Origin of the sequence: Cryobacterium sp. N19 (assembly GCF_002929595.1) — a bacterium.
GTDB lineage: Bacteria > Actinomycetota > Actinomycetes > Actinomycetales > Microbacteriaceae > Cryobacterium > Cryobacterium flavum.
The window spans coordinates 1-56,694 of sequence record NZ_PJJR01000048.1 but is presented as its reverse complement, the minus strand read 5'-3'; the positions used below and the strand labels follow the sequence as shown (position 1 = coordinate 56,694).

52 protein-coding genes and 1 pseudogene (1 of these 53 only partly in view) are annotated in these 56,694 nt (G+C 65.1%); 27 read left to right on the top strand and 26 right to left on the bottom strand.

The genetic code is table 11. The features are described 5' to 3' along the window. The 3 genes in view from CXY78_RS06530 to CXY78_RS06520 are tightly spaced (at most 39 nt apart) and all read left to right on the top strand, a layout consistent with a single transcriptional unit that may run on beyond the window. Positions 1-542: the 3' end of a type I restriction endonuclease gene (locus CXY78_RS06530; RefSeq protein WP_104088890.1), read on the top strand. It extends 553 nt beyond the left edge of the window; the window shows 542 of its 1,095 coding nt (coding positions 554-1,095); the start codon falls outside the window, past its left edge; it ends in the stop codon at positions 540-542. A 39-nt stretch (positions 543-581) separates the two neighbouring features. After that, positions 582-1,076, top strand: a complete 495-nt coding sequence (locus CXY78_RS06525) for a hypothetical protein (RefSeq protein ID WP_104088679.1) — start codon at positions 582-584, stop codon at positions 1,074-1,076. Between the two features lie 16 nt (positions 1,077-1,092). Continuing rightward, entirely contained in the window at positions 1,093-1,530 is a 438-nt protein-coding gene (locus tag CXY78_RS06520; protein ID WP_104088677.1) for a hypothetical protein, read from the top strand. Here CXY78_RS06520 and CXY78_RS06515 read toward each other — a convergent pair. Beyond that, positions 1,527-1,799, bottom strand: coding sequence for a DUF2277 domain-containing protein (locus CXY78_RS06515; protein WP_104088676.1), 273 nt, complete (start codon positions 1,797-1,799; stop codon positions 1,527-1,529). The two genes, CXY78_RS06520 and CXY78_RS06515, sit on opposite strands and share 4 nt — an antisense overlap. Before the next feature lie 82 nt (positions 1,800-1,881). On the opposite strand from CXY78_RS06515, the gene CXY78_RS06510 reads away from it, so the two are divergent. The 7 genes from CXY78_RS06510 to CXY78_RS06480 all read left to right on the top strand — a co-directional run bounded on the left by CXY78_RS06510 (position 1,882) and on the right by CXY78_RS06480 (position 8,951). After that, positions 1,882-2,226: a hypothetical protein gene (locus tag CXY78_RS06510; protein ID WP_369827264.1), complete on the top strand. Its 345-nt coding sequence runs from the start codon at positions 1,882-1,884 to the stop codon at positions 2,224-2,226. Between the two features lie 161 nt (positions 2,227-2,387). Then, positions 2,388-3,044: an IclR family transcriptional regulator gene (locus CXY78_RS06505; protein WP_092340836.1), complete on the top strand. Its 657-nt coding sequence runs from the start codon at positions 2,388-2,390 to the stop codon at positions 3,042-3,044. Positions 3,045-3,067: 23 nt separating this feature from the next. Continuing rightward, complete coding sequence (gene hutU / locus CXY78_RS06500) at positions 3,068-4,732, top strand: urocanate hydratase (RefSeq protein WP_104088674.1); 1,665 nt, start codon at positions 3,068-3,070, stop codon at positions 4,730-4,732. Positions 4,733-4,734: 2 nt separating this feature from the next. After that, positions 4,735-5,925, top strand: coding sequence for an allantoate amidohydrolase (locus CXY78_RS06495; RefSeq protein WP_104088673.1), 1,191 nt, complete (start codon positions 4,735-4,737; stop codon positions 5,923-5,925). Beyond that, on the top strand, positions 5,922-7,244 hold the full coding sequence (locus CXY78_RS06490) for a formimidoylglutamate deiminase (protein ID WP_104088671.1): 1,323 nt from the start codon (positions 5,922-5,924) through the stop codon (positions 7,242-7,244). Before CXY78_RS06495 ends, CXY78_RS06490 begins: the two co-directional genes overlap by 4 nt. Further along, positions 7,241-8,401, top strand: coding sequence for an imidazolonepropionase (gene hutI / locus CXY78_RS06485; RefSeq protein WP_104088670.1), 1,161 nt, complete (start codon positions 7,241-7,243; stop codon positions 8,399-8,401). Before CXY78_RS06490 ends, hutI begins: the two co-directional genes overlap by 4 nt. Then, positions 8,391-8,951, top strand: a complete 561-nt coding sequence (locus CXY78_RS06480; RefSeq protein WP_104088668.1) for a HutD family protein — start codon at positions 8,391-8,393, stop codon at positions 8,949-8,951. The genes hutI and CXY78_RS06480 overlap by 11 nt, the downstream gene beginning before the upstream one ends. A 6-nt stretch (positions 8,952-8,957) precedes the next feature. On the opposite strand, the gene CXY78_RS06475 is transcribed toward CXY78_RS06480, so the two are convergent. The 8 genes from CXY78_RS06475 to CXY78_RS06440 all read right to left on the bottom strand — a co-directional run bounded on the left by CXY78_RS06475 (position 8,958) and on the right by CXY78_RS06440 (position 17,852). Then, on the bottom strand, positions 8,958-10,460 hold the full coding sequence (locus CXY78_RS06475; RefSeq protein WP_104088667.1) for an FGGY-family carbohydrate kinase: 1,503 nt from the start codon (positions 10,458-10,460) through the stop codon (positions 8,958-8,960). A 10-nt stretch (positions 10,461-10,470) separates the two neighbouring features. Then, a complete protein-coding gene (locus CXY78_RS06470; protein ID WP_104088888.1) occupies positions 10,471-12,105 on the bottom strand; it encodes a fucose isomerase in 1,635 nt (544 codons plus the stop codon). Between the two features lie 15 nt (positions 12,106-12,120). Beyond that, positions 12,121-12,984: a dihydrodipicolinate synthase family protein gene (locus CXY78_RS06465; RefSeq protein WP_104088665.1), complete on the bottom strand. Its 864-nt coding sequence runs from the start codon at positions 12,982-12,984 to the stop codon at positions 12,121-12,123. Next, the gene (locus CXY78_RS06460; RefSeq protein WP_104088663.1) at positions 12,981-14,093 is read right to left on the bottom strand and encodes a sialidase family protein; all 1,113 of its coding nucleotides are present in this window, start codon (positions 14,091-14,093) and stop codon (positions 12,981-12,983) included. Before CXY78_RS06460 ends, CXY78_RS06465 begins: the two co-directional genes overlap by 4 nt. After that, complete coding sequence (locus CXY78_RS06455) at positions 14,090-15,643, bottom strand: tripartite tricarboxylate transporter permease (RefSeq protein WP_104088662.1); 1,554 nt, start codon at positions 15,641-15,643, stop codon at positions 14,090-14,092. Before CXY78_RS06455 ends, CXY78_RS06460 begins: the two co-directional genes overlap by 4 nt. Beyond that, positions 15,640-16,053: a tripartite tricarboxylate transporter TctB family protein gene (locus tag CXY78_RS06450; protein ID WP_158253284.1), complete on the bottom strand. Its 414-nt coding sequence runs from the start codon at positions 16,051-16,053 to the stop codon at positions 15,640-15,642. The genes CXY78_RS06455 and CXY78_RS06450 overlap by 4 nt, the downstream gene beginning before the upstream one ends. A gap of 92 nt (positions 16,054-16,145) precedes the next feature. Continuing rightward, entirely contained in the window at positions 16,146-17,111 is a 966-nt protein-coding gene (locus CXY78_RS06445) for a tripartite tricarboxylate transporter substrate binding protein (protein WP_104088659.1), read from the bottom strand. A 48-nt stretch (positions 17,112-17,159) separates the two neighbouring features. After that, on the bottom strand, positions 17,160-17,852 hold the full coding sequence (locus CXY78_RS06440) for a GntR family transcriptional regulator (RefSeq protein WP_104088657.1): 693 nt from the start codon (positions 17,850-17,852) through the stop codon (positions 17,160-17,162). Between the two features lie 148 nt (positions 17,853-18,000). Between CXY78_RS06440 and CXY78_RS06435 the strand changes: the two genes are divergently transcribed. Continuing rightward, on the top strand, positions 18,001-20,124 hold the full coding sequence (locus tag CXY78_RS06435) for a S9 family peptidase (RefSeq protein WP_104088656.1): 2,124 nt from the start codon (positions 18,001-18,003) through the stop codon (positions 20,122-20,124). Positions 20,125-20,135: 11 nt separating this feature from the next. Next, on the top strand, positions 20,136-22,814 hold the full coding sequence (locus tag CXY78_RS06430; RefSeq protein ID WP_199182596.1) for a DEAD/DEAH box helicase: 2,679 nt from the start codon (positions 20,136-20,138) through the stop codon (positions 22,812-22,814). A gap of 6 nt (positions 22,815-22,820) precedes the next feature. On the opposite strand, the gene mgrA is transcribed toward CXY78_RS06430, so the two are convergent. The 6 genes from mgrA to CXY78_RS06400 form a co-directional block, all read right to left on the bottom strand. Next, positions 22,821-23,846 (bottom strand): L-glyceraldehyde 3-phosphate reductase, encoded by a 1,026-nt coding sequence (mgrA, locus tag CXY78_RS06425; protein ID WP_092340830.1) that lies wholly within the window; start codon positions 23,844-23,846, stop codon positions 22,821-22,823. Next, on the bottom strand, positions 23,846-24,601 hold the full coding sequence (locus CXY78_RS06420; protein WP_233206111.1) for a glycosyltransferase: 756 nt from the start codon (positions 24,599-24,601) through the stop codon (positions 23,846-23,848). The genes mgrA and CXY78_RS06420 overlap by 1 nt, the downstream gene beginning before the upstream one ends. Then, complete coding sequence (locus CXY78_RS06415; RefSeq protein WP_104088654.1) at positions 24,598-25,998, bottom strand: bifunctional PIG-L family deacetylase/class I SAM-dependent methyltransferase; 1,401 nt, start codon at positions 25,996-25,998, stop codon at positions 24,598-24,600. Before CXY78_RS06415 ends, CXY78_RS06420 begins: the two co-directional genes overlap by 4 nt. After that, complete coding sequence (locus CXY78_RS06410; protein ID WP_092340828.1) at positions 25,992-27,029, bottom strand: hypothetical protein; 1,038 nt, start codon at positions 27,027-27,029, stop codon at positions 25,992-25,994. The genes CXY78_RS06415 and CXY78_RS06410 overlap by 7 nt, the downstream gene beginning before the upstream one ends. A 3-nt stretch (positions 27,030-27,032) precedes the next feature. Beyond that, positions 27,033-27,521 carry a Dps family protein gene (locus tag CXY78_RS06405; RefSeq protein WP_092340827.1) on the bottom strand — a complete coding sequence of 163 codons (489 nt, stop codon included), beginning with the start codon at positions 27,519-27,521 and terminating at the stop codon, positions 27,033-27,035. Positions 27,522-27,660: 139 nt separating this feature from the next. Continuing rightward, a complete protein-coding gene (locus tag CXY78_RS06400) occupies positions 27,661-27,984 on the bottom strand; it encodes a hypothetical protein (protein ID WP_092340826.1) in 324 nt (107 codons plus the stop codon). A 137-nt stretch (positions 27,985-28,121) separates the two neighbouring features. Between CXY78_RS06400 and CXY78_RS06395 the strand changes: the two genes are divergently transcribed. After that, positions 28,122-28,679 carry an MOSC domain-containing protein gene (locus CXY78_RS06395; protein ID WP_104088653.1) on the top strand — a complete coding sequence of 186 codons (558 nt, stop codon included), beginning with the start codon at positions 28,122-28,124 and terminating at the stop codon, positions 28,677-28,679. A gap of 118 nt (positions 28,680-28,797) precedes the next feature. Here CXY78_RS06395 and CXY78_RS06390 read toward each other — a convergent pair whose 3' ends face one another. Continuing rightward, entirely contained in the window at positions 28,798-29,658 is an 861-nt protein-coding gene (locus CXY78_RS06390; RefSeq protein ID WP_158253283.1) for a DarT ssDNA thymidine ADP-ribosyltransferase family protein, read from the bottom strand. Positions 29,659-29,822: 164 nt separating this feature from the next. After that, positions 29,823-30,497 (bottom strand): HAD-IA family hydrolase, encoded by a 675-nt coding sequence (locus CXY78_RS06385; RefSeq protein ID WP_104088650.1) that lies wholly within the window; start codon positions 30,495-30,497, stop codon positions 29,823-29,825. A 130-nt stretch (positions 30,498-30,627) separates the two neighbouring features. Here CXY78_RS06385 and CXY78_RS06380 point away from each other — a divergent pair, with 130 nt between their 5' ends. Then, positions 30,628-31,371, top strand: a complete 744-nt coding sequence (locus CXY78_RS06380) for a sulfite exporter TauE/SafE family protein (RefSeq protein ID WP_104088648.1) — start codon at positions 30,628-30,630, stop codon at positions 31,369-31,371. Between the two features lie 6 nt (positions 31,372-31,377). On the opposite strand, the gene CXY78_RS06375 is transcribed toward CXY78_RS06380, so the two are convergent. Both CXY78_RS06375 and CXY78_RS06370 read right to left on the bottom strand, forming a co-directional pair. After that, a complete protein-coding gene (locus CXY78_RS06375) occupies positions 31,378-32,139 on the bottom strand; it encodes an endonuclease/exonuclease/phosphatase family protein (RefSeq protein WP_134505287.1) in 762 nt (253 codons plus the stop codon). Between the two features lie 128 nt (positions 32,140-32,267). Further along, positions 32,268-33,587: a short-chain fatty acid transporter gene (locus CXY78_RS06370; RefSeq protein ID WP_104088884.1), complete on the bottom strand. Its 1,320-nt coding sequence runs from the start codon at positions 33,585-33,587 to the stop codon at positions 32,268-32,270. A gap of 209 nt (positions 33,588-33,796) precedes the next feature. Here CXY78_RS06370 and CXY78_RS06365 point away from each other — a divergent pair, with 209 nt between their 5' ends. Further along, positions 33,797-34,396 (top strand): histidine phosphatase family protein, encoded by a 600-nt coding sequence (locus CXY78_RS06365; protein ID WP_092340821.1) that lies wholly within the window; start codon positions 33,797-33,799, stop codon positions 34,394-34,396. A 251-nt stretch (positions 34,397-34,647) separates the two neighbouring features. Further along, positions 34,648-35,394, top strand: a pseudogene (locus CXY78_RS21590) (ice-binding family protein). A gap of 28 nt (positions 35,395-35,422) precedes the next feature. Here the strand turns inward: CXY78_RS21590 and CXY78_RS06355 are convergent. Further along, on the bottom strand, positions 35,423-35,731 hold the full coding sequence (locus CXY78_RS06355; RefSeq protein ID WP_140425671.1) for a hypothetical protein: 309 nt from the start codon (positions 35,729-35,731) through the stop codon (positions 35,423-35,425). A 62-nt stretch (positions 35,732-35,793) separates the two neighbouring features. Between CXY78_RS06355 and CXY78_RS06350 the strand changes: the two genes are divergently transcribed. The 3 genes from CXY78_RS06350 to CXY78_RS06340 all read left to right on the top strand — a co-directional run bounded on the left by CXY78_RS06350 (position 35,794) and on the right by CXY78_RS06340 (position 36,802). Next, entirely contained in the window at positions 35,794-36,090 is a 297-nt protein-coding gene (locus CXY78_RS06350) for a hypothetical protein (protein WP_092340818.1), read from the top strand. A gap of 49 nt (positions 36,091-36,139) precedes the next feature. Beyond that, positions 36,140-36,412: a glutaredoxin domain-containing protein gene (locus tag CXY78_RS06345; RefSeq protein ID WP_104088645.1), complete on the top strand. Its 273-nt coding sequence runs from the start codon at positions 36,140-36,142 to the stop codon at positions 36,410-36,412. 66 nt (positions 36,413-36,478) lie between these two features. Continuing rightward, positions 36,479-36,802 carry a hypothetical protein gene (locus CXY78_RS06340; protein WP_092340816.1) on the top strand — a complete coding sequence of 108 codons (324 nt, stop codon included), beginning with the start codon at positions 36,479-36,481 and terminating at the stop codon, positions 36,800-36,802. Between the two features lie 501 nt (positions 36,803-37,303). On the opposite strand, the gene CXY78_RS06330 is transcribed toward CXY78_RS06340, so the two are convergent. From CXY78_RS06330 to CXY78_RS06305, 6 genes are all read right to left on the bottom strand, one after another. Next, positions 37,304-38,323, bottom strand: coding sequence for an LLM class flavin-dependent oxidoreductase (locus CXY78_RS06330; protein WP_104088644.1), 1,020 nt, complete (start codon positions 38,321-38,323; stop codon positions 37,304-37,306). Positions 38,324-38,411: 88 nt separating this feature from the next. Beyond that, the gene (locus tag CXY78_RS06325) at positions 38,412-43,253 is read right to left on the bottom strand and encodes an NAD-glutamate dehydrogenase (protein ID WP_104088642.1); all 4,842 of its coding nucleotides are present in this window, start codon (positions 43,251-43,253) and stop codon (positions 38,412-38,414) included. Positions 43,254-43,508: 255 nt separating this feature from the next. Next, positions 43,509-44,402 (bottom strand): phospholipase, encoded by an 894-nt coding sequence (locus tag CXY78_RS21585; protein ID WP_233206110.1) that lies wholly within the window; start codon positions 44,400-44,402, stop codon positions 43,509-43,511. Positions 44,403-44,744: 342 nt separating this feature from the next. Continuing rightward, positions 44,745-46,151: a M20/M25/M40 family metallo-hydrolase gene (locus CXY78_RS06315; protein ID WP_158253282.1), complete on the bottom strand. Its 1,407-nt coding sequence runs from the start codon at positions 46,149-46,151 to the stop codon at positions 44,745-44,747. Beyond that, complete coding sequence (locus CXY78_RS06310; protein WP_158252802.1) at positions 46,148-46,546, bottom strand: Zn-ribbon domain-containing OB-fold protein; 399 nt, start codon at positions 46,544-46,546, stop codon at positions 46,148-46,150. The genes CXY78_RS06315 and CXY78_RS06310 overlap by 4 nt, the downstream gene beginning before the upstream one ends. After that, positions 46,539-47,687, bottom strand: a complete 1,149-nt coding sequence (locus tag CXY78_RS06305) for an acetyl-CoA acetyltransferase (RefSeq protein WP_199181905.1) — start codon at positions 47,685-47,687, stop codon at positions 46,539-46,541. The genes CXY78_RS06310 and CXY78_RS06305 overlap by 8 nt, the downstream gene beginning before the upstream one ends. Positions 47,688-47,833: 146 nt before the next feature. On the opposite strand from CXY78_RS06305, the gene CXY78_RS06300 reads away from it, so the two are divergent. The 8 genes from CXY78_RS06300 (at position 47,834) to CXY78_RS06265 (ending at position 56,494) form a co-directional block, all read left to right on the top strand. Beyond that, positions 47,834-49,369, top strand: a complete 1,536-nt coding sequence (locus tag CXY78_RS06300) for an AMP-binding protein (RefSeq protein ID WP_104088636.1) — start codon at positions 47,834-47,836, stop codon at positions 49,367-49,369. Positions 49,370-49,380: 11 nt separating this feature from the next. Beyond that, a complete protein-coding gene (locus tag CXY78_RS06295; protein ID WP_104088634.1) occupies positions 49,381-50,658 on the top strand; it encodes an amidohydrolase family protein in 1,278 nt (425 codons plus the stop codon). After that, positions 50,655-51,485 (top strand): IclR family transcriptional regulator, encoded by an 831-nt coding sequence (locus CXY78_RS06290; protein WP_104088633.1) that lies wholly within the window; start codon positions 50,655-50,657, stop codon positions 51,483-51,485. The genes CXY78_RS06295 and CXY78_RS06290 overlap by 4 nt, the downstream gene beginning before the upstream one ends. A 265-nt stretch (positions 51,486-51,750) precedes the next feature. Next, positions 51,751-52,683 carry a transporter substrate-binding domain-containing protein gene (locus tag CXY78_RS06285; protein ID WP_158253281.1) on the top strand — a complete coding sequence of 311 codons (933 nt, stop codon included), beginning with the start codon at positions 51,751-51,753 and terminating at the stop codon, positions 52,681-52,683. 2 nt (positions 52,684-52,685) lie between these two features. Continuing rightward, positions 52,686-53,648 (top strand): amino acid ABC transporter permease, encoded by a 963-nt coding sequence (locus CXY78_RS06280; protein ID WP_104088630.1) that lies wholly within the window; start codon positions 52,686-52,688, stop codon positions 53,646-53,648. After that, positions 53,645-54,415: an amino acid ABC transporter ATP-binding protein gene (locus CXY78_RS06275; protein WP_092340804.1), complete on the top strand. Its 771-nt coding sequence runs from the start codon at positions 53,645-53,647 to the stop codon at positions 54,413-54,415. The genes CXY78_RS06280 and CXY78_RS06275 overlap by 4 nt, the downstream gene beginning before the upstream one ends. Positions 54,416-54,480: 65 nt before the next feature. Then, positions 54,481-55,695 (top strand): M20 family metallopeptidase, encoded by a 1,215-nt coding sequence (locus tag CXY78_RS06270; RefSeq protein WP_104088629.1) that lies wholly within the window; start codon positions 54,481-54,483, stop codon positions 55,693-55,695. A gap of 250 nt (positions 55,696-55,945) precedes the next feature. Continuing rightward, complete coding sequence (locus CXY78_RS06265) at positions 55,946-56,494, top strand: HAD domain-containing protein (protein ID WP_104088627.1); 549 nt, start codon at positions 55,946-55,948, stop codon at positions 56,492-56,494. Positions 56,495-56,694 lie beyond the last annotated feature (200 nt).

Below are 56,694 nucleotides of genomic sequence, written 5' to 3'. Positions count from 1 at the left end.
CTGAACCCGAAGACGACTGGATTCGATTCTTCACGACACGAGTCTACGACGGTGCCTTTACGCAGAAAGTCCGCGAGCAATTTACTTCCCTGGTCACAAAGTCTACGAAGCAGTTCCTGAATGATCAGGTTAACGACCGCTTGAAGACCGCCCTAGGCGGGTCGAACTTCTCAGGATCCTCAGCAGCAGAGGGCGATGTCATCAACAGCCACGACATTGTTGAAGTTGATCTCGCCCGTGACACGGAGATTCAGACGACGCTTGAGGAGCTGGAAGGGTATCAAATCGTCAAGGCGATCGCTTGCAGCGAGGTGAAGCCTCAACGAGTGATGCACCGGGACTCCAAATCATATTTCGCTGTGCTTCTCGATGACAATAATCGCAAGCCGGTCGCTCGACTTCATTTCAATGGAAAGAAGCAGAAATACCTCGGTGTCTTCGACGCTGAGAAGGTCGAGACTCGCCACCCTATTGAAAGCCTTGACGAGATCTATCTCTTTGCAAATGACATCCGCGAAACGATTAAGAGCTATCAGGACTAGGCATATTCCCGTCGATCTCGGCATTTTAGGGTGGGACGCATGATGTTTCACCGGTACTGGCCCATTGCGTTGCTGGCGCCCGTACTCGGATTTCTTCTGGGTACCGCCGTGTTAGGCGTGATGACCATGGGCGGTAACCCCCAAGCGCGAGCTGGTCAGACGATCGAAGGCGTCGTACGGTCAGTTCTGGGCTTCGGTTCCGTCGGTCTGGCGGTCAGCATCGCGGCGCTGATCGGCGGCGTCGTTCTGGTCGCCTGCGTCGACCGGCAGCTCGAGAAAACGTCGGGCGCGCGCAGTGCGTGGGCCGCTTTGGGGGCGGCCAGCGGCGTGCTGGTCCTCGGAATCGTGTTCGCCACCGTGGAGGGAGTCATCGGAGAGGGCTGGGCATACCTGATCATCACTTTCACCCTGGTGCTGGCCGCTGCGGCGGGCATCGTGGCAGCGTTTCTGGTGTACCGAATGGAGCGGCGAAGCGAGCGCATCCCGCCGACGCGAGTGGAGCATCTGCTGCCCAGTGCGTGGGTGGAGTTCTAGAAAGTAGGGTGGGCACATGATTATTCGGCGTTACTGGCGCATCGCGGTGTTCGCACCGTTCGTGGGGTTTCTTCTCGCGGCGGTCGTGGCGATCGTCATGACCAATGCCGGCAGCGGGGAAACCGAATTTCGGTTCTGGTTTGTCGTGCGTTCCATGGCGAACTACGGCGTGATCGGCGCGGTCATCGCGGCGGTGGCGCTGCTGGGCGGTCTGGCCACCGTGGCCCTGGTCGATCGGCACCTCACGAAATCGCGGCGGGTGCGCACCTCGGTAGCCGCAGTCGGCGCGACCCTGGGCGTGGTGCTGTTGTCAGTGGTGGTGGCCGGAGTGCTCTCCCTGGTGGACGACGGAGCCTACGCCGGAATCACCATTGCCTTCGGTCTGGTCTTCGGTGTGGCTGCCAGCGTTGTGGCGGCCATCATGGTGTTCTATGCGGAATGGCGCACCCTCTAGGCGGCAGCAAACCGCTTCTGGGAGCGCGCTTTGGCCTTCTCCGCCTCGATTTCACGGTTCTTCGGTGGCGCGGAGATCACCAGATCTTCGAGCAGATGACGGGAAATGTGCGCGATCTCGTGCACCGCGCGGTCGAACGCCTCGGCGTTCGCCTTCGACGGATGCGCCCCGCCGCTGATCTTGCGCACGTATTGCAGCGCGGCCGCGTGCACCTCGTCGTCGGTCGCGGCAGGCTCAAAATTACTCAGGACATGAATGTTTCGGCACATACTTTTAGGGTAATCACGCTTCGCCCAGCCTTCAAGACCCGGGCGTAGGATGCCCCTGCTCGGCTTCGACAGGAGACGTCCCATGCCCGCGCCCCACCTGGCTTCTATCACTGCCCAGCTGCGCGCCGCCGGCTGCGTCTTCGCCGACGAGGAGGCGGCCCTGCTGCTGTCGGTCGCCCAGTCGCCGGGCGATCTCGCCGCCATGGTTGCCCGGCGCGTGGACGGATTGCCGCTCGAGCAGATTCTCGGCTGGGCCGAGTTCTGCGGCCTGCGCATTCTGGTCGATCCGGAAGTATTCGTTCCTCGGCGGCGTACCGAGTTTCTGGTGACGCAGGCCCTCGCGCTCTGCCCGCGCGACGCGCTCGTCGTCGATCTCTGCTGCGGATCCGGCGCCGTGGCTCTCCCCCAGCGGATGCCTGCTCGTTGAAACCGGGCAGCGTCAAGCACCGCGGACCGCCGAGATCTTCACCCGCTTCGGCCTGCTCCCGCGCATCATTCGGAGCGAGGAGCTGGATTCGACCATCGTGATCGGCCTTGCCGTCTAGTGAAATCAGTGTTTTACTGAGTGCACTTGAAGGGACGAGCGCGATGGAGAAGGCCGACAGTACAACCCGCACGGCGGAGCGCGCCCTGACACTGCTGAGCGTGGTCTGCGAGGGCGGTTCGGTCACCCTCGGCGACGCGGCCAAGGCCGCAGACCTGTCGCCGAGCACTGCGTTGCGGTTGCTGCGAACTCTCGAATCGACGTCGTTTGTGCGGCGGGACGATGCCGGACTCTATCGGCCCGGCACGGCCATCGTTCGGCTCGGTGTACTCGCGCTCAGTCAGGAATCGCTCGTCGCCGTGTGCCGAGAACCGATGAACCGCATAGTTGGAGAGACCGCTGAATCCGTGTATCTGAGTGTTGCGGCCGCCGCCGGTCAGGGGCTCTACATTGCCATCGTCGAAGGCACCCACTCGGTGCGACACGCGAACTGGGTCGGCCGTCGCTTTCCCCTGGAGTCGAGCGCTTCGGGCCGCGTGCTCGCCGGTGCGACCGGCGACAGCGGATACTGCGTCGTCAGCGACGGCGTCGAACAGGACGTCACCGCCATAGCCGTACCCATCCGGGTGGGTGAGCGCGTCGTCGGAGCCCTGAGCGTGGTCGTTCCCAGCTACCGAGTCACCCCGTCCAGCATCGAGCACATGGCGCGGGTTCTGCTCACTGAAAGCAGCGCGCTGTACCGCGCCGAAGCATCCGTCTAATTCTGTAATCAAGGGAGATTCACATGACGACCACCCACACCGCACGCCCCGTTCGCGCCGCCCGCGGCACCGAACTGACCGCGAAGAGCTGGCAGACCGAAGGCCCGCTGCGCATGCTCATGAACAACCTCGACCCCGAGGTTGCCGAGCGCCCCGACGACCTCGTCGTCTACGGCGGAACCGGCAAAGCCGCCCGCAACTGGGAGTGCTACGACGCGATCGTGCGTACCCTCGAAACGCTGGAAAAGGACGAAACGCTACTGGTGCAGTCGGGCAAACCGGTCGGCGTGTTTCGCACCCACGAATGGGCGCCGCGGGTGCTGATCGCCAATTCCAACCTCGTCGGCGACTGGGCCACCTGGCCGGAGTTTCGCCGACTCGAGCACCTGGGGCTCACCATGTACGGGCAGATGACCGCTGGATCGTGGATCTACATCGGCACCCAGGGCATTCTGCAGGGTACTTACGAAACCTTCGGCGCCGTGGCCACCAAGAAGTTCAACGGCACCCTGGCGGGCACGCTGACCCTCACCGGCGGGGCCGGCGGCATGGGCGGCGCGCAGCCGCTCGCCGTCACCATGAACGACGGCGTCGTGCTCATTGTCGACGTTGACCCGGCCCGGTTGCAGCGCCGCGTCGATCACGGTTATCTCGACGAAATGACCGACGACATCGACGACGCCATCGCCCGGGTGCTCGCGGCCAAGACCGAACGCCGGGCCCTGTCGGTGGGTCTGGTCGGCAATGCCGCGACCGTGTTCGCCGAATTGCTCGCCCGCAAAGTGCCGATCGATATCGTGACCGACCAGACCAGCGCGCACGACCCGCTCTCCTACCTGCCCGAGGGCGTGACGGTTGAAGAATGGCGCGCCTACGCGGCCGAGAGCCCCGAAGAGTTCACCGTGCGCGCCCGAGCTGCAATGGCCAAGCAGGTGCAGGCCATGGTCGAATTTCAGGATGCCGGCGCCGAAGTCTTCGATTACGGCAACTCCATTCGGGCCGAGGCGCAGCTCGGCGGTTACGCGCGGGCTTTCGAATTTCCGGGATTCGTGCCGGCCTACATCCGCCCGCTGTTCGCCGAGGGCAAGGGGCCGTTCCGTTGGGTGGCGCTCTCCGGCGACCCCGCCGACATCGCGGCCACCGACAAGGCCATCCTCGAACTTTTCCCCGACGACGCCGGGTTGCACCGCTGGATCACCAAGGCCGAAGAGAAGGTGCAGTTCGAAGGCCTGCCGGCCCGCATCTGCTGGCTCGGCTACAAGGAACGTCACCTGGCCGGGCTGAAATTCAACGAGATGGTCGCCTCCGGCGAGCTCAGTGCGCCGATCGTGATCGGTCGCGACCACCTCGACTCCGGATCGGTCGCCTCGCCCTACCGCGAGACCGAGGGTATGAAGGACGGGTCAGACGCGATCGCTGACTGGCCGCTGCTGAACGCGCTGCTCAACACCGCGTCCGGCGCAACCTGGGTGTCGATTCACCACGGTGGCGGCGTGGGAATCGGCCGCAGCATCCATGCCGGGCAGGTCATCGTCGCCGACGGCACCGCGCTGGCCGCCGAGAAGATCGAGCGCGTGCTCACCAACGACCCCGGCACCGGCGTGATGCGTCACGTGGATGCGGGTTACGAACGGGCCGAAGAAGTGGCCCGCGACCGCGGCCTGCGCGTGCCCATGTGGGAAGAGTGAGCATGCTGGCGGGCCTCGCCGAAATCGCGGAGGTCGGCCGCGATTCCCGCCGCAGCGGCTACTCTCGCCACCTCTGGCAGGCGGCCGACCTCGAGCTGCGCTCCTGGTTTGTCGAGCGCGCCGAACGCCTCGGCCTCGATGTCGAAACCGACCGCAACGGTAACCTCTGGGCGTGGTGGGGCCAGCCCGGAACGGATGCCGTCGTCACCGGCAGCCACCTCGACTCGGTTCCCGGCGGCGGCGCCTACGACGGTCCGCTCGGCGTGGTCTCCTCACTGGAGGCCATCGCTCGGCTGCAGGCGAGCGGATTCGTGGCGTCGAGGCCGTGCGCCATTTTGATGTTCGCCGAAGAAGAAGGCTCCCGCTTCGGCGTCGCCTGCCTCGGCTCCAGGCTGTTGGCCGGCGCGATCGACGCCGACCAGGCCCGAGCGCTCACCGACCGTGACGGCGTCACGCTCGCGGAGGCCGCCCGAACTGTCGGTGTCGACCCGGCGCACCTCGGCGTCGACCGCGATGCGCTCGCCCGCATCGGGTTGTTCATCGAACTGCACGTTGAGCAGGGCCGCGGCTTGATCGATCTCGGCCAGCCCGTGGCCGTGGCGTCGTCGATTCTCGCTCACGGACGCTGGCGACTCACCGTTACCGGCCAGGGGAACCACGCCGGTGCTACCACCATGGCCGAGCGCCGCGACCCGATGGTCGCCACCGCCGCAGCCATCGTCGGCGTGCAGACCGCAGCCCTGGGTCGCCCGGGCACCCGCGCGACGATCGGCCGCATCGAAGCGATCCCGGGCGGCACCAACGTCATCGCGAGCCGCGTCGACGCCTGGCTTGACGCCCGCGCCGAGACCGACGAGGAAACCCGCCTGCTCGTGGCCGACATTGCCGCCAGCGCCCAGCAGGCTGCCGCGCACAACGGATGCTCCGCCACCCTCACCGAGGAATCCTGGGCTGGAGCGGTGCAGTTTCACCCCGGGTTGCGCGAGCGGTTTGCGCAGGCCCTCGGTCAGGTGCCAGAACTGGCCACCGGGGCCGGCCACGACGCCGGCGTGCTCGCCGCCCGGGTGCCGAGCGCGATGTTGTTCGTGCGCAACCCCACCGGCATCTCGCACGCGCCGGAGGAATTCGCCGAGGTCGCGGACTGTGTCGCCGGCGTCGACGCTTTGGAACTGCTGCTGAGAGAACTACTGTGAACGCATTCTGGTGCGAGTACCTGCTGGTCGACGGCCGGGCAGTCGCGGGGGTGCGGCTGGAGGCTGGCGCAGACGGACGCATCGCGCGGGTTCAGCCGGGGGCTGCGGCGGAGGCGGCGGACATCCGTTTGGGTACGATCGTGCCCGGGTTTGGCAATGCGCACTCGCATACTTTTCACCGCGCACTGCGCGGCCAGACCCACGGGGAGGGCGGCGATTTCTGGCTCTGGCGGGAGCGGATGTACCGGGTCGCCGCCCAGCTCGACCCCGTCAAGTATCAGGCGCTGGCCACAGCTGTGTTCGCCGAGATGCTCGTCAGCGGCTACACGGCGGTCGGCGAGTTTCACTATGTGCATCATCACTTCGATGGAACGCCGTATGACACCGAGCACGCCATGGAACTGGCGCTTGCGGCGGCGGCGCGGGCCGTCGGCATCCGTTTGGTGCTGCTCGACACCGTCTACCTGCAGGGTGGCATTGGTCGGGAGCTGGCACCCCAGCAGCGAGCGTTTGGCGATGGCAGTGCCGCCGGCTGGCTGGCCCGCTGGCACGCGCTTCGTGATCAGCTGGCCGGAGACGAGCTGGTAACACTCGGAGCGGCCCTGCACTCGGTGCGCGCGGTCACGCCCGACGCGATGCGCGAGGTACTCGCCGGGCTGCCCGGCGAGATTCCCCTGCACATTCACCTCTCCGAGCAGCCGCGGGAGAACGCGGACTGCCTGGCCGCGTACAGAATGACCCCGGCCGGCCTGCTCGCTTCGCTCGGGGCACTCGCGCCGCGCCTGAGCGTGGTGCACGCGACCCATCTCAGCGACGACGACCGTGCACTTCTCGGCGACGCCGGGGTGAGCGTCGTCATGTGCCCGACCACCGAAGCTGACCTCGGCGACGGCATCGGGCCGGCGCTCGCGCTGGCCGCAGCGGGTGCCCCGATCGCGCTCGGCTCCGATCAGAACGCGGTCATCGACCCGTTGCTGGAGATGCGCGGCCTCGAAATGGGCGAACGGCTCGCCTCCCATCAGCGCGGACGGTTCACCCCGGCCGAGTTGCTGAACGCGGCGTCGACCGCCGGCTATGCCACCCTCGGGCTCGGCCGCCACCGGCTGCAAGTCGGCGACCCGTGCGATCTCGTCGAGATCAGCACGACCGGCGTGCGCACGGTCGGGTCGTTGCCGGAGCAATTGCCGCTGACCGCGACGGCCTCCGACGTGCTGCGCGTGTTCGTCGGCGGGCGCCTGGTCGCCGAGTGCGGTCAGCTGGTTGGCGGCGAGCGGCCGGCAACACTCATGGCCGCTGCGCTCACTAGGCTCGGCAGATGACCGAGTTGATCACGGGCATCGGCGAGCTGACCACGCACGATGACTCCGGCGAGCGCCGGCACGACGCGGCTCTGGTGATCGGTGACGGCCACATTCTCTGGATCGGCCCGGCCGCCCAGGCACCCGCCGCCGATCGTCAAACGGATGTCGGTGGCCGCGCGGTTCTGCCCGGCTGGGTCGACACGCACACCCATCTCGTGTTCGGCGGGGACCGCTCGGCCGAGTTCGAAGCCCGCATGGCGGGCCAGGCCTACGCCGCCGGCGGCATCAACACGACCGTCGCGGCGACGCGTGCTGCGAGCGAGGGCGAGCTCATGGCCACGGCGCGCGGCCTGCGCCGCGAGGCGGAAGCCCAGGGCACCACCTTTCTCGAAACGAAGACCGGCTACGGGCTCGATGTCGCAAGTGAGGCTCGTTCGGCGCGGGCCGCCGCCCAGGTGGCCGATGTCGTGACCTTTCTCGGTGCCCACATCGTGCCCCCCGACATGGACCGTCGGGACTACCTCGACCTCGTGACCGGGCCGATGCTCTCGGCTGTGCTTCCCTACGTGCAGTTCATTGATGCGTTCTGTGAGCAGGGCGCATTCGACGTCGAAGAGACCCGCGAGGTGCTGCTGGTCGGCCGGGCCGCTGGCCTGGGATTGCGGGTGCACGGCAACCAGCTGGGATTCAGCGGTGGTGTGCGGCTCGCCGCCGAGCTGGGCGCTCACAGTGTTGACCACTGCAACTACCTGGAGCCGGCCGATATCGACGCGCTGGCCGCATCGACCACGGTCGCCACGCTGCTTCCGGCCTGCGATCTGTCGACCCGGCAGCCGTTCCCGCCGGCCCGCCGGCTGCTCGACGCCGGCGTGAGCATCGCCCTCGCGACCAACTGCAATCCTGGCACCTCGTACACGACGTCGATGCCGTTCTGTGTGGCGACCGCCGTGCTGCAGATGGGTCTGACCGTCGGTGAGGCTGTTTGGGCGGCAACCCGTGGAGCAGCCCGGTCGCTCGGCCGCGACCAGGGAGCGGATGCCGTCGGCTCCCTGTTTGTCGGCGGCCGCGCCGACCTGCAGGTTCTGAATGCTCCGTCGATTTCCCACCTGGCCTACCGCCCCGGAGTGCCGTTGACCGCTTCGGTCTGGCGCCGAGGGGTGCGCGTTGAGCACTGAGATTCTGCGGGTGGCCGACCGCGTCGACGTGCCCTGGCGCAACGGGGCCGGGGTCACCAGCGAGATTCTGGTCTCGCCCGGCGACGGCGATTTCGACTGGCGGCTCAGTATCGCGACGGTAGATTCCGATGCTCCGTTCTCAACCTTTGGCGGGGTGGACCGGTGTCTGCTGGCGCTGTCCGAGCAGGGACTGGATCTGGTTGATGCGGGTCGACTCGTGCGCCTCGGCGCGTTCGAGTCGCACACCTTCGCCGGCGAAAACGAGGTAGCTTCCTTCGGCGTGACGCGGCCGACGCTCGACCTGAATTTGATGACCCGGCGAGACCGCTGCAGCGGCACACTGGAATCGTACCCGGTGGCCGGCAGTTGTTCGGTCGCTGCCGGGCCGGGCGAGAGCGTCGTCGTGGTGATCGTGGGAGGTAGCTTCACGCTCGGTGGCCAGCCACTGGCAATGTTCGATGCTGTTCGCCTCGACGAGGTCGATACCGCAGCCCCCGTCCCCCTCCACGGAGTGGGGCAGCTCGCGGTTGCCCGCGTCGAACGCCGCTGAGCGATCTCACCGGGATGACTCCACGAGCCCGCGCTGACGTCGCGCCAGCGCGTGCTGCAGCGTGCGGGTTGCCGGATACAACTCCAGATACATCTCGTACAGTTCGTCGTAGCTTTCCCTCAGCTCCGGGCGTGGTGTCACCGTGATGTTGGGCGGATTCCACGCCTCGATCGACACCGCCGCCTCACCCCGCACGGACTGTGCGGCGAGGAACGCCGCCCCGAAACTTGCACCGATCGTCTGTGACGGCACGACCTGACGACGACCGGTCACGTCGGAGACAATCTGGGTCCACAATCCACCCTGGGTGCCGCCACCGACAGCCACCAGCCGGGAGATCGTCGCTCCGGCCTGCTCCATCATCTCGATATTGTGCCGCACTCCCATGGCGGTCGCTTCCAGGGCTGCACGGTACAGGTCGCCGCGGGTGTGCGTGAGCGTGAGGCCGGCAATGACGCCGCGGGCTTCGGGATCGGCAATCGGTGTGCGCTCGCCCGCAAAGTAGGGCAGCATCACCAGTCCGTGAGCGCCGGCACCGGACTGCTCAGCCTCCGCCAGCAGAATCGGATAGTCGACGGCACCGAACAGGCCCTTCAGCCAGGCCGTGATCGCCCCGGACGTTGCCATACCGCCGGCGAGCGATCGGGTTCCAGGGTAGGCACCCACTGTTCCCCACAGTTCGGGCACGTCAATGCGGTCGACCGTGGTGTGCACCAAAAACATTGTCGTGCCGTACATCAGCATGAGGTCGCCCGGTGTCTGCGCGCCTACGCTCACCGCTTCCGACCACGCGTCGATGGTGCCTGTGATTACCGGGATGCCCTCGGGCAGTCCGGTCAACGCGGCAGCCGCCGCGGTCACCGTTCCGACAGGTTCCGACGGCCACGACAGCGGCGGTAACTCCAGTTGCGGTGCAATGTGCTCCGCCCAGGGCCGATACCACTGCTGAGCGATGGTGTCGTAGAGCGGGGTGCACTGGCTCGCGGAGTGGTGATCGAGCACATACTGCCCGGTCAGTTGGAAGGCCAGCCAGGAGGCCGGCATGAAGAGCCGGCGGGCAGCATCCGCTATTTCGGGTTCATTCTCGGCGACCCAAGCCAGTTTCGGTCCCACTGCCTGCGTCGACAGCACCGATCCGCAGCGCTCCAAAATTGCAGAATCCCCGCCCAACTGTTCGGTCAGCTGGGCGATCTGCCGGGTGGCCCGGGTATCGACGCCATACAAGATGGCAGGACGCAGCGGCGTGCTGGTGGCGTCGGTGAGCAACACGCACGGTCCCATGCCGCTGACGCCGACAGCGATCACCGTGTCGTCCACCCCGATCAGCGCCCGGCTGATCGCCACAAATTCCTGCCACCACACCGCGGCATCCATTTCGACCCACCCGGGCTGAGGTCGATCGACCTGATGCTCGCGCGTTTCGCTCTGCAGCACCTGTCCCGAGAGATCGACCAAAACACCTTTACTGCTCGACGTGCCGATGTCGACACCAAGCACTACGTTCGCCATGTGAGTGCTCCTAGAGGTTGACGTCGCCGCAGAGATGCACCAGCACGCCCAGTTCGGCAAACAGTGCTGCTTTCGCGGCGAGCGCTCGGTCGGCAATATCAGCGTCGGGCGCATAGACGACCTGCAGGTGGTTGGCCTTGTGCCGGGCCATGAGCTGGTCACGCGAGACTCCGTGAAGCACGGCGTGCATGATCGGCCATTGTTTGTCGGTCGCCTCGAGGCGGCGTTGCGTCTCCTTCTCCGGCAGGTCAGCGACGTGCCCGCGCCCGAGGTCGACGTGGAGCACCTGGTCCATGATGAAAACGCGCGACCAGACAATCTCACCCGGCTTGGACGTGCCGGACAGCGTCGAGCCGCCCTTGGGGAAGAACACTGCAGGCTGGCGTCGGCCACAGGATTTGTCGTAGCCGCCGTTGTGGGAGGCCGGCACGGCGCCGGAAATCTCGAATACCCAGACGAATTCATCGCCATACTGCTCGCCCCACCGGATGTCATGCAGGGTATTCGCCGGATCGAGCCCCATTGCAGACCAGATGCGGTTCGTGACCAGGGCGTCAACGGCGACGCCTTCGTCGACCTCGTTGAAGTGCGGAAGCGCTGCCCCGGCGTACAGTTCGCGTGAGCCATCCCGCGAGTACACGGGTGGTCGCTGCACGTTGTTGAGCAGCCCTTCAACCAGATCCGAGGCCGGAACCATATCTTTGAGCCCCTGCTGGTATTGGATGCCAATGGCGTCGGCCCCAAAATCGTCAGCGATTCGCATCGCGGCGACGTACATTTTCATCTGATCGTGAACCTGGGCTTCGGTGAGGTCCGCAGCGTCGTCGGGACCGAAGTGAAAGGTGAACCCTACCTCGTCGAGCCAACGGCGAACGGCCTGGGCCTCGGCATCCGTCACCGTGTACATTTCAGCCAACAGGGCCGACTGCGAGAGTCGCTCCTTGTAGATACCGAGCGGATTCAGAAGCTCGTCGTCGATGATCGCGTTGTACATGCCCATGCAACCTTCATCGAATACCCCGATGATGGCCTTCTCGTCGCGAAGCTGCCGAGCTAGGCTGCGGCCGAGTCGCACTTCCTCGGTGTTGGGCAGCGCACCGAGATCGCGAACGTGGCTGAGATCATGGCGGATACTGCCAGTATCCAGCCACTCACCGACCTTGTCGACAGCCCAAGCATCACTGAAATCCTTGCTCCACAGCGACGAATAGGCAATGTCGGCCTTGGTCAGCGACCCGGTGAGATTCAAGAGACCGACGAGTCCGGGAAAATCGCCAGCCCAGTTGGCCACGGCCAGAATGGGACCGCGATGCGACCGCAGACCCGCGAGCACATGGTGGCTGTACTGCCAAACGGCGTCAACGACCACGAGCGGGGCGTCCAGCGGAATGTTCCGGAACACGTCGAGCCCGGCACGCTGGCTGTCGATGAAGCCGTGGCCGGTCGCCGTGTTCACGTCGTGCGCGCGGTGCACAGCATAGCCAAAGCGCTCGACGGCACCGGTGAAATCGGCTTCGAGCTGCCGCTGCGTCGACCATCCGGCCGTATTAGCGCTCAGTCGCAGGTCACCGCTGGCCACGATATAGACGGTCTTTTCGAGGAGTGCGGGCCGCGTGAGGGCGACGGGGAATGCGTAGCTGGTCATGATCATCCGCTCGATTCAGGCGTTGCTCGAGGCGGCGGCGAGCAGATCCTGACGCAGCGAATCGTCAATTGCGGCCATCGACATGCGGGACTCCCAGGTTCCCGGAACGTTGGCCGACACGGCTGCCTTCAAACGGATGATCGATGGTCCGGTCAGCTGGACCAGTGCGACGACCGTCTGCTGCAGACGGGCCGCCTCGGTTCCGTCGACGGCCTCGTCGAGGGCCGCAGCGAGGCGGGCGAAGGTTTCCGGGTAGGCCGCCGAGACGCCGGATACGACGCCGGTGCCACCCTCGGCTAGCACGAGCGGAAGGGTTGAATCGTCGCCAGAGTAGAGTTCCTGACCGGGCTGAAGCTGCGCGATGTAGGGGACAAGCAACTCGGTGGCCGCGCCGGAGAGCTTCGCGCCACGCACCCCGGGCAAAGCCATGATCTCGCCAAAGGTTTCGGGCGAGACGACGATGCCGGTGCGCTCGGGGAAGAGATAGACGTAGTGCTCGATTCCGGGCAGGGCGCTCGTCACGCCGCGGTAGAAGTCGATTACTGCGGCGTCGTCGGCTGGCAGGTAGTACGGGCTGAGTGTGGCCATTCGAGTGATGCCGAGTTGCGCGGCGGCCCGGCCGATGCGCACCACCTGGTGCAGGCTCGCGTGCCCGATATGGGCAATCACACGCTCCGTGCCGAGAATCAGGCAGGCGCGACGAAAGGCCTCCTGACGTTCGTCGTCGTCCAGCGACGGAAATTCTCCGGTCGTTCCGGCGATGAGGGCGGCGTGCACGTGTGGGGCGACGCGGGTGAGCAGGGCGTCAAAGGTATCCCATTCAATCGTTCCGTCCGCGCTGAATGAGACGGGCAGGGCGCTGATAATTTGTACGGTCATGAGATGGCCTTTCGATGTGATTCTGGACGGGTGAGCAAATTCAGGGGGATGGCAGCGCAGACTATGCCTCGGCGTTGCCAGGTGTAGGTGACGATGAGCTCGTCGCCGACCACGACCGCAGCAGGGTAGGAGTATTCCCCTCGGCCGTCGGTGCGCACACCCTCGTCCCGGGGTTCGAAACCGGTGGCGGACTCTTCGGGCAGGTTCGGCGAGAACGCGCCCAACGGCGTACGCCCGTCTTCCACGACGGCCACGGTGTTCCAGTCGCGCCCGTCGGACGAGACGGATACGGACAGCGGGCACCGGCTCCCCCAGCTTGTCCCCCCGGGATTGTGCACGGCGGCTAACAGCCCGCTGGGCAGCACCGCGACCGTGAGACCGCTGTTGCTGTTGGGGAGCGTGCTCGGCTGCGCTGGGGAGAAGGTGCGGCCGTTGTCGGTCGAGAAGGAGACGTAGGCGCAGCCCTCGGAGGAGCGCAGGAGCACACCGAGCGTGCGTTCATCGGTCCAGAGCGCTGGCTGAATGATTCCGGCACCGGAGAGGTGCGAGCGGTCGAAGGGGATACCGACCTGGTGCCAGGTCAGGCCGCCGTCGGAGGAACTGTCAACGAAGCTCTCCCACACCGCTCCGGTGGCGTTCCAGGTCTCAGTCGATCCCGGCGCAAGCCACACCCCGTCATCCGTGAGCACCGGCGGATTCTTGACCGGGCCACGCGGGCGGGCGTCCCCGGGGACCAGCTCACGGGCATCCGTCCAGCTACCACCACCGTCGGCACTCGTGCAGACCCAGGTTTTCCAGGAGGATATGCGGTGTCCACGTTTGAAGAAGAGCCAGATTTCACCGTTGGGGGCGTGGGCGAGCACCGGATTCCAATGGGCGATGGCCTCGGTGCTCGCGATTGCGTACGGTGCGTTCCACGTTCCGTCGGCGGTGCGGGTAGCCACGTAGATTCGGTTGTCCGGCGTGCCCTCCTCGGTACCCGCGAACCACGCGCAGAGCAAACGCTCATCGACCGCGAGGCTGGTGGAAGCATGACGCTGGCGGCCGCTGTCGTCGGGCGGAAAAACCCAGGCGCGGGCGACTCCGGTAGTGATCGTCGCAGAGCTCATTTGAGATCGGTCACCTTGCCGGCCGCTTCGCGTTGGGTGCGCTGAGCCAGACGCTCCTCGAGGGAACCGGTGTCGCCGCCCTTCCGGCCGCTTCGAACCTTGGCGATCATCGGAACGACCAGCGCCAGGAACGCCAGTATGAGCATGACGAGCGAAATCGGCTCGGTGAAGAACACTGTCGGACCGTCGATGAGTAGTGCGCGGCGCAGATTGGCCTCAGCGAGCGGGCCGAGCAGCAGGCCGAGCACAACCGGTCCGGCCGGAAATCCGGTGCGTTTCATGATCAGACCGATGACACCGGAGATGAGCATGACGATGACCGTGTAGATGTTGTTCGTCACGGTGTAGGTACCGACCAGGCAGAAGATGAGAATCGCCGACCAGATGTAGTGGTTGGGGAGGTCCATCAGCTTCACCATGCCGCGCATCCGGACCAGGCTAATCAACAGGGAAACAATGGTTGCGAAGATCATGATTGCAGCGATCGAGACCACGAGGTCGGGGTTGTTGGTAAACAGCTGCGGCCCCGGCTGCAGCCCCCAGATGATCATGGAACCGATCATGACGGCCATCACGGAGTCACCGGGGATACCCAACGCCATTGTCGTGATGAGTGAGCCACCGAGGGTCGCGCTGGAAGCGCCGTCTGCGGCCGTGATGCCCTCGATCGAGCCCTTGCCGAACTTCTCCTTCTCTTTCGAGACCGCGCGGGCGCGGTCCCAGCCGATGAGACCGGCGATGTCGCCGCCCGCAGCGGGAACAATGCCAACGAAGATGCCGAGACCAGTGCCCAGGGCCAGCGGCTTGCCCATTTGCTTGTATTCCTTTTTGGTCGGCCACCAGCGACCAAGGGAAGAGATGGGTTTGGTCTTGTGCGTGCGGTGCGTGAGCAACTGGTCGAACAATTCTGCGATACCGAACAGGCCGATGATGACGGCGATGAAATCGAGCCCGCCCGAAAGGTCGTTGAGACCGAAGGTGAACCGCTGGTCCCCGGTAATCGGGTCGCGCCCGATAGCGCCGAGGGTGAGACCGACGGCACCGGCGAGCACTCCCTTCACGATCGACTTCGAGGAGATGGAGATCATGATGGTGAGGCCGAACACCACGAGAGCGAACATCTCCGGCGGGCCGAAGTTGAGGGCAAGTTTCGCCACCGGCTGCGCTGCGATGATGAAGACCACCATCGAGATGAGAATTCCCACGGTCGATGCGACGGCGGACACGACGAGGGCGAGCCCGGCTTTACCCTGCTTCGCCATGGGATAGCCGTCGAAAGTGGTGGCAATCGCCGCTGGGGTGCCGGGAGTGTTGACCAGAATCGCCGGAATGCGGTCACCATAATTGGCTCCGACGTAAATGCTCAGCAACACCGCGAGCCCCTGCACGGGTTCGAGGGTGAGCGTGAACCCGGCGGCCAGCGCGACGGCCATCGAACCGGTGACGCCCGGAAAGACGCCGACGAGGGTTCCAACGATCAGACCGATCAGCAAGCACAGCAGAGTGACCGGATCGACGACCGCGCTGAGCCCGGCTTCCAGGGTATTCATAGTGGCACTTTCAGAAGAAGGTTGAACAGAGCATAAATAACGGCGGCCATAATGACCGGGTAGATCAGCAATGAACGGATGCCTCGCCCGCCGGCGATCGCCGTCACCAGCGCGATGAACACGGGCGCGGTGACCACAAAGCCAAGAAGCGGCCAAACCACGATGAACGCGATCGTTGCGGCAACGGTCAGAAGCAGCTTGAACCAGCCCGTGCGAGTAGCGGGTTCGATTTCATCCCGTGGTGCAGGAGATTTTGCAATCGCCGTGATGAGCAGGATCAACGACAGCGCCAATCCCAGTCCGCCCAGAAAGGTGGGCCACGATCGCGGGTTCATCCCCGCGATATCGACCCGCATTTCGATGCTCCTGGCGAGCAGAAGCACGGTGCCGGTGAGGATGACCGCGGTCACTGCGACAGCGATTTCAAGCCAGCGCGAGGCTGGAGCCTGGCTGGTTTCCTCGGGAACCAGCGCGGGGAGCGTGGACGGACTGGGCGTCATGACTAGTTGGCCTGCAGGAGCGTGCTGAACCGTGTGTACTCGTCGGCGACAAACGTGGTGAAGTCATCCGCTGACTTGTAGACGGCCAGCGACCCACCGGTGGTGATCGTGTCCACAAACGTGTCCGACTGGGCTGAACTGGCGATCACGGTCTCGAGGGCTTCACGAACCTCGTCCGGCAGTCCAGCCGGCGCGTACACGCCGCCCCAGCCACCGAATTCGAGGTCGTAGCCGAGCTCCGTCGCAGTGGGAACGTCGGGCATCAGCGGGTGACGTTCGTCGTGCAGCACGGCGAGGGCGCGAAGCTGTCCACCATTGTGAGCGGCGGCCGTTTCTGCGGTTCCGCCGACGGCGCCGTCTACCTGATTGCCCATGACAGCGGCAACGGCAGGGGCGCCACCATCGAACGGCACGGGAACGATCTGGGCACCGGTGAGTTCGGCGAGGCCGAGTTCGGCCGCTTCCCAGATCGAGCCTGGGCCGGAATTTGCCATGTTCACCGCACCCGACTGGGCGGCCTCAACCAGATCGTCGAGGGTCTCGAAGGGGCTGTCATTCGGAACCGAGATCACGCCGGGGGCGAGCATGATCTGGCCCAGGAAGTCATAGTTTGCCGGGTCGATGTCGAACCCCTGGTGGCCGAGCATCGAAATTTCTACCGGCACGAAACCGATGGTGTATCCGTCGGGATCGGCGTCGGCCATGTACTGCATGGCTGTCGAGCCTGAGGCGCCCGGGCGGTTCTCCACAATGACCGACACTCCGAGTTCCTTTTCCAACCCCGCGGCCAGCGCGCGTGAGGTGAGGTCAGATCCGCCGCCGGCTGCAGCCTGCACGATGAAGGTGATATCCCCCTCGGGATACGCGGCGACGTCATCGCTCGCGTTGTCGCTGCTGGCACAGCCAGCGAGGGTGAGGGCTGCGGCCGCAAGAACGCCGGTCAGCTTGAGGGTGCGGGGCATTGTCATTTTTTCAACTTCCTTGTTGGAAACGGTGCGTGGTGCGGATGAAAAGGTCTAGGACTCGCCGTGCAGTCGGTTGAAGGCTTGGGTCAGGCGGTCGCGGGATCCCTGCAGGTGCGTCCGGAGCATGCCTACGGCCGTTGTGAGATCGCCGTTTCGCAGCGTGGTGTACAGGTCGACGTGATCCTGGTAGGTGGGACCGAGATCGCGGTCTTCAGCGTTGGTCAATTCGAGCATCACCGCGAAGGTGGGCTCGTACTGCTTCCACATGCTCTCGAGACGTTTGCCGCCGGCCACCGAGTAGAAGGCGGAGTGAAAGCTGAGGTCGGCCCGTGCGAAGCCGAGTGAGTCCTGCGCTAGTACTCGATCCTTCATCGCGTCGAGGTTGCGTTCGACGAGATCCCACTCGCCGTCCGTCGACTGCGCGTGGGCGAGTTCGAGCGCCTTGACCTCGAGCAGTTCGCGCAGCATGTAGAGCTCGTCGACGTCCGAGGAGCGCAAGCCGACCGCGAAAACGCCGCGGCGGTGGCTCTCCACCAGCCCTTCGGCCTCCAGTTGACGCAGAGCGTCCCGAATCGGGCCGCGACTCACGTCGAAACGAATCGACAGCTGCGACTCCACGAGGTGCGTATTCGGCGGAATTTCACCGGCAACGATCGCGTGCCGCAATTGAGAAACGACATGGAGGCCAAGCGCGAGCGTCTGGGGCACCGGACTGCGCCCATTGACGAAAGACACCTGCGTCATCTTTGACTCCTAATTCGCTAACTGAAAACGGTTTACCGTAAACCAAAAATAGCGAATGCGGACGGGCACGTCAACCCCGGCGACGCAAAAACTTTGACGATGTCGGACCTACCCGGCCCAATCCGTGAACGCAAACTACGCTGGGGGGATGACCTCTGGCCCGATCACCCCTCCCGTCGCCGCTCCCCTCGCCGCCAAGAAGCCGCACCGCCGCGAACACCACAACGACGTCTATATCGACGACTACGAGTGGCTGCGCGACAAGGACAGCCCCGAGGTCATCGCCCACCTCGAGGCCGAGAACAGCTACACAGAGGCCCGCACCGCCAATCAGGAGCCACTCCGGCAGCAGATCTTCAACGAGATCAAGAACCGCACCCAGGAAACCGACCTCAGCGTTCCGGTGCGCCGCGGCACCTTCTGGTACTACACCCGCACCGTCGAGGGTCAGGAATACGGCATCCACTGTCGAGCACCGATCAGCGGCCCGGATGACTGGGCCGCGCCGATACTCGGTGACGCCCACCAGGGTGTGCCCGGCGAGCAGATTCTGCTCGACGACAACGTTGAAGCCGAAGGCCACGAGTTCTTCTCGCTCGGCAGCTTCGACCTGAGCAATGACGGCACCCAGCTGCTCTATGCCGTCGACGTGGAGGGCGACGAACGCTACACGATTCGGGTGCGCACCATCGCAACCGGCGAAAACCTCACGGACACGATCGAAAACACCAGCGCCGGTGCTCTGTTCGACCCGAGCGGACGCTACCTGTTCTACACAACCGTCGACGATGCCTGGCGCCCCGACACCGTGTGGCGGCATGAAATCGGCACCGCCCGAGACACTGATGCCAGCATCTTTCACGAACCCGACGAACGATTCTGGGTGGGCGTCGGCATCACCCGCAGCCGCAAGTTCCTCATGATCGAGGCCGGGTCGAGCGTCACCACCGAGTCCTGGGTGCTCAATGCGAGCGACCCGACCGGCGAGTTCACCGTGGTCTGGCCACGGCAAGACAACACGGAATACGACGTCGAGCACGCCGTCATCGATGGCGAAGACCGCCTGCTGATCGTGCACAACGGCGGCAATGCAGTGAACTTCGAGCTGGTCAGCGTAGCAGCCGAAGACCCGCAGGGCGTTAAGCGGATGCTGCTGCCCCACGACCCCGAGATCCGCCTCGAAAGCGTCGACGCCTTCGCCGACTTTCTCGTCGTGGAATATCGCCGGGACGGCCTCACCCGGCTCGCCATCGACCGCCACGACGCGAGCGGACTGACCGAGCTTGACTTCGACGAGCCCCTGTTCGCCGTCGGTTCGGCCGGCAACCCGGAGTGGACCCAGCCCACCCTGCGGTTCGGTTTCACGAGCTTCGTCACCCCCTCAACGGTGTACGATCTCGTCGTTGCGACGGGCGAGCGCCGCCTGCTCAAGCAACAGCCCGTGCTCGGCGGCTACGACGCCACACTCTACGAACAACGCCGCGAATGGGCCACCGCCGACGACGGCACCCGCGTGCCCATCTCGCTGGTCTACCGCCCCGACCTCGTCACGCCCGGCACCCCGACTCCGACCCTGCTCTACGGCTACGGCTCCTACGAGCACAGCATCGACCCCGGGTTCGGCATCGCCCGGCTCAGCCTGCTCGACCGCGGCATGATCTTCGCCATCGCGCACGTGCGCGGCGGCGGCGAGCTCGGCCGCACCTGGTATGAAAACGGCAAGACGACGACCAAGCGCAATACCTTCACCGACTTCGTCAGCTGCGCCCGGCACCTCATCGACGCGGGCTTCACCACCCCCGGCCAGCTGGTCGCCGAGGGCGGAAGCGCCGGCGGACTGCTCATGGGCGCCGTCGCCAACCTCGCACCCGAGCTGTTCTCCGGCATTCTCGCCGAGGTTCCGTTCGTCGACGCCCTCACCTCGATTCTCGACCCGTCCCTCCCGCTTACCGTGATCGAGTGGGACGAATGGGGCGACCCGCTGCACGACGCCGAGGTGTACGCCTATATGAAGTCCTACTCCCCCGTCGAGAATGTTCGGGCCGTGGCCTATCCGGCAATTCTGGCCGTGACCAGCCTGAACGATACCCGGGTGCTCTACGTCGAGCCGGCCAAATGGGTGGCCAAGCTGCGCGAAGTGGGAGCGGATGCCCTGCTGAAGACCGAAATGTCGGCCGGCCACGGCGGCGTTTCCGGTCGGTACAGCGCCTGGCACGAACGGGCGTTCAACTACGCCTGGGTGCTCGACGCCGCCGGCCTGAACCGAGAGTGACCGCGCGGGAAATGTCAGATTCTGACGACACCCCGGCCTGGAAGCGGCTGGTGTTGCCGGGGGAACCGCCGGCATCCGCTGTGCCGCGTATCGGTAATTTCGGGCAGCCTCGGCTGACCCCGAAGGGCCCACAAGTACCGATGGGGCTGCAGTTCGAGCTGCGCGAGCAGACGCCGCGCACCAACGACCGCTGGCGCGGCCCGACCGCCAAAACCGTGAAAACGCTCGCGAAGGGCCACGGCGAATTCCGGCTGGGCGTGCGACCGGTCATTCACAACGCCCACGGCAACTGGGTGCGCAGCAATGTCACCTGGAGCCACCTCACCTTTCAGCTGAACCGGTTCAACCTCGACCCCGAACACCACCGCTGGATCTCGCAGTTCGCCGCCCTCTACAAGGCCGTGCGCGAGGTCTACTCCAGCCAGGAAACCGACTGGATCTACCTTGACAATTTCACCAGCCCGCTGCTGTGGCCGCTGCTGGCCGAGGCCGAACAGCTTGGCATCGGCCTGGTCGGCAACAAGAAAGACGTTGTCGTGCGGGTCGCCTCGCTCGCCGAGATCAGCCTCGACGCCTCCCAACCGGATGCCGCCAGCCCGCTCACCCTGCAAGCGCGCCTCCAGTTCGACGGCGCCCCGCATCCGCTCGAGGCCGCCGGAGTCATCGCCGGCCACGGCGTTTACAGTGTGCGGTTCGGCGCCGCCACCGTGTTCACCCTCGCGCCGACGGCCGGCCCGCTGAGCGACGAGCAGCGTCACCTGGTCGGGCAGGTCGGCGCGGCGATCGTTCCCGCGGCCGACACGGCCGAGTTTCTGGGCACGGTCTACCCGGCCTTGCAACGCCGGGTCGCGGTCACCAGCACGGATGCCTCCGTGCAGTTTCCCGAGGTGCTGCCCGACAACTTTGAGCGCACCGAAACGCCCCACCTCGTCATCACGACCGTGGAGACCGACCAGCGCGACTGGTTCGACCTCGGCGTGATCGTCACGGTCGGGGCGATCACGGTGCCGTTCGGCCCGCTGTTCAAAGCCCTCGCGAAGGGGCAGACCCGCCTGAAGCTGGTCGACAACAGCTATCTCTCCCTGCAACAGCCGGAGTTCGAGCAGCTGCACGACCTCATCAACGAAGCCCGCGCGCTGCAGGAATGGGAAACGGGCCTGCGCATCAGCCGCTACCAGGCCAGCCTGTGGAGCGATTTCGAGGACCTCGCCGATGAGACCGTGCCGGCCGTGTCCTGGCGGGCCGCCGCCGCGGGGCTCAAAGACCTGAGCGGCGTCGACGCGATCGCGCTTCCCGACGGTGTGCATGCCACCCTCCGCCCCTACCAGCAGGAGGGCTTCGCCTGGCTCGCGTTCTTGTGGAAGCACCAGCTCGGCGGGGTGCTCGCCGATGACATGGGGCTCGGCAAGACGCTGCAAACCCTGGCGCTGCTGGTGCACGCGAGAGGCTCGGGGCCGTTTCTGGTCGTGGCACCGACATCCGTTGTGGCGAACTGGCGCAGCGAGGCGACCCGCTTCGCCCCGGGCCTCACGGTTCGCACGCTCACCGCGACCGAGACGAAAAGTCGCACCCTGATAGCGGATGCCGCCGCCGGCATCGACGTGCTCGTCACCTCCTACGCGCTGTTCCGTCTCGACTTCGACGCGTACCAGGCGGTTTCCTGGGCCGGCCTCATTCTCGATGAGGCACAGTTCGTGAAGAACCGCACCAGCCGAGCGTATGCCTGCGCGAAGGAGCTGGACACACCGTTCAAACTGGCCATCACCGGCACCCCGATCGAGAACAACCTGATGGACCTGTGGTCCCTGTTCAGCATCGTCGCTCCCGGCCTGTTCGCGTCGTCGCGCAAATTCACCGAGGACTACGTGCGGCCGGTGACGCGCGGGGAGAGTCCGGAGCAACTCGCGAAGCTGCGCCGGCGCATCCGCCCTCTGATTCTGCGTCGCACCAAGGAGGTCGTCGCGCGCGACCTCCCGCCGAAGCAGGAGCAGGAGCTGCAGATCGCGCTGAACCCTGCGCACCAGAAGCTCTACGACACCTTCCTGCAGCGCGAACGGCAGAAACTCTACGGTCTGATCGAGGAGCTCGACAAGAACCGGTTCATCATTTTTCGCTCGCTCACCCTGCTGCGGCTGCTCAGCCTTGACGCCTCGCTCGTCGATAAGAAGTATGCCGGTGTGCGCTCGAGCAAGCTCGACGCCCTGTTCGAGCAGCTCGACGATGTCATCGCCGAGGGGCACAAGGCCCTCATCTTCAGCCAGTTCACCTCTTTTCTGAAGCTCGCGGCCGCCCGGCTCGACGCGCAGGGCGTTCCGTATTGCTATCTCGACGGGTCGACGCTGCGCCGCAGCGAGGTGATCGACCGGTTCAAGAGCGGGGCCGCGCCGGTGTTTCTGATCAGCCTCAAGGCCGGCGGCTTCGGTCTCAACCTCACCGAAGCCGACTACGTCTTTCTGCTTGACCCGTGGTGGAACCCGCAGACCGAGACGCAGGCCATCGACCGCACCCACCGCATCGGCCAGACCCGAAACGTGATGGTCTACCGACTCGTCGCCACCGGCACCATCGAGGAGAAGGTGGTGGCGCTGCAGAAGCAGAAGTCCCAACTGTTCAGTTCGGTGCTCGACGACGATGCCATGTTCAGCACCGCGCTCACCGCCGACGACATTCGCGGCCTGCTCGAACCGTGACCAGGGTTAGACGTCGCTTGAGGCTGCCCAGAGGTTGATGCCGTTATCGACGGCATGCACGTCGATCGCGGTGAGTTCCTCGGCGCTGAACTCAAGGTGCTGCAGCGCCCCGACGTTGGTTTCGAGCTGGGCAACCGACGAGGCGCCGATCAGAGCGCTGGTCACCTCGGAATTGCGCAGAATCCAAGCCAGTGCCATCTGTGCGAGCGACTGGCCGCGTTCGGACGCGATCTCGGTCAGCGCCCGAATGTGAGTCAGCGCCTCCGCGCTCACCATCGACTTGTTCGCCGATCCGTCCCTGGCCACCCGGGAGTCGGCCGGGATACCACCAAGGTAGCGGTCAGTGAGCAGTCCCTGGGCCAGCGGCGAGAACGCAATGCAGCCGGCTCCGATGTCTTCGAGGGTGTCGAGCAGGTCGCCCTCGACCCACCGGTTGAACATGGAATACGAAGGCTGGTGAATGAGCAGCGGCGTGCCGAGGTCAGCCAGAATCGCCGCGGCCTCGCGGGTGCGCTCCGGCGAGTACGAGGAGATTCCGGCGTACAGGGCACGGCCGCTCGTGACGGCCGTGTGCAGGGCGCCCATGGTCTCTTCGAGCGGAGTGTCGGGGTCGGCTCGATGGGAGTAGAAGATGTCAACGTAGTCCACCCCCATGCGGGAGAGCGACTGGTCGAGGCTCGACAGCAGGTATTTGCGGCTGCCGAAGTTGCCGTACGGGCCCGGCCACATGTCGTAGCCAGCCTTGGTGGAAAGCACGACCTCGTCGCGGTGCGCCGCGAAGTCTTCACGAAACAGCTGACCGAAGTTGGTTTCGGCCGAGCCGTAGGGAGGCCCGTAGTTGTTGGCGAGGTCGAAGTGGGTGATGCCGAGATCGAAGGCTCGGCGCAGAATGGCTCGCTGCGTTGCGAGCGGCTTATCATCACCGAAGTTCTGCCACAGGCCCAGCGAAATGGCGGGAAGTTTGAGGCCGCTCCGCCCCGCCCGGCGGTACGGCATGGACTCGTAGCGGGATTCATTCGGGAGATAGGTCATCAGAACATGATCCCATTTTTCTGGTCAGTGTGGACATGATCACGCAGGTATCCGGCGAAACCGGCCGGGGCCCGACCGATTCGTCGCCCAGAGGTCAATACGGGAATCAGCGCCGTGCGGGCCTCGACCACCCCGAGATTGCGCAGCGCTGCCACGAGCAGCACGTCTTCATCCCGATCAACGGGCGCAAATTCCCCGGCAGCAAGATAGCGGTCGGCACGGACACCCAGGTTGGCGCCGTGAACGTGCGGATGCCCCTCGCCGATCGTGTGCAGCTCCTCCCAGCGCAGCAGTTCGTGGGCGGCCAGATCGTCATCGGGCTGCACGGTTCCGAGCACGAGCTCGGCCCCGTTACGCGCCAGGGCGAGTTGGCTGACCAGCCAGTTCGGCGGCACGGCCGAGTCTGCATCGGTCGTCGCGATCCAAATCTGCGAAGCGGATGCCGCTCCATCCGTTTGCAAACACCCAAGCCGCCCCAGCGCGTGCCGAATACCGTCGCGGCGGGCTATACCGACCACCCCAGCCGCGATCTCGTAACGTCGAAAAGCTCTCCAGTGAGCGGCGACGCGCGCGGACAGGTCCGTGCACTGGTCCAGCACCAGAACCACGAACACTCGCGGTCGCTCCGGCTCCGGCACGACACTCAGCGTGTCGATTGCCGCGGACAGCGCGCTCGAGCAGCGCGGCAGCAGCACCTCTTCGTTGCGCACGGGAACGACGATGACCACGTCTGTGATCAGCAGGGGTTCGGTCACGGCACCAGCCCGTCGCGCTGGGCCACCGACAGGGCCGGCCGCTGCTCGTAGACTTCCAGTACGAAGTCACGTTCCAGATGGTGCACGGTGCGCTGTAGCCCCACCACGTGGGTGAGCTGGGCGTGAACCGCGTCGCCGGTGAGTGGGTAATCGGCGACCGGATGCCGCCAGTGGCAGGCCACGAGTACCCCGCCGACGGCGAGACTGGCGCGGCATCGTTCGAGCAGGCGGCGCAGGTCGCCGGCCGAGCAGTAATACCCCACCTCCGACAGCACGATCAGCTCGAACTCCCCCTCCGGCCAGTCCCCCGGCAGAGTTCTGAGCTCAAAGCTCACTCCCGGGCGGCCCGCGAGCCGTTGCCTGGCAATGACGAGAGGCTGCTCGACCAGATCGACTCCCAGCACGGTCTCACAGCGGTCGGCCAGTTCGGCGGTGAGCACACCAGTGGAGCAGCCCAATTCCAAGGCGGTACCGAACCGTTGCCGGGGCAGTGCCGCGATGAGGGTCGCTCGCTTGCGTTTCTCGTACCACCGGGTCTCAAAACCCCACGGGTCGGGGCCGGAGGAGTAGACGGTGTCGAAATACCCAGCGGTGACGGTGCGGTCGGGGTTGGCGCGGGCATCCGCTGGAGAGTTAGGCCGCGAACCCACCTCAATCAGCGTTTCAAAGTCGCGCGCGAAGTGCACCCGAAAACCGGGCGGCACGATGGCTTCATCGCCGGGGGAATCCGACAGGGGACCCACCTGGCTGCGATGCAACGCGAGGGCTCGAGCCTTGGCCTTGCGTTCGGCCGGCTTCAGTTGAAATAACCGAACGGTTTCCAAAGGCCATACTGCATCGTCAGGGGTTGACCAGTGCCAGGCCCAGATCGGGTATTCGAACAGGCGCGCCCGTCGTTCACGCACGGCGCGTTCCGCGGCCGCGCTGGCTGCAGCATGATCCGGATGCCCGTCGGCGCGCCACGGCGCCACCACCCAGGTCGAGTCGCCAGCGTCGCCGATTGCCTCGGCGATTGCTCCCTCGGCGATGGCCACGTGCTCGGCGAGTTTGCCGTCGGGAAGTTCCAGCAGGTGAACCTGAGCGTTCGGGGCGAGGTGTGCGAGGGCATCCGTCACCTCAATGCGGCGGATCTGCGCGAGTCTGGCCGCGTCGTGGGTCTGCGACTTCGGGTGCGACGCCTCGCCGTTGCTGAGTACGATGACGACGATCGGCAGCCCGAGCCCGGCGACGTGGGCGATGAGGCCGCCGACACCGAGACTCTCGTCGTCGGGATGCGCTGACACGACGACCAGGCGTTTGAGGGTGTCGAGGCCGAGTGGGGCGAACCGATCGGGCCAGTGGGCTGCTTCCCAGGTCTTCTCGGGTGTTCCGCTGTCGGAATGATTGAACGTCACCATGGCGCACTCCCCCTCGTCACGAGCATGTGGCCCAACGCCGCATCGTCGCGTTCGGCGTGGTGCTGGCGCACATACAGCTGCAGGTCGGCGACCCGCTGGGCATGCCGGGCGTCGAGCGCCAGGGGTGCCGGCCCCAGTGCATGCCCGATGTGGAATATAACGTCATCGACCGTGCGCGCGACGATTCCGCGCACGCGTGCGGCCAGGATCGAACCGGCCTCTCCATCGGCGGCCCCGGCGTCGATGGCTGCGGCCGCCGCCACAAGCGACGTGTGCGCCGCCGTCACCGCCAGATCGACGGCCCCGAGGTGGGCGAGGGCGATCTGGTCGGGAGTGCGGCTGTGGACGGAACCGTACAGTGTGCGCGCCAGTCCCACGGCACCGCCACACCATGCTGCTGCCACACCGATACCGCCCCAGGCGAAGCCCGGTCGACTCAAGTACCATCCGTCGTCGCCGACCGGATCGGCAGCCACGTGCGAGAAATCGACCGGGCCGCTCGTCACCTGGGCGAGCCCGCGGGCCACCCAGACGTCGTCGTGCACGGTCAGCCCGGGTTGACGAAGATCGACGGCGAACAGCCGTCGGCCGGTTGTGGCGTCCGGGCGAACAACGTGCGCGGTCACGAGGGCGTGGCTGAGCAGTCCGGCGAGGGAACACCACGGCTTGACGCCGTCGAGCCGCCAGCCGCCATCCGCCGGCATGGCCGTGAGCGTCATCCCTGGCCCCTCCGCCGCGAAGACACCCCAGGTTTGGTCGGGCCGGGCCGGGTAGCCCGCCTGGTGGAGTATCGCCAGCGCGTCGAGATGCGCCTCGACCACCCGTGCCGCCGTGAGGTCAGCGGCCCCGAGCGTCGACAGGGTGTCGAAGAGCTGCCGGGTGCGCCCTTCCCCCGGCCGGGGAACGGATGCGAGGGAGCTCGCGAGCGTCAGCGCCCGCCGTGCGTCACCGTTGACCGCGCTGGCGGCGCCGGCCAATTCAGCGACAACACGGAACAGTTCAGCCGGCCGCGGGTTCGCTTCAAGCCGCATATGTTAGGAGGAGCGGTGGGCGGACTTCACCGCAGACCGCTTGCGCGGTTTGCGGTTCTCAGCGCTGACCATCCAGGAGTACTGCTCGAGCTTCTCGATAAATGCGTGCAGGATGTCGGCGCTGGTGGGGTCTTCCTCGTCGACCTCATCGTGCACCTTGCGCATATTGTCAACGACGGCATCGAGGCGTTCGGTGATGAGCGTCACCGTCTCGGCGGTGTCGACTTCACCGTCGGGAAACTTGGGCAGGTGGGTGGTTTTGGTGACCGTCTCGCTGCGGCCATCGGGCATGGCGTCGAGGGCGCGCATCCGCTCGGCGACTTCGTCGGAGAATTCGCGAGCGTCAACGATGATTTCATCAAGCTGCAGGTGCAGGTCGCGAAAGTTCTTGCCGACGACGCTCCAGTGCGCCTGCTTGCCCTGAACGTGCAGCTCGATCATATCGACCAAGACGGACTGCAGGTTGTTGCTGAGAGATTCGGAGGCGTGCATGGTGTCCTTTCAATCGGGGTGATTTGCCTCCAGACCATATCACTGCCGCGGAATCTGGGCCACAATGCCACAACCCGACCGAGGACCGCAGACCCGACGTGCGGCCCCGGCACTGGCCAGATGGATGCTCGCGCCAGGCTCAGTCGGCGGTGGTCGTGCGCGCCGGCCGCGGTTTGCTGTACTTCTTGTGCGCGGTCTGCGGGGCGGTACCGAGGATGCGCGCGATAGCGGCCCAGGTGCCGCCGCCGTCGTGCATGGCGGTCACCGCCGCTGTAACTCGCAGGTTGACCTCGGCCCGGTCGCGCACCGCGCGTTCCAGTTCTCGCTCGAGCGCCCGGTAGGGGCGCGCTATATACGGTGCCGGTTCGTCTGCGCGTTCGACCGTTGGATTGGTTCCAACCGGCGGCGCAGGTGCTGTCACGGTGCGGGACTCGTCGGGCTGGCCCGGGGCAACACTGGTCATCGGCAACCTTTCCACTGATGCAATGTAGGCCCGGCAAGTTGCCGCGTCAACCGCTTGACACAAACATTTTGACGCCTGCGCTCTCGGCGTTGTACACATCTCTTCGAACGTGCGTGCGCTATGGCAGAATCGGTGGCATGACAAGTGACGGACCCGCTGGCACGGTTGTTTCCGTCAGCCGTGATGACGAGCACCGCTTCAGCAAGCCGGTGGTGAGCAGCATCCGTTTGCTGGCCGGATTCGGCGTCGAGGGCGACTCGCACGCTGGCGCCACGGCGCAACACCTTTATCTGAAGAAGCGCACCCCCTCGGCTCCGAACCTCTGCCAGGTGCACTTCATTGCGGCCGAACTCTTCGGCGCTCTCACGCCTACCGGCTACGCCGTGGCTCCGGGCGAACTCGGCGAGAACGTGACGACCACCGGACTCGACCTGATGCAGCTACCGCTCGGAACCCTGCTGCACCTCGGCGCCGAGGCTTCGGTGTCGATCACCGGCATGCGCAGTCCGTGTTCGCAGATCAACGGGTACCTAAAAGGCCTGATGAAGCAGCTGATCAGAACGGATGCCGCCGGTACCGTTGAGCGGCGCGGCGGCATCATGGGCGTCGTGGTCACCGGCGGAGTCGTGCACCCGGGCGACGGCATCCGGGTGGAGCTGCCCGCCGGCGAGCACCTGCCCCTCGGCGTGGTCTAGCCTCGAACGTTTGCGCGCCGGCCCGCCACCGGGCCCACCTTACGTCCGTGGGCCCAGTTTATAAACTGGGCCCGTGGACGGGGCCCGGGCCCCGTCCAGAAAAAGTGGCCCTATCTTGCTATTGGGCGTCAGCGGAGGTGTGAAACCACGGCGGGTAGACCGCTACCTTGGGCTTGAACGCGCTGGCCTTCAGGATGCCGCGCACGGTCTCGCGCACATTGTCGTTGCAGACGCCGATGAGCGTGATCAGTTCCATCGGCACGGCGTCGGGCACGAGCAGCTCGGCTTCGAGGATCATCGCGCCGTCGGCCTCGGCACGCAGGGTCTGCAGCATGCGCTCGGCGGTGGCCGGCGTGGCGCCGAACCGGGTGAGCGCTCCGGCGGCGTCACCGTTCGTGACGGCGACCACGCTGGGAACGAGGGGGGCCCGCTCGTCGGTGGCGTCAGCATCCGTGGCCGTGCCGGTAAACGCAGCGAGACCGTCGTTGATCTTCTTGACCGTGCTGACGAGCAGGACGAAGTCGAAAGCCTCGGAACCGTGGGCGTCGAGCGCCAGCAGCGGGTCAGCGGTCTCGGCGCGCACGCTCTCCCACACGGTCGCGTTCGGCGACAGGAAGAACGGCACGTACTCGGCAACGCTGCGACCATCGCCGACGACCAGTGCCGCCCGGCGCAGCTCGCGCGTGGCCGGGGCGGAGATGTCCACAACCGGACGTGTCGTCAGGGCGGCGTTGGCCAGCAGGCGACCGTCCTTCAGGATCGCGGCGAGGTTGCTGATGTGGGTGAGGTGATACACACGCTGCTCGTCGACGTTGTCGGTCGACACTTTCTCGGCCCGCACCGGTCGCGGGGCTCCGGCGACGCGAACCGGGCGAGCCGCGCGGGCGGCGGGCATGGACGCGGTCGGCAGCGGGTCGCGCAGCGAGGACAGCTTCGGCGCGCGGGTCTTCTTCACCGGGGTGAGGGGTTCAGTGACCACTTTGGGATAGCACAGGGCGCACAATTGGCCCTCGAGTCCGTGGATGCATTCGTCGTCCAAGAGGGAAGACCCTTTCGTTTCGCGTACTCGCGCCACTCGGAAAAGCCGAACGCGCATACCGCCTATCAACGTTACGTTCATTTGGGTGGCGACGGTGACCGTTCTTAGCTATTCGGCGACACGAGACGAAGAATCAGTCCGCCAGCCGCGACCTCGATGCGCAGGTGGTCGAGCCCGGGAACAATGAGATCGGCGTCAAGCTCGGCGGCAGCATAGGTTCCGGCGACGCCGATCGTGGTGCAGCCGGCGGCTCGGCCGGCCTGCAATCCGGCGGGCGCATCCTCGATCACCAGGCAGCGTCGCGGGTCGACTCCGAGCCGCGCGGCTCCCTCGAGAAACGGCTCCGGAAAGGGTTTGCCACGGGGGGTGTCATCGATGGTCACGATCACCTTCGGTGCCACCAAAGCGGATGCCCCCAGCCGCGCGACCGCCAGTGGCCGCGAGCAGGACGTGACAATGGCCCGTCGACTCTCCGGCAGGCTGTTCATGAGCGCGGCGGCGCCGGGCAGCACGGTGATGTCGTTGGTGTCGGCGGTTTCGAGCTCGAGAATACGCGCGATCGCTTCGTCGACACGTTCAGCCGGCACGAGTTCCTCGATGATGTCGCGGGCCGGGCGTCCGTGGGACGTCTCGTCCTTGGCCACTCCCCATTCTTCGGCCCACAGTGCCCACGAGCGGTTGACCGCGGGCGTGGAATCGATGAGGGTGCCGTCCATATCGAAGAGCACGGCATCGAAGGTGCGCCCCTGCAAAACGTTCTCGGTACCGGGGTCGGGCATCCGCTGTCCTTTCGTCGTGGCGGCTGAGTGCCGTTCCTCAACGGTAGGCCACGCATCAATGGCCACGCCATTCGGCGGGGATACGGGCGGGTATCGTGGATAGCAAATAATCAAGCTGGGAGACCGTACCGTGGGGACGACCGTTCTGGTGATTGCGGCCGTTCTGATCGGCTCGAGCATGCAGCGCATCACCGGCATGGGGTTCGCCCTCGTCGCAGCCCCGTTTCTGGTGCTGCTGCTTGGGCCGGTCGATGGCGTCATCGTAGTCAACGTGTGCGGAGCGCTCACCGCGAGCATCATTTTGCTGCGCGTGTTTCGGCAGGTGGTCTGGCGGCGCTACGGCATTCTGGCGATCTGCGCTGTCATCGGCATCGTGCCGGGCTCCTACGTGCTGCAGTTCGTGCCGGCGGCCTGGCTCGAAATTTCGATCGGCGTACTCGTGATCGCCGGCCTGACCATCTCGGTCAATCTGGGCCGCGTCGTTTTGCCCGACCGAACCGGTTTTCGCGTGATAGCCGGGATGGCCAGCGGGTTTATGAACACCACTGCCGGGGTCGGCGGCCCCGCGGTGAGCATTTATGCCATCGCCACGGGGTGGCCGCAACGGTCATTCGCCGCGACCATGCAGCCGTACTTTCTCACGATCGGGCTGGTGTCCCTGGCGTCAAAGTTCGCCCTGGGATCGGCCGATCTGCCGCACCTGCCCGTGCTGGTCTGGGTGCTGATCGCGTGCGCCTGCATTGTCGGGCTTATCGTCGGCGACCGGCTGACCACGGTGATCGAGCCGCACGTGGCCCGACGCCTGCTCGTCATCGTGGCCTATCTCGGGTCGTGCGCGACCATCGTGCGCGGAGTGCTCGAGCTGCTCGCCTGACCCGACCTAGATCGTGAAGTCGACGCCCTCGACCGACACCGATTCGGAAGCGGCCGGATACGCGAGGTGATGCGCGGCATCCGTTTGCATCATTTGCTCGTCGGGATAGGTGGCCGTCACCAGAATGGGCATGTGGTCCGAGGTACCCTGCGGGAGGGTCTCGACGTTGGCGATGGTCAGCCCCATCGACGTGGCCAGATCGAAATGCCCGCGAAAGAACTTGTAGCGGGTGTAGGTGCGCGTGTCGCTGAGCGTGAGGTCGTAGCCGGATTGGTTCACCTTGTTGCCGAGTTTGCCCTGGAAGATCGGGTAGTTGTAGTCGCCGACCATGAGGGTCGGCAGGCCGGGGCCGAGGATGCTCAGTTCTTCGTGCGCGGTGCGGATCTGGTTGCGGCGCAGGGAGTTGAGCGCGGTGAGAGGAGCCGCGTGAAAGGAGGCGACGACGAGTTCACGCTGCGCCACATTGTCGATGAGGCGGGTGGCGATCAGGCGCTCGTGCGCGGGCGCGGCGACGCGGTCGTGCAGCGACTTCTTGAGCGCAAAGGTCTGCGTCTTGATCGCCGTGAAGCGGTCCCGGTTGTAGTAGATGGCCAGGCCGAGCCGGTTGCGGTGGGTCGAATCCGCCAGGTGCAGATGCCCGACCTCGGCCGGCAGATCGATGGTGTTGCATTCCTGCAGGCAGAGGATGTTGGGACTGTAACGCTCGGCCAGGGCGACGAGTTCGCCGCTGGCACGATTCTTGCGGAGGTTGTAACTAATGACCCTCATGGCACCCGTCTCAGACTTGATGGCTATGCCTCAAGCCTACGACTCTCGCCGCAGTCGAAATTGAACATCCGGGGTCTGTTGGCACATGCGCAGGTGGCATCCAGCCTGCGGTCGACCCCCGTCAGGGGCTAGCCGGCGCCGACGATGAACATGGTCGCGATGAAGACCAGACCTGCCGCCAGAAAGGTGATCGTCGTGTAGCCGAGAATGTCGCGCATCTTCAGCCCGGCAATCGCCAGCAACGGCAGCGCCCAGAACGGCTGGATCATGTTGGTCCACTGGTCACCGTAGGAGACGGCCATGATAGCCACCGACGGGTCGACGCCGAGGCGCTCGGCCGCGTCAAGCATGATCGGGCCCTGCACCGCGAACTGGCCGCCGCCGGAGGGTACGAAGAAGTTGACCAGCCCGGCCGCGAGCAGCGCCATGACGCCGAAGGTTGCCGGGGTCGACACGTTCACGAAGAAGTCGGAGAAGACACCGATCAGTCCCGAGCCGACCATCATGCCGAGGATGCCCGCGTAAAGCGGAAACTGCAGCAGAATGTCGCCGACGTTCGACGCGGCGTCCTTGGTGAGCCGGATGAGTTCGAACGGGTTGCGCACGAGCAGAAAGATGAGCGCGAGGAACGACCAGTTCACGATGTCGAGGGTGAGTGTTCCCCCTTCGACGAAGTGGATGACGAGGTACGCCACCAGAGCGAGACCCACGATCAGGGTCAGGATGCGACTGGCATCCAGTCGGTCAGCGGGCGTCACGACACTTTCCTGCGCGACCTGCTTCTCGCGTGCATCAACCTCGAGCACGAAGACCGGGACACCCCGGCGCGGGGCGACCAGCGCCAGGGCGAGGCCCACAACCACGATCGTCGCGATAGCCGCCGTGATATTCCACGCGGAGAATGTGGTGTCGGCCAGCGAGATCGTGCGGCCGAGCTGCTCGGCCAGAAAGGAGCCCTCGGTGGCCGCGGTGAGCGGGCCCGAACCGGAATAGCCCATATGCCAGACGACAAAGCCCGAGTATCCCGCGGCGACCAGCAGGGGAAAGTGCACCGGTACACCCTTGGCCCGCAATTGAAAGGCCACCTCCTTGGCCAGCAACCCGCCGACCACGAGGCCGAGGCCCCAGGTGATAAGGCAGGCCACCGCGGCGACGGTGAACACGAAGATGTAGGCCTGCAGAGCCGTTCGCGGCACACCACCGAGCCGCACCAGCAACCGGTGCACCGGAGTCGTGTTGGCCAGAATGTGCCCGAGCAGCAGCACGAGCGCCATCTGTGTCATGAAGGCGAGCAGCCCGGCCAGGCCGTCACCCCAGCTGCGCACGACGTCGATCGGGCCGGAATCGGTGAGGATCAGGGCGAGAACGGCCACGATCACGGTCAGCGCGATCACGAACACGAGGGCGCTCGGAATGAACCGTTCGACGAGCGAGTTGATCGGGCGCATGAACGCGGCGGCCGGGCCGGTGGCGCGTTTTTCAGTGGCAGTTGACACGAAGGTCCCCCTGAGTTGTTACAGCATTGTGGCTCAGGGCGTCTGCACTGACCATATAAACGTAGCAGTCGGGTCGTCTACTCCCCGGTCGGGGCTACCCCGACGCACGAAACGTAGACTTGTCGGGCCGCCGCGTTCCGGTGGCACAGTGAGGGAGCCGCATGACCCAGAACGACATCGTTCTCATCCGCCACGGACAGACCGAGTGGAGCATCTCGGGTCAGCACACCGGGCGCACCGACGTTCCGCTGACCGACTTTGGCCGCCAACAAGCGGATGCCCTCGGCGAGATGCTCGACGGGGAACACTTCGATCGGGTCTACTCGAGCCCGCTGGTGCGCGCCTGGGAGACCATGGAACGGGCCGGCTACGGCGGGCAGGGAGTGGCAAGCGACGACGTGCTGGAGTGGGATTACGGGGTCTATGAGGGTCGCCGCACCGCGGACATCCGCTCGGAGATTCCCGGCTGGACCGTGTGGGGCAACCCAATTGCGGGGGGCGAATCCGTTGACGAGGTGGGCGCTCGCGCCGATCTCGCCATCAAATTGTGCCTCGCCGCCGAGGGCCGGGTGGCCGTCTTCGCCCACGGACATTTTTTGCGCATCATGACCGCACGCTGGATGGGCCTGCCAGCGGCCGCCGGCAAGAGCCTGAGCCTCGGCACCGCAACTGTGTCCACCCTCGGCTGGGAGCGCGAGAACCGAGTACTGCAGATGTGGAACGACGCCTGCCACCTGAGTTCGATGGACCCCGTCGTCTAACTGGCCCCCGAATTGCCGCAAATGCCCCTAGTCTGGGGCTAGACAGATTCTATTCTTTGGAACCATTGTCGTGGGGGCGCACGAACAAACGTGCGGATTGCGCCCGGAGGGCACGACTGGTGGGGCTTGGGGGCGCTACCTGCTCGCGAGCCCGGTCAACGGGAGAACCCGATGTGCAGCATCGGCGACCACGCCCGCGCGTGGCCCTGCCCCGACCCGCATCGTGCGGGTCTTTGGAGAGGGAAAACACCATGAGTACGTTCACACAGCTTTCACCGTCGCGCAAGCGACTTCTCGGCGCCCTTGTGGTCGTCGGCATCCTTGGAGCCGGCAGCATCGGAGTCGGCGCAGCGGTCGACCTCGGCGAGGCCGGCACGTTCGCCGTGCTGTCGAAGGCGGGCATCACGGATGTCTACGCCTCGTCAGTCAGCGGCAATGTGGGCGCGAGCCCCATCACCGGCGCGGCAATTCACCTCACCTGCCCCGAGGTGACCAACGGAACCATCTACAGCGTCGACGCCGAGGGCCCCTCCTGCAAGGTGACCGACGGCACCAATCTCACCGCTGCCGTCAGCGACCTCGAGATCGCGTACACCGATGCTGCCGGGCGCACCACTCCCGACTACATCAACCTGGGCGCCGGCGAAATCGGCGGCCTCACCCTCACCCAGGGCCTCTAAAAGTGGGGCACCGACGTGAACATCTCCACCGACGTCACCCTCACCGGTACTTCCGATGACGTCTTCATCTTTCAGATCTCCAAGGACCTGGAACAGGCCTCCGCCCAGAGCGTGATTCTGGCCGGGGACGTTCAGGCGAAGAACGTCTTCTGGCAGGTTGCCGGTTCCGTCGCGATCGGCACGACCGCGCACTTCGAAGGCACCATTCTCAGCCACACGATGATCGCCATGAAGACCGGAGCGACCATCAACGGCCGTCTCCTGGCCCAGACGGCCGTCACCCTGCAGAGCAACACGGTCACCGCGCCCGTCGAGTAACGCAGCAAAAAGGCGCGGGTGACTCTGGTCACCCGCGCTGTGGTCGTTCACGCACCGGCACCCAGGTCCCCTTTACCCGTTCGGTGACCAGGGATGCTCGCAGCTCGGCCACGACGCGCAGGTCGGCCACCACGTGGGCGCCGATCTGGAGAGCCGACGCCGCGTCATCCGCTGTGAAACGCACGATGACCCGGGCGGCTCCCGCGACGATAGTGAGATCAGAAGCCTCCACCGTGGTGAATTCCGCGGCCGCCGCCGCGGCTCGGGGCACGACCGAAGCGGGCGCGGTTCCCGGGTGCAGGGATTCGATACTCATGGTCACGCGATAAGAAGGCATGGTTTCAGGGTACGGGTACTGCTTTACTGTACGAGTCCTCTTCCCCTCAAGTTCGGAGACCCATGACCTTCACGGCCACGATCGTTGCCCAGGTTCAGCGCACCAAGCCCGATGCCCTCTGGGCCATCGCGACCGCCCTCAGCACCAAAGTTGAGGAGGAGACCGGAGCGAACGCCTTCATTGCACTACCCGACGGCGGCCGGATTGACGTGGAGATTCCCAAGTTCGGCGAGAGCCTGCCGCTGACCATCGACGTAGTGGACGCGCGCAGCCAGGCTGAGGCGCGGGCATCCGCTCAAAATATTCTGGATCTGCTGGAGCAGTCCACCGGCTGGCAGGTCGACCACCTGCACGACTAAAGCGGATGCCCACCCGCGGCACACAGGCGCGCAGCATAAGCTCTCTGGTATGACTGAAACCACTGCCCCTGCACCGCGCATCACAATGTACGGGGCGGAGTGGTGCGGCGACTGCCGCCGTTCCAAGTCGCTGCTCGACCGCCTCGAGGTGGACTACGACTACGTGGACCTGCTGCTCGTCGAAGACGGTGCAGACCGCGCCCGCGCCATCAGCGGGCGCACCAACATTCCCGTCATCGTGTTTCCCGACGACACCCACCTGGTCGAGCCGAGCGACGCCGAGGTGCGAACCAAGCTCACGCAGCTCGGCCGCCTGAGCTGACCCGACGCCGTAGCCGCCACCCCCGTGCTACTGTCAGAAATCGTAGATACCAACGGGGGTCGCACCATGCACGCAACGCTCACACCTACGACACGGCGCGTTCCCATTTCGCTGTGGATCAGCGCAGTACTTTTCGTGGTCTACAGTGCCCTCGGCGTGGCCGTAGCTCTGGCCGTGCGCACCGATGCGCTGAACATTCTCGCCCTGTTGACCGTGTCCCCACTGATGTTCGTAGGCATGGTCGTGTCCGTGGTCGACATCGTGCGCACCCGCAAGCGCGGCGACGCCGACCCGCCCTACACTCGCCTGCAGTGGGTCGGCCTCGCACTCATGGTCGCGGCGATGCCGCTCTGGATGGCCATCGCGATTGCCATCGCTTCCCTGCCCTAGACCTTCAGGCTGGAATCGATCTCGGCTTCAGTGAGCTCCTTGACCACCCGGAGCAGTTCAGGAAAGTTGCGGCCGGTGACAACCCCGCAGCAGTCTGCTCTCCAGCACAATCGGCTTCTCATAGCCGAAGAATTCTTCTGCCGTTCACACAGAACGCTGATATTTCATCAGCTTCGGGCGTAGTGTCGAGGTACTACCCCGGACCCGGTAGCGGTTTCGACCGCGACGAGCGAGGGGTTCTGATGTTTCACACGTTTCTACATCCAATAAGCGACTTCTCCGGCGGGGCATCGCCCTCCGTCGGGATAGCCCTGCCACCGATCGCCGTGATCGCCACCGGGGCCATTGATCTCGATCAACAGTTCTCGCCTCAGGTTTCGGCACTGCACGCGACCACACGATCGGCTAGCACGACGACACTTGAAGATTGGCTCGACCAGCTGCCGACGCGTGGCTGGGACGCCTGAGCGCAGTCAGGATGCCTCGGTGCGCGCAGCTGCGTCAGCGCCAGCCGAGATCGGGTGCGATCTGCTGCACGATGGTCTCGAGCAGGTGAGAGTTGTAGTCCACGCCGAGCTGGTTCGGGATGGTCACGAGCACGGTGTCGGCGTCGTGCACCGCAGCATCCGTTCGGAGCTGATCGACGATCGCGGATGGCTCCCCGACGTAGCTCTTACCGAAACGGGCCAGGCCGCCGTCGAGGTGGCCGACCTGGTCGTGGCTGCCCGCCTCCGCTTCGCGACCGAAGTAGGCCCGGTCCAGATCGCTGACGATCGGCAGGATGCTGCGGCTCACCGAAACGCGCGGCGTTCCCTCGTGCCCGGCGTCGGCCCAGGCCTGCCGGTAGATAGCGATCTGCTCGGCCTGCAGGTCTCCGAACGGCACGCCGGTGTCTTCGGTGAGCAGGGTCGAACTCATGAGGTTCATGCCCTGCTCCCCCACCCACTTGGCCGTCTTGCGGGTTCCGGCGCCCCACCAGATGCGCGCGCTGAGCCCGGGCGACTGCGGTGCAATAGCCAGCAGACCGGTGCGCCCGGTCATCTGCGGGTTGGCCGGCGCCATTCCGGCGCCGCTGATCGCGGCCCGAAAGATTGCCGTGCGCGCACGAGCGTCATCGGCGTCGCTGCTGCCCTCGGACGGAACATACCCGAACGCCTCGTAGCCACGCAAGGCGGTCTCGGGTGAACCGCGGCTGATGCCGAGTTGCAGACGCCCGTTGCTGATCAGGTCGGTGATCGCGGCTTCTTCGGCCATGTACAGCGGGTTCTCGTAGCGCATGTCGATGACGCCGGTGCCGAGCTCGATCCGGCTGGTGCGGGCCGCCATCGCGGCGAGCAGGGGAAACGGCGATGCGAACTGCGGGGCGAAGTGGTGCACGCGCAGATACGCACCGTCGATTCCGAGCTCCTCGGCAGCCTGGGCCAGGTCGACCGTCTGCAACAGGGCATCGCCCGCCGTTCGCGCCTGCGATCCCGGTACCGGTTGGTAGTGGCCGAAGGAGAGGAATCCGATGCGCTTCATATTCGGTGCAGCGTTTGCACCCGCCGAGCTATTCCCTCGCGTTCAGCACCAGGGGCGCCCCCGTGTGGGGGCACCCCGGTTCTCACACCTAGCGGCGCACGATGGAGCGCAGCAGGCGCACAGCAACTGAGAGCGACGCCATGTCGTCCTGCGCGAGCGAGTTGACCTCTTCGAAGACGCTGCGCGCGCGGCCGAGCTGTTCGGCGTTGAGCGCTTCCCAGGCCAAGAGGCGGTCGTCGGCAGCACCGGCATCCGTTTCGTCGAGAACTGACCGGGTCATGTCGGCGACAGTTGAGTACAAGTCGTCGCGGAGTGCGGCGCGGGCGAGTGCCTGCCAGCGGTCCTTGCGTGGCAGCTTGGTGATGCGCTCGAGCAGGTTGTCGACACCGAAACGGTTGTAGACCGTGTAGTAGATCTCAGCGACCTCGGTGACCTGCACGTTCGCCCGGGCAGCCACCTTGGCCACGTCGAGCAGCGCGTATGCCTCGAACAGTTCGGACCAGCGACGACCGAGGTCGTCGGGCAGGCCCCATTCTCTGGCCTTTTCCTCCTGCGTTTCGAGGCGACCCCGGTCGGTACCCTGCAGGTATTCGCCGAGGTGCTCCCGCATGAGCGCGATCTGCGGCTTGTACTTGGCGATCACCGCGCCGACAGGCATATTGCCGCCGTGGTTGACCTGCCAGCGCACCGCGCGGTCGAGCAGCCGGCGAATATCCAGGTGGATCGCCGTCCACTTCTCGGTCGGGAACGACGACGGCAGCGCATTGAGCTCGCCCACCATCGTGTCAATATCGAAGATTTCGCGCAGTGCCACGAAGGCACGCGCGATCGTCGCCTGGTTGGCCGACGTCTCTTCCATCGCGCGGAAGGCGAAGGTGATGCCGCCGAGGTTGATCATGTCGTTCGCGACGACCGTAGCGATGATTTCCCGGCGAAGCGGATGCGTGTCCAGTTCCGCATCGAACCGCTCCGACAGGTGCGTCGGGAAGTACCGGCGCAGGGTGCTGCCGAACCAGGGATCATCTGCCAGGTCGCTGTCGCGCAGCGCCGTGGCCAGTTCGATCTTGGCGTAGGCGGCGAGCACGCTCAGCTCGGGGCTGGTCAGGCCCTGGCCGCGGTCGAGGCGTTCCCTCAGTGTGGCCGTGGTCGGCAGGGCTTCCAGCTCGCGCTGGAGGTCGCCCGATTCTTCGAGCCAGTTCATGAGGCGCTCGTAGCTCGGGCTCCAGTTGTTCACGAGCACCCGGTCGTTGAGCAGCAAAATGTTCTGGTCGACGTTGTCCACCAGAACCAGACGTCCCACCTCGTCGGTCATCTCGGCCAAGAACGCGGCGCGTTCGGCCGGGTCGAGCTTGCCGGCGGCGACCATGCGGTCCACGAAGATCTTGATGTTGACCTCGTGGTCGGAGCAGTCCACCCCGGCCGAGTTATCGATCGCGTCGGTGTTGAGGATGACGCCGGCGAGCGCGGCTTCGATGCGGCCGAGCTGGGTGAAGCCGAGGTTTCCGCCCTCCCCCACGACCTTGACCCGCAGGTCGCGGCCGTCGACCCGAATCCCGTCGTTGGCCTTGTCGCCGACCTGCGCGGCCGTTTCACCGCTGGCCTTGACGTAGGTGCCGATGCCGCCGTTGTAGAGCAGGTCGGTAGGGGCAAGCAGAATGGCTCGCAACAGTTCGGGCGGGCTCAGCTGAGTGGTGCCTTCCGGCAGACCGAGCACGACCTGCACTTCGGCCGAGATCGGAACGACCTTGGCCTGACGTGGAAAGACGCCGCCGCCGGTGCTGATGAGGTCGGTGGAATAGTCAGCCCAGGACGAGCGCGGTAGTTCGAACAACCGGGCCCGTTCGTCGAAGGAGAGCGCCGGGTCGGGGTTGGGATCGAGAAAAATGTGCCGGTGGTCGAAGGCCGCGACGAGTTTGGTGTGCTTCGAGAGCAACATACCGTTGCCGAACACGTCACCCGACATGTCGCCAACGCCGACGACGGTGAAGTCTTCGGTCTGGGTGTCGACGCCGAGTTCGCTGAAGTGGCGTTTGACCGACTCCCAGGCGCCCTTGGCGGTGATGCCCATCTCCTTGTGGTCGTAGCCGACCGAGCCACCGGAGGCGAATGCGTCGCCGAGCCAGAAACCGTACTCGGCCGCGAGGCCGTTGGCGATGTCGGAGAAGGATGCCGTGCCCTTGTCGGCGGCCACGACCAGATAGCTGTCGTCGTCGTCATGACGCACCACGCGGTGCGGCGCCACAACATGCTCACCATCGGCTTCGGCGACCAGGTTGTCGGTCAAGTCGAGCAGGCCGCGGATGAATGTTTTGTAGCTGTCGACACCCTCGGCCATCCAGGCGGCACGGTCGAGGGCTGGGTCTGGGAGCTTCTTGGCGAAGAACCCGCCCTTGGCACCGGTGGGTACGATGACGGCGTTCTTGACGGTTTGCGCCTTGACCAGGCCGAGCACCTCGGTGCGGAAGTCTTCACGACGGTCCGACCAGCGCAGCCCTCCGCGGGCCACCTTGCCAAAGCGCAGATGCACGCCCTCGACGCGCGGCGAGTATACCCAGATCTCGAACATGGGCTTGGGCGAGGGCATCTGCTCGATCTGGGAGGGGTCGAGTTTGATGCTGAGGTAGGGCTTGTACTGAAAGAAGTTCGTGCGCAGCGACGCTTCGATCAGCGTGATGAGGGTACGCAGTACGCGGTCGGCGTCGAGGGTGGCGACCTGCTCCATCGCGAGCCGCAGCTGTTCGCGCACATCGGTGAGGCGCAGGATCCGCTCATCGTCGGCCAGGTCGGGGTCGAACCGCGCTTCAAACAGCGCCACCAGCCTTCGGGTGACGTCGGGGTTGGCGAGCAGGGCATTCGCGACGAAGCCGTAGGAGTTGGTGTTGCCGATCTGGCGCAGGTACTTGGCGTAGCTGCGCAGGATGACCACACGGTGCCAGGGCATGCCGTCTTGCAGCACGAGACGATCGAGGCTGTCGGATTCGATGGCTCCGCTGATGGCCGCGCCGAACGAGTCCGCGAGTAACGTGCCGGTCGCGACCGGGTCGACGCCGGCCGGGTAGTGCAGGCCGAGGTCGTAGAGATAGAAGCGCCGCCCGTCGGTGGTCTGAATTTCAAACGGCACCTCATCGAGTACCTCGATGCCGAGATTCTGCAGAAACGGCAAAATCTGGCTGAGGCTTTTCGGTTCGGTCATGTAGAGCTTGATGCGAGCATCTTCGCCGGGGTCACCGGCGGTTTTGGGCAGGTACACGTGCAGCCCCGGGCGGATGTGCCCCTCAGCGGATGCCCCGACCTCCGCTGCGCAGGCCTCAAACCGGGAGATGTCTTCGAGGGCATCATCGATTTCGTAGTCGACCCGGTAGTTGTCGGGAAAAGCTTCGGCCCAGATATCGGCCAACCGCTCGGCCTCTTCGACCGAGTGTGTTTCGCGAAGTTCGTCGCTGATACCCTCTGGCCACGAGCGGACGGCCATGGCCAGGCGGTGTTCCAAGGCGGCGATATCGACGGAATCCGCCGAGACATCCTTGGGCAAGCGGATGCGATAGAACAGTCGCGCGAGCGCCGATTCGGTCATGCGCGCTTCGAAGTCCAGCGACTCAGCGCTGAAGGTCTCTTGGAGCTCTTTCTCGATGCGCAGCCGCACGGCGGTGTTGTAGCGGTCACGCGGCAGGTAGACCAGGGCCGACATGAACCGACCGTAGATGTCCGGCCGCAGGAACAGGCGGGTACGACGACGTTCCTGCAGACGCTGGATGGCGAGCGACGCGGTGACCAGGTCGGGCACCTCGATCTGGAACAGCTCGTCACGGGGATAGGTTTCCATGATGCCGAGCAGGTCTTTACCGCTGTGTGACTCGAGCGGAAAACCGACCTCGGTCATGACGGCTTTGACCTTTTCGCGCAGCACCGGAACGGCCGTGACCGAGCTGGTGTAAGCGCTCGCGGCGAACAGACCGATGAAGCGCTGCTCACCGTTGACCTGGCCGGCGGCATCGAAACTCTTGATTCCGATGTAGTCGAAGTAGGCGGGACGGTGCACGGTGGAGCGGGAGTTGGCCTTCGTGATCACCAGGGCGGTGCGCTCGCGCGCTTTCTGTCGGCCGGCATCCGTTAGGTGCTGAATCTGGTGGCGGTCGTCAGCGGAACGCAGCAGACCGAGGCCGCTGCCCTCGATGAGGGTGAGCACGTCTTCGCCGTCCAGCGTCTCGAGGTTGTACTCGCGGTAGCCGAGAAACGTGAAGTTGCCCTCGTCGAGCCAGTGCAGCAACTGCTGGGTCTGGTGAAGGTCTTTGATCTGGTCGCCACCGGTGATGGTGTCGAGCGCGTTGGCGATCTGCATGGCCTTGGTGCGCATGAGCGGCCAGTCTTCGACGGCGGCACGAACGTCGCCGAGAACGGCGGCCAGCCCGGCGATGAGGCTGGCCTGTTCCTCGTCGCTCGCGCTGTCGATCTCGATGGCGATCCAGGACTCGAGGTGTGAGGCATCATCACCGGTCGCGATGAGGTGCGCGATGTTCGGCATGGCAGAGGTATCGCCGCTGGAGACACCGGCGCTGGCCGGGATTCGGTTGATGTCGACGAGATCGTTCGTCGCCTTGCTGCGGGCCACGATCAGCAGGGGGTGCACGACCAAATGGATGGCTGAGTGCTGGCGCACCAGCTCGGCCGTGACCGAGTCCACGAGAAAGGGCATGTCGTCGGTGACGATATAGACGACACTGCGACCGGATTCATTGTGAATCTCGATCGTTGCCGTCTTGGGTACTCGGCGCTGGGCGACCTGCCAGTGCTCGCGGGCCCGGGATGCAAGAAGCTCCGGGGCATAGTTCGCGGCATCTTCGTCTGTTAGATGCTCATAGTAATCATCTATGAACGTTTCGAGCGTGGGATCTGACGGGGACAGACCCGTTCGGGTGAAACCAGACGACATCGAAAAAACGCCTCCATCAAATTCATCGTCGTGCGGTACGAATCGACACGACGAAATACGTGTGCAGGGCTCCTGCGCCGGGCACGTCGGTGTGCCTCGTCGAACTCAATCATGGAGATTCCTTACTCGCCCATCGTACCGCCGGGCCCTGCACCCGGGCTGGTCGCCGCAGAACCTGCGGCCAGCCGCGACAAAAGGGCCCGCGCGTCGTCGATTCGCTCGTGACCGGGGCATAAACTGCCTAAAAGTGTTGAGCTAGTACCAGCCGACGGCCTGTGAGTGCGACCAGGCGGCGCACGGCGTTCCGTAGGACGAGGCCTTGATGTAGCCGAGGCCCCAGGCGATCTGCGTGGTGGCGTTCGTGGCCCAGTCGTTGCCGGCCGACGCCATCTTGCTTCCGGGCAGCGCCTGGGGAATTCCGGTCGCGCCGCTGCTGGAGTTCATGGCCGCGTAGTTCCAGCCGGATTCCTTCTGCCAGAGACGGTCGAGGCAACTGAACTGATCCGCGCCCCAGCCGTACTGCGAAGCGGCCATGGATTGTGCGGTGGCGCGTGCACCGTTGACGGTGTTGCCTCCGGCGACAGATTGCACGCGAGCGGCTTCAGCAGCCGCCTGGGCAGCGGCTTCGGCGGCAGCAGCGGCCGCCGCAGCAGCAGCCGCAACCTCGGCGGCGACGCGGTCGACTTCAGCGGTGGCGGCAGCGACGGACGCGGTCTCAACCTTCGCCTCGGCCGTGAGCGATTCCACCTGGTCGATGGGCATGATCGCGTAGCTGGCGAGCGAGCTGGCTACCGAGGTGAGTGTGGTGGCATCCACTTTGCTCTGACTGGCAGCGATGACGACGTTGGCGGCGCGGAGCGCAGCGGATGCGTTGTCGCGAGAGATCGACTCACCGTGCGCCGCGTAATAGTCGAGCTGGTCGCTCTGCAGACCGGTGCTTTCGGCGAGCACGGTCGTGGCGGCGATGCTGTCTTGCCGGGCATCGGCGGACTGGGCGACGAATCCGCTGCTGGCGACGAGGCCGGCGATAACGAGCGCGGCACCGGTGGCAACGAAGATCTCATGCCGGCGGGTGCGTGGTTTACGGGGCTTGTGCTGCGTTCGAGGGGCGAGGTGGGCATGGGGCGTTTCAGTGTGTTTTGGGCGCATGTCCTTCATCTGGCGCGAATGATGGACGCTAGGTACGCCCGTTCGCTGGGTTTCGAGCCCGTGCACTTCGGGGTGGCGCGGGCGAGTTGGCCAGCATGCCCGGCCTGTTTGAAAGAAACCTCATGATTTTCTCCGAATCCCCTGATTTTCGGTCACAGGCGCTGAGCTATGGCAGAATGTGCGATTTCCCACGGGCGGGGGCACGGCTGCAACCAGACGATTATGCTGATCAAAGATAAATTATTCGGCAGGATGCGATTTGACCGGCGGAGCCTTGCAGCCTACAAAAAGTCAGAATTAATCTTTCGCCGCGAGGGCGAGCAAGCGCCCCAGCGCGTGATTTTACTCGACGCGCTCCTGCTCCAGACGCACATTTCCCTCCGAGCGCTCAACGGTGTGACTGCCGACATGCTCGAGGATGGTCGCGCAAATTCTCATGCCGTCCTTGAACCGCGACAGCTCGAAATTCTCGTTGGGGGCGTGATTGTTCTGGTCAGGGTTGGCGTAGGGCACCAGAATTGAGGGAATGCCGAGAATGTCGGTGAAAACGTAGTTCGGCAGCGAGCTGCCGAGGCTGGGCACGACGAAGGGAATCACCCCGGTCGCCTGCTCAACGGCGCCGGCCAGAATCGCAACGTAGGGATTGTCGAGGGCGGTACGCGAGGGGGGAATCGAGCTGAGTCGCGTCAGCCCCACCATCGGGGCATGCTGCGCCAGGTGCACCTGTAGCAGCCGAAAGATCTCGTCCGGATGCTGCCCGGGCACGAGTCGCATGTCGAGGTGCGCCCTGGCGCTGCTTGAAATAACAGTCTTCATGCCCGGCCCGGTATAACCGCTGGTCAGGCCGGTGATTGTCATCGTCGGCCGCAGCATCAAGCGTTCGTAGTAGTCGCGTCCCTCCGGCGAGGGCAGCTCCGTGATGTCGTAGTCGCTGAAGTGGTCCTTCAGATCGAGGGGCAGCCCGGCAAGATTCGCACTTTCGGCGGGCGTCGGCGGCCGCACGTCATCGAAGAAGCCCGCCACGGCAATCTCGCCACTCGGTTTCCACAGCGTGGCCAGTGCCTGAGTGAGCTGCTGCGCGGCGTCGGGCAGCAGACCGCCAAGGCTGCCCGAGTGCGCATCCCGATTCGCCCCGCGCGTACACAGCTCGACGCCGAGCTGCCCGCGAGTGCCGAGCACGAGCTGCGGCATGCCGCTGCGATGCACGGGGCCATCCGAGGTTATGGCCAGATCAGCCGCCAGGAGATGACGATTTTCTCGAACGAGTTCGGCCAGGTGCGGGCTGCCGATCTCTTCTTCTCCCTCGATGAGGACCTTGACGTTCACCGGCAGCTCGCCGTGTGCAGCCAGCGTCGCCCGGAGAGCCCAGAGCTGCGCGAGGTGCTGGCCCTTGTTGTCACTGGTGCCGCGCCCGTACATGCGACCGTCGCGAATGGTCGGCTCGAACGGGTCACCCTGCCAGTGCGCGCTGGTTTCGGCCGGTTGCACATCGTAGTGCCCATAAATGAGCACCGTCGGTCGCCCGGGGTCGACGATGCATTCGCCGTACACAGCCGGCGGCCCAAAACCCTCGATCAGGTGCGTGCGCAGACCACTCCCGCACACGCTGTGCTGCACGGCCTGGGCGCACAGGGCCAGGTCCTCCGTCGGCGAAGCGCTGACGCCAGCGATACCAACGAGGTAGGCGAGTTCTTCGAGCGCGGCACCGAATCCGGCATCGATGTGGGCGTAAACATCGTCAATGCTCACGGTGTCGCCGGCCCGAAGACTGGCACCGGCGCCTGCCCCTGCCGTGATCGCCAGCCGACCTGCACCGGGCTGCCGATTCGGCAGGCTTCCCCGGTGAGGTTGGTCAGCAAGCGCGGCCCCTCCTCGAGCTGTACGACCGCCACAACGTACGGGGTCACCAGCCCGAGTTCCGGCGCGGCCTTCAGATGCACGGTGGTCTGCGAATAGACCGTTCCCCGGCCGCTCGCCGCGACCCATCCGATGTCATCGCTGTCGCAGGCGAGGCAGAAGGGACGCGGATAGAACTGATACTGACGGCAGACTCCGCATTGCTGGATCACGAGCTGTTCCTTGCTGGCGGCCTCCCAGAAATGAGCGGTCGTGGGGTCGGCCCAGTCGAACAGTGACTCAACCACGAACCAACACCGCCGTCGCTGCCGTGGAGAAGAGTCCGCCAATGCCATGCACCAGTCCGACCGTCGCACCGGGCACCTGCCGCGCTCCGGCCTGGCCGCGGAGCTGCCGCACCGCTTCGATAACCAAGAGGATGCCCAGCGCCCCCGGATGACAATACGACAACCCTCCCCCCGAGGTGATCGAGGGGAGACTGCCGGTGATGCTCAGATTGCCCTCCTGCACAAACGCGCCGGCGTCACCGCGCCCGCAGAACCCGACGTCTTCGAGCGCGAGCAGCACGCTGATCGTCGACGCATCATAGGGCTCGAAGACGTCGATATCGGCGTGCCCGACCTCCGCCATCTGCAGCGCGGCACGAGCGGCCGCGACCCCCGGCGAGGCCTCAAGACTCGGCAGCTGCGGAATATGCCACTGCCTCGCGCTCTCCCCGGTGCCGGCCACTCGAATCGGCGTATTCGCCGAATCCCGGGCACGGTCCCAGGTCGTCAACACGATGGCACCGCCGCCATCGGTGACCAGGCAGCAGTCCAGGCGACGAAGCGGAGCACAGATCAGGCGCGACTCGAGCACATCGTCAATGGTGAGCCGATCACGCTTCCAGGCCTTGGGGTTCAGGCCCGCCCACTGCCGTGCGGTCACGGCCACGGACGCCAGCTGCTCGGGTGTGGTCCCGTACTCGTACATGTGTCGGGCCGCGAGCAGCCCGAACTGGCCCATCGGGGCCGGCAGACCATACGGCTGTTCAAACTGGGGCGACGTTGCCTTCTCATTCCAGTGATTGAGCTTGCGAGTGGCGCGGGTGCGCTGCCGGGACGCGTACACGATCAGGGCGACCCGGCAGCGTCCGGTCTGCAGGGCAGCCGAGGCATGACCGAGAAAAGCCACGAAGGCGGCTCCGCCGAGATCGCTGGAGTCGGAGTAACTCGGCTGGATTCCGAGATACTCCCCGACCTGCACCGTGCCCTCCTCGCCGAGGTAGTTCACAAACAACCCGTCGACATCACGCAGGGTCAGGCCGGCATCGGCGAGCGCTTCCCTGGCTGCGAGCGCAATCATCGACAGCTCGGAATGGTCTCGTACTTCGCCCAGTGGCGCTTCGGCTACCCCCGAGATGAATACCTCACGGTCAGGTCCTGTCATCAACATTGCGTAACCCCTCGGCGAGCATCGACGGACATTTCTGTTCATCATATAGACATGTCATCTATCCAGGGATACAGTTTGAGAAATTCCACGACGCACGAAACACCGACCCACCCGAACCGGGCGACACGGAAAGCGACACCATGACCGCAGACTCACCTTTCATCACCTCGCCGGTCTCCTACGCGCAGCGCATTGCTGACCTCGCCGCCGAACGCGGCGAGCGCACCGCGCTCATTTTCGTCGCCCCCGACGGCAGCGAGAGTTGCCTCAGCTGGGCAGAGCTCGATACGCGCGCCAATCAGATGGCACGCCTACTGGCGGGCTACGGCGTTGGCCCGACGACCCTGCTGGCAATCTGCCTGCCCACCCGCGCCGAACACATTGTCGCCGCCATCGCCGCCTGGCGACTCGGCGCCTGCACGCTCCCGTTGTCGCCGCAGATGCCGGAGCGGGAACGTCGCGAAATTCTCGCGGTGAGTGAATCGTGGCGCACCACCGTCATGCTCGTGGAACACGAGGGGCAGTATCCCGGCGATATCTCACTCGACGAGCTTTCGGCACTCGACACCGTTGACGCATCAGCGCTACCAGCCATCACCGCGTGGCCGGGAAAGGCGATCTGCTCCGGAGGCTCCACCGGCCGCCCCAAAATCATTCTCGACGACCGACCGTGGCAGAAGATCCCCGGCCAGGGCAGTTCCCTGCACCGATTCGGCCTGCGCGCCGACCAGACCCAGCTAATCACCGGCCGGCTGTATCACAACATCTCCTTCAGCCTCACGCACAACGGTCTCTTCGAGGGACACACGGTGATTCTGCTGGAAAAGTTTGATGCCGCCCTCACCGTGTACGTCATCGAGCGGCACCGGGTCACTTTTCTCGCCATGGTACCCATCATCATGCAGCGCATCGCTCGACTGCCCGATGTACTCACCCGCGACTTCTCCAGCATCGACGCCTTCTATCACAGCGGCGCGGTCTGCCCGGTGTGGGTCAAACGCGTCTGGTTGCAGCTGGTCGAACCGGCGAAACAATACGACTGCTATGGCGGCGCGGAGGGCACCGGAGTCGTCGCTATTCGCGGCGACGAGTGGATGCTCCGCGAGGGTAGCCTGGGCCGGCCGGTTGACACGCGACTGAGCATCCGGGACAGCGCCGGGGCTCCGCTGCCGGCCGGCGAGATCGGGGAGATCTTCACCGGGCCCGAGGGCGCCCCCATGACGTTCCGGTATCTCGGCGCCGAACCACCGGCATCCACTTCCAACGGACTGGTCACGCTGGGAGATCTCGGCTGGCTCGACGACGACGGCTACCTCTATCTGGCTGATCGACGGGTCGACCTGATCATCACCGGCGGTGCCAATGTGTACCCCGCCGAAGTCGAGGGGGTGCTCTCGGAACACCCCGGCATCGCAGACGCCGTGGTGATCGGCGTCGACGACGACGAGTGGGGCAAGCAGGTCTACGCCATCCTGCTGCCCACCGACCCGGGCGCGCCGCCCGACGTCGACGAGCTGCGGGCATTCTGCCGGGAACGCCTCGTCCCCTACAAGGTGCCGAAAACCTTCGAGTTCGTCAGTACGAGCTTCCGCGACGAATCGGGCAAGATGCGCCGATCGGCGCTGGCGAGCGATCGCAACCAGCGCCAGGCATCCGCTCTGGTTACAGCCTCCTGAAACGACCTCTCATGACCACCCAGTTGCGCGCCCTGATCAATGCCCGGCTCATCGACGGCACCGGCGGCCCGGCCCGCGAGCGGTCGACCGTGATCATCGACGGCGAGCGGATCGTCGAGGTGACCGAAGACCGACCGCTTCCCGTCACGGTCGAGGTCGTCGACCTGGGCGGTGCCACGCTGATGCCCGGCCTCATCGACTGCCATACCCACCATGCTGCCTGGGCGCAGAGCCTTGTCACCCATCCGGAACCGCTGGGACTGCTGATGTCCCAAACGGTGGCCGCCCTGAAGACGACCGTGGAGGCGGGAATCACCACGGCACGGGACCTCGGCGGTCTGGAACGGGGCTTCGTTCTGGCCGTAGACCGCGGCGTCATTCCTGGTCCGCGTTTGCAGACCTCGCTGATCATCGTGTCGCCGACCAACTCCCTGATGGATGCCCACCCGGTGTCGGGCGGCGCGATCACGTCCCGCGGACGCTACGAGATTCTGCCCGGCCTTCCCGAACCCTGGTGCGACGGTCCGGTGGCCGCGCGGGCCAAGGTGCGGGAAGTTATTCGTATGGGTGCCGACGTCATCAAAGTGGCGATGACCGGCAGCATGACCTTCGCGGCACGCCGCCCGAACCGCCCGCTGTTCACCCCTGAAGAACTCGCTGCGATCGTGGACGAGGCCCATCTGGAGGGAATCCCGGTGTGCGCGCACGCCCACGGCGATCCCGGCGCGATCCTCGCGGTGCGTGCCGGCGTTGACACGATCGAGCACGGAACCTATCTGACCGAGGAGTGCGCGCGCGAAATGGCTGATCGGGGCACATGGTATGTTCCAACAATGTGCATCTCTAACTGGCACAGCACCCTCTCCCAGGAAAGTGTGCGAGCCCACACCATTGACATGCCGGCGCGCCATCGCGAAAGCCTTGCTCTGGCCGTTCGATTCGGCGTGCGCATCGCTGCTGGCACCGACACCAACCCGTTCCACGGCTTCGGCCGCACCGGCATGGAACTAGAGCTTCTGGTCGAGGCCGGTATGACCTCGGCCGAAGCGATCAGGGTCGCCACGGACCAGTCCAGCCAGTGCATGGGCGTTTCAGCCGACGTTGGCACGGTTGCCGCGGGAAAATTCGCCGACCTGCTCATCGTCGACGGCGACCCGCACCGGGACATCCGCTTGTTGCAGGATGCGAAACGTCGCACCGCCGTGTTGAAAGGCGGCCAGTTTATGAGCGGTTCGCTCCTGTCTATAGCGGATGCCCACAGTCGCCACACAATGGCGGTCACCGCATGACGGCCCACGCCACGGACGATCCGGAGACCTCGGCCGCCCCAACCGCAGTTGCACCAGCCGGCCCCGCCACCGATTACATGATCGGGCCGGTCGCTGCGGCCCTCGATATCATGCTCGAGTTCGAGAACGGGCAACAAGAGCTGCGCGTCGCCGACATCGCCCGCCGAGTTGGCGTGACCCGCAACAAGGCGTTTCGTCTGATCAAAACCCTCGAATCGCGCGGCTTTCTGCAACGCACCGGCGACCACTACCGGGTGGGCAGTCGATTGCTCACCCTCGGCGAGATGGCAGCCCAGCCAATCGAAGCGTTGCGGGCCGCCGCGCAGCCCGAGATGGAAATGTTGCATGCCGCGACCAATGAAACGATCTACCTGCTGGCTCCGGTCGGCAACGAGGCGATCTGTATCTCCCGCATTGAGAGCACCCACTCTCTGCGCATCTCGGTCGACGTCGGCACCAAACGACCGCTGGATTCGGGGGCCGGGCAGAAAATGCTGCTCTCGGGTCAGGACGAGCAACGCCTGAGCCAGGTGCTCAGCCACCGGGGGCCGGCTTTCACCGAACACACCATCACCGGCGAGGCCGAGTTGCGCCAAGAACTACAGGAGATTGGCCGACGCGGTTACAGCCTCAGTCTCGGTGAGGTCGACGCCGGGGCCGGTGCCGTCGCCGCGCCCGTCTGCGATTATTCGGGCGAAATGATCGCGGCTCTGGCCATAGGGGGGGCCATGTCGCGGGTGTCAGGCAATCTCGAGGGCGCCTGGAAAGATTTGGTCGTCAGCGCTGCCCACCGAATTTCTACAAGGCTCGGCTTCCACCGACCTTAGCGACGCTTCTGCCAACACCACCAGCGCGGGTCGCCGTGCCGCAGCTTCGCTGCGGTGGCTTCAGTGGCCCGCGGGTCAATCGTCAGCCCCGCAGGCTCGCCGAAGCAATCAACAGATATACCAAATGTCTATACAGTGATTTACTGCCATGATACGCTCAGCCCCAACTTGTTGGAAACGAGAGTGGCCGGGCAGCATAACAAACCACATTTCCAGCAGGCGCGTTGAGTTCAGCCCAATCAACTACAGCAATGGAGTACCGACAATGAAACGTATCCAGGTCGCGAAAACCCTCTGCCTAGCCCTCTCCGTCTCACTCTTAGCCGGCTGTAGCGCAGCCGTCGAACCGGAGGAACCGGCAGCATCCACTCTGATGGACCAGGCCATTCACGATGCCCTTCCCCAGGACATTCAGGACGCTGGTGAGTTCACGGTCGTCACGAGTGGCGCAAACCCGCCGTGGTGGGTCACGACGCCCGGAAAAACCGGTGAGTACACCGGTGCCGGCGCCGAACTGATGGATGCCATCGCCGAAGTGATGGGTGTAGAGGCCAAGATCGCGACCGTGCCGGACATTTCCGGAGCGTTCGCCGCGATCAGCGCCAAACGTTACGCCTTCGGCTTCTTTCCCTACGCTGACTCGGTCGGGGGACCGAAGGAACGCCCAGGTGCCGAATTCGTTGACGTTTTGCAGGAGGTCGTGCCTTTTTTGGTCGAAAAGGGCAACCCCAAGAACGTCACCAACATGGACGAGCTGTGTGACGTCACCGTGGCCACGCTCGCCAACGCTGCAACCTATAAGGTTGCCGAGGCTCAGGCAGTGAAGTGCCAGGAGCAGGGCAAAGACCTCACGGTGCTGAGCGTCGCGAGCGTTCCCGACGGCGTGCTGGCGCTGAGATCGGGACGAACGGATGCCTTCTTCACGGGTGGAGCCTCGCTGTTCTACGCGGCCAAGGAATCGAACGGCGAGTTGGAGGTCGTCGGCGACGAGTTCTCGAACGGGTTCGCCGGTCAGTTCATGGGTGCATTGCTCCCCAAGGGCTCCGAACTCTCCGCCCCCCTGCTCGCGAGCTTTCAAGTGCTCTTCGACAATGGTGACTACGAGAAGATCATGACCAAGTACGGCCTCGATCGCGAACTCATCGACCAGCCCGGCATCAACCTGTACGCCGATTGGCTCGTCGAGAACCCGCAGTAGTCATGGCAACTCTGTCGAGTAACCAGACCGACCTCGAGCTCCCGGTCACGCACCACCCCGTGGACGTAGCCCGGGCGTTGTCACCAAGGCGCCCCGCCACCTGGGTGCTTTCCATCATCACCGTGGTCGTCGCCGCACAACTCGTGCACCTGCTGTTGACGAACCCCAACTTTGCATGGAACGTTGTCGCGCAGTACCTCAACAGCGAAACCGTGCTTCAGGGCGTCGTCATGACTCTCTTTCTCACAGTGACAGCGATGACAATCGGTCTGGTTCTCGGCGGCATTCTGGCGGTGTGCCGCTTGTCGGACAACGCCCTCCTGCGCGCGCTCGCCTCGTCGTACATCTGGTTCTTCCGGGGTACACCGCAGCTCGTACAACTGATTTTCTGGTTCAACATCGGCTTACTCGTGCCGGTCCTGAGCATCGGCATACCGTTCGGTCCGACCTTCGCCTCGATCGAGTCCAACACCCTGGTGACACCACTGCTGGCAGCTATCGTGGGTTTGGGCCTGCACGATGCCGCGTACCAGGCGGAGATCTATCGCGCCGGGCTGATCTCGGTGGACGAGGGGCAGCTTGAGGCCGCCAAGGCCCTGGGCATGAAGCCGGTGCGGGTCTTCTTTCGAATCCAGCTGCCGCAGGCGATGAGATTCATTGTTCCTCCCACCTTCAACTCCATCATCGCGCTGGTCAAAGGCACGTCCCTGGTCAGTGTGATCGGGGGTGCCGAGTTGTTGTTCTCGGTCAAGGAGATCTACAGCCAGACCTACCAGACGGTGCCGCTGCTGATCGTCGCGAGCATCTGGTACCTGTTCATCACGACGGTGCTCAACGGCGTGCAATTCTTCATTGAGCGTCACTACGGCCGGGGTTCCAGCCGCAACGGCAGCTCCTCCCCCGTCGCGCGTTTTCTCGATCGACGGGCCGCCGAACGCAATTTGAATCGAGGGATGGAATCATGACGCAGCCCATTCTGCGCATCAGCGGATTGCGCAAACAATTCTCTGGAGTCGAGGTGCTCAAGGGCATCGACCTCGAGGTGCGGGTCGGCGAGACCGTCGCGATTCTCGGCTCGTCGGGGTCGGGCAAATCCACGCTGCTGCGCTGTGTGAACTGCCTCGAGGTTCCCAGCGGCGGGTCGATCTGGTTGGGCGACGAGCTGATGGGCTACCGGCAGGAGTCCGGCAGGGCCGTGCGTCGGCTCACCGAAAGCCAGATTGCCGTGCAGCGTCGCAAAGTGGGAATGGTTTTTCAGAACTTCAACTTGTTTCCACACTGGACCGTTCTGCAGAACATTGCCGACGGACCGCGCTCAATTCTCAAGCTGAGCAAGGCCGAGGCCATCGAACGCAGCATGACGCTGCTGACCCGGGTCGGCCTGGCCGACCGCGCTCATGCCTATCCGCGCCAGTTGTCCGGAGGGCAGCAGCAGCGCGTCGCCATCGCTCGGGCCCTGGCCCTCGAACCCGCCGTGCTTCTGTTTGACGAACCGACCTCGGCCCTCGACCCGGAGAACGTCGGCGAAGTCACCGACGTCATGGCTGCCCTGGCGGCCAGCGGTGCCACCATGCTCGTGGTGACCCACGAGCTCGGCTTCGCCCGGGCCGCAGCCGATCGAGTTGTCTTCATGGACGGGGGCGTCATTTTGGAGCAGGGAACCCCGACCGAGGTGTTCGACCATTCGCAGCAAGCGCGCACCCGGGAGTTCATGCGCAAAACCCTGGTCTGATTCGACAAGTCTCCTGCGGCGGCTCACACTAGAACCACCAGTCAGTCGCATTCAAAGGAGAAGCCGTGACCGTGCTCGCCGACGCCCGTGAACTTGCCCCAGACATCACCGACCTGCGCCACCGGCTGCACCAGGAACCCGAAATCGGGCTCGACCTGCCGCGCACCCAGGAGAAGGTGCTCGAGGCTCTCAGCGGTCTGCCGTACGAGATCAGTCTCGGTACCGACACCACCTCGGTGACGGCGGTGCTGCGCGGAACCGGCACCGGGGCATCCGTTTCACGGCCTGTGGTGTTGCTGCGCGGCGATATGGACGCGCTGCCCGTGCAGGAACGCACCGGGCTGGAGTTCACCTCGCGCATTGACGGTGCCATGCACGCCTGCGGACACGACCTGCACACGGCCATGCTGGTGGGCGCGGCGACGTTGCTCGCGCACCATCGAGATCAGCTTGCCGGTGACGTGGTGCTCATGTTCCAGCCGGGCGAGGAAGGCTACGACGGTGCGGGTGTGATGATTCACGAGGGCATCCTCGACGCTGCCGGGCGCCGTGCCGACGCAGCCTATGGCTTGCACGTCATGTCGGCCGGCGCGCCCAACGGGCAGTTCATGAGTCGCGCGGGCACCCTGATGTCGGCCAGCGATGGCCTCACGGTGACGGTACACGGAGCCGGCGGGCACGGTTCGGCGCCGCATCAGGCGCAGGATCCGGTGACGGTGATCGCCGAGATGGTCATAGCTTTGCAGGTGCTGGTGACTCGCCAGTTCGACATGTTCGACCCGGTTGTGCTCTCGGTCGGGGTGCTGCAGGCGGGCACCAAGCGCAATATCATTCCCGATTCGGCGCGGTTGGAGGCGACGGTGCGTTCCTACACGCCCGAGTCGCGGGCCAAGCTCGCGCGCGTCGTACCGCGACTGCTTCAAGGCATCGCGGCCGCGCACGGCCTGGAGGTGACGGTGGACTACGTCACCGAATATCCACCGACCCGTACCGACGCGGGCGAGACCAGCCGGGCCGAGCGTGTGGTGGGCGAGCTCTTCGGTGGCGAGCGTTTCACGCGCATGATCAACCCGCTGGGCGGCTCCGAGGACTTCTCGCGCGTGTTGCAGCAGGTGCCGGGAACCTTCGTGTTTCTCTCGGCGGTGCCGCGACAAGCGGATGCCCAGGCCGCCGCGTTCAACCACTCCCCCACAGCGACCTTCGACGACGATGTGTTGGCCGACGGCACCGCCTTGTATACGCAGTTGGCGCTGTCGCGGATGGCTGAGCTGGCAGGCTGAAGCATGCCACTGCTCGCCCGTTGTTGCACACATGCCACGGATCAGCGTCACGACACGGCACCAAAGTTCACCCAGTTCGCGGGGAGGCGCATGTCGGTTGCGCGTGCTTAGGTAGATTCAGAAGCAAATTTTTGGAGAGTAAGACAATTCATAATTTCACACTGAACAGCGCCAGCACGATAACCGATATTGCATATGCAGAGCCCCGCGAAGACGCGGGCTGCACCACTCGTCACGACGGAAGGACAAAATGAGCGTTCCACGGCTCTACCTCTCTGTCAACGGATGCCTCTGCCCCCGTTTGGAACCCGACCCGGCCTGGGGCGATGTGGCCAAAGCCTCGATCAGTGTCGAGCACGGCGACGGTCACGCCTCCACTCGGAATGTGCACTGGGCGCCCCGCCTGATCACGGCGCTCGACTCCCTGCTGATGCAATACGGCGTCGAGCTGGTCTGGCTCACCTCCTGGAACGAGCTGGATGCCACCCGGCAACTGCTCGTACCCGAGCTGCACGGGCTGTCCGGCGGACGCATGCTCGACGTCACGACTCCGCCGAAAAATCCCGGCCAGACGGATGGCGAGACGGGACTTTGGAAGTCGCAGCGCATTGAAGAAGATCAAAGCGTGCCGGCACCGTTCATCTGGATCGATGATGCCGACGTGCAACTTCACGGCGACAAGGTGCTCAGCGCCACTCACGAGACGCCATCGCTGCTCATTCCGCCGCGCTCCGAAGTGGGCCTCACCGTCGACGACATCGCCCGGATGCGCACCTGGCTCGAGCAACTGCCCACCTGACAGCCCTTCGTAAAGGGGGGAATACCCCGCCAAGCCTTCCGCCGGGACTGGGCACGGTCTGCTAGCTGCGCCAGGGTGGTTCGGGGCTGGTGGTGTTGGCGCGGTGGCTGTGGGCGGGGCGCCAGGTTTGGGTGGGGTCCCAGAGTAGGGGTCCGCGTACTTGGGGTCGGCTGTTGATCATGCGGATTTTCCATCCGCTG

Excerpts from the sequence above, each read along its gene's own strand:
- CXY78_RS06300 (WP_104088636.1), top strand. The coding sequence starts at position 47,834 with ATGACCGCAGACTCACCTTTCATCACCTCGCCGGTCTCCTACGCGCAG.
- CXY78_RS06415 (WP_104088654.1), bottom strand. The coding sequence starts at position 25,998 with ATGGTGACGTTCAATCATTCCGACAGCGGAACACCCGAGAAGACCTGG.
- CXY78_RS06350 (WP_092340818.1), top strand. The coding sequence starts at position 35,794 with ATGACCTTCACGGCCACGATCGTTGCCCAGGTTCAGCGCACCAAGCCC.
- CXY78_RS06455 (WP_104088662.1), bottom strand. The coding sequence starts at position 15,643 with ATGAATACCCTGGAAGCCGGGCTCAGCGCGGTCGTCGATCCGGTCACT.
- CXY78_RS06340 (WP_092340816.1), top strand. The coding sequence starts at position 36,479 with ATGCACGCAACGCTCACACCTACGACACGGCGCGTTCCCATTTCGCTG.
- CXY78_RS06510 (WP_369827264.1), top strand. The coding sequence starts at position 1,882 with ATGCCCGCGCCCCACCTGGCTTCTATCACTGCCCAGCTGCGCGCCGCC.
- CXY78_RS06285 (WP_158253281.1), top strand. The coding sequence starts at position 51,751 with ATGAAACGTATCCAGGTCGCGAAAACCCTCTGCCTAGCCCTCTCCGTC.
- CXY78_RS06475 (WP_104088667.1), bottom strand. The coding sequence starts at position 10,460 with ATGGCGAACGTAGTGCTTGGTGTCGACATCGGCACGTCGAGCAGTAAA.
- CXY78_RS06370 (WP_104088884.1), bottom strand. The coding sequence starts at position 33,587 with ATGCGCCCGATCAACTCGCTCGTCGAACGGTTCATTCCGAGCGCCCTC.
- CXY78_RS06495 (WP_104088673.1), top strand. The coding sequence starts at position 4,735 with ATGCTGGCGGGCCTCGCCGAAATCGCGGAGGTCGGCCGCGATTCCCGC.
- CXY78_RS06515 (WP_104088676.1), bottom strand. The coding sequence starts at position 1,799 with ATGTGCCGAAACATTCATGTCCTGAGTAATTTTGAGCCTGCCGCGACC.
- CXY78_RS06525 (WP_104088679.1), top strand. The coding sequence starts at position 582 with ATGATGTTTCACCGGTACTGGCCCATTGCGTTGCTGGCGCCCGTACTC.
- CXY78_RS06375 (WP_134505287.1), bottom strand. The coding sequence starts at position 32,139 with ATGAGGGTCATTAGTTACAACCTCCGCAAGAATCGTGCCAGCGGCGAA.
- CXY78_RS06265 (WP_104088627.1), top strand. The coding sequence starts at position 55,946 with ATGAGCGTTCCACGGCTCTACCTCTCTGTCAACGGATGCCTCTGCCCC.
- CXY78_RS06410 (WP_092340828.1), bottom strand. The coding sequence starts at position 27,029 with ATGCGGCTTGAAGCGAACCCGCGGCCGGCTGAACTGTTCCGTGTTGTC.
- CXY78_RS06435 (WP_104088656.1), top strand. The coding sequence starts at position 18,001 with ATGACCTCTGGCCCGATCACCCCTCCCGTCGCCGCTCCCCTCGCCGCC.
- CXY78_RS06295 (WP_104088634.1), top strand. The coding sequence starts at position 49,381 with ATGACCACCCAGTTGCGCGCCCTGATCAATGCCCGGCTCATCGACGGC.
- CXY78_RS06365 (WP_092340821.1), top strand. The coding sequence starts at position 33,797 with ATGACCCAGAACGACATCGTTCTCATCCGCCACGGACAGACCGAGTGG.
- CXY78_RS06330 (WP_104088644.1), bottom strand. The coding sequence starts at position 38,323 with ATGAAGCGCATCGGATTCCTCTCCTTCGGCCACTACCAACCGGTACCG.
- CXY78_RS06445 (WP_104088659.1), bottom strand. The coding sequence starts at position 17,111 with ATGACAATGCCCCGCACCCTCAAGCTGACCGGCGTTCTTGCGGCCGCA.
- CXY78_RS06345 (WP_104088645.1), top strand. The coding sequence starts at position 36,140 with ATGACTGAAACCACTGCCCCTGCACCGCGCATCACAATGTACGGGGCG.
- CXY78_RS06520 (WP_104088677.1), top strand. The coding sequence starts at position 1,093 with ATGATTATTCGGCGTTACTGGCGCATCGCGGTGTTCGCACCGTTCGTG.
- mgrA (WP_092340830.1), bottom strand. The coding sequence starts at position 23,846 with ATGACCTATCTCCCGAATGAATCCCGCTACGAGTCCATGCCGTACCGC.
- CXY78_RS06470 (WP_104088888.1), bottom strand. The coding sequence starts at position 12,105 with ATGACCAGCTACGCATTCCCCGTCGCCCTCACGCGGCCCGCACTCCTC.
- CXY78_RS06400 (WP_092340826.1), bottom strand. The coding sequence starts at position 27,984 with ATGACCAGTGTTGCCCCGGGCCAGCCCGACGAGTCCCGCACCGTGACA.
- CXY78_RS06305 (WP_199181905.1), bottom strand. The coding sequence starts at position 47,687 with ATGACAGGACCTGACCGTGAGGTATTCATCTCGGGGGTAGCCGAAGCG.
- CXY78_RS06325 (WP_104088642.1), bottom strand. The coding sequence starts at position 43,253 with ATGTCGTCTGGTTTCACCCGAACGGGTCTGTCCCCGTCAGATCCCACG.
- CXY78_RS06460 (WP_104088663.1), bottom strand. The coding sequence starts at position 14,093 with ATGAGCTCTGCGACGATCACTACCGGAGTCGCCCGCGCCTGGGTTTTT.
- CXY78_RS06385 (WP_104088650.1), bottom strand. The coding sequence starts at position 30,497 with ATGCCCGACCCCGGTACCGAGAACGTTTTGCAGGGGCGCACCTTCGAT.
- hutI (WP_104088670.1), top strand. The coding sequence starts at position 7,241 with ATGACCGAGTTGATCACGGGCATCGGCGAGCTGACCACGCACGATGAC.
- hutU (WP_104088674.1), top strand. The coding sequence starts at position 3,068 with ATGACGACCACCCACACCGCACGCCCCGTTCGCGCCGCCCGCGGCACC.
- CXY78_RS06290 (WP_104088633.1), top strand. The coding sequence starts at position 50,655 with ATGACGGCCCACGCCACGGACGATCCGGAGACCTCGGCCGCCCCAACC.
- CXY78_RS06440 (WP_104088657.1), bottom strand. The coding sequence starts at position 17,852 with ATGACGCAGGTGTCTTTCGTCAATGGGCGCAGTCCGGTGCCCCAGACG.
- CXY78_RS06405 (WP_092340827.1), bottom strand. The coding sequence starts at position 27,521 with ATGCACGCCTCCGAATCTCTCAGCAACAACCTGCAGTCCGTCTTGGTC.
- CXY78_RS06465 (WP_104088665.1), bottom strand. The coding sequence starts at position 12,984 with ATGACCGTACAAATTATCAGCGCCCTGCCCGTCTCATTCAGCGCGGAC.
- CXY78_RS06280 (WP_104088630.1), top strand. The coding sequence starts at position 52,686 with ATGGCAACTCTGTCGAGTAACCAGACCGACCTCGAGCTCCCGGTCACG.
- CXY78_RS06395 (WP_104088653.1), top strand. The coding sequence starts at position 28,122 with ATGACAAGTGACGGACCCGCTGGCACGGTTGTTTCCGTCAGCCGTGAT.
- CXY78_RS06355 (WP_140425671.1), bottom strand. The coding sequence starts at position 35,731 with ATGCCTTCTTATCGCGTGACCATGAGTATCGAATCCCTGCACCCGGGA.
- CXY78_RS06430 (WP_199182596.1), top strand. The coding sequence starts at position 20,136 with ATGTCAGATTCTGACGACACCCCGGCCTGGAAGCGGCTGGTGTTGCCG.
- CXY78_RS21585 (WP_233206110.1), bottom strand. The coding sequence starts at position 44,402 with ATGCGCCCAAAACACACTGAAACGCCCCATGCCCACCTCGCCCCTCGA.
- CXY78_RS06505 (WP_092340836.1), top strand. The coding sequence starts at position 2,388 with ATGGAGAAGGCCGACAGTACAACCCGCACGGCGGAGCGCGCCCTGACA.
- CXY78_RS06275 (WP_092340804.1), top strand. The coding sequence starts at position 53,645 with ATGACGCAGCCCATTCTGCGCATCAGCGGATTGCGCAAACAATTCTCT.